Below are 55,631 nucleotides of genomic sequence, written 5' to 3'. Positions count from 1 at the left end.
AGAACGGGGCCAGGGTCGCCCTGCTCGAACGCTCGGTCGAAGCCGAGACCGGCGGCAACACCCGCTACACCGAGGCCTACCTGCGGATGAGGTCCCTCGACGAGGTGTCCGCCGGCCTCGCCGACACCCTCGTCGACGACTTCATGGGCCACCCCGACCCGGGCATCACGGCCGACTCCGGCCTGGACTGGGAGCGTCGCAACCCGCTGCTGCGGGCACATCAGGTCGTCGACCTCGACTACGTCGCCGCCTTCGAGGACAACGCCGGCCCCACCCTTCGCTGGCTCGAGGGCCACGGCATCTCCTTCGGCGAGCTACCGACGCTCTTCCTCACCGTGTCGACGACGCGGATGGCGCCCGTCGGCGGCGGCCTTGCGCTCGTGGAAACCCTTGGTGCCCGGGCACGCTCGCTCGGGGTGGACTTCCACTTCCGCACCACGGCACGGGCTCTCGTCGTGGACGACTCGGGGGCCGTGACCGGTGTCGAGGCGTCCGGCGCAGACGGCGGACGGCGGACCTTCACGGGCACCGTGGTGCTCGCGAGCGGCGGCTACCAGGGCAACGCCGAGCTGATGGCCCGCTACCACGGTCCGCTCGGGATGCTGTGCCGTCCCGTCGCACGAGGGGGCAACTACAACAAGGGCGAGGGCCTCGAGATGGCGATGGCCGTCGGTGCGGCGACGGCCGGCAACTTCTCGCTCTTCCACGCCGAGCCCGTCGACCCGAGGTCGGGGGACCCGGAGGCGGCGATCATGGCCTTCACCTACGGCATCCTCGTCAACGTCGAGGGGGAGCGCTTCGTCGACGAGGCGCGAGGCCCGGTCGACGCGTGGTACGAGCGCACGACTCGTGACATCCAGGCCCAGCCCCGCGGCGTCGCGTGGATGATCCTCGACGCTCAGGGACAGTCGATCCCGAACCTGCGCACGGCGATCCGCTCGGACGTGCCCCCGGTGAAGGCCGACTCGATCGCCGAGCTCGCGGCGAGGATCGACGTCGATCCCACCACGCTGGAGGCGACCGTTGCGGCCTACAACGACGGCTGCCCCGAGGGGGAGTGGGACCCGACCCGTCCCGACGGGCTGGCCACCGACGGTGTGACTCCGCCGAAGTCCAACTGGGCCAAGCCGATCGCGGCCGGACCGTTCATCGCCTACCCGGTGATGTGCGCCAACGTGTTCACCTTCGGCGGTCTCAAGGTCGACGCCGGCTCCCGCGTCATCGACCGCGACGGCCGTGCCATCCCGGGCCTCTACGCCGCCGGTGAGATGACGGGCCTCTACTACTCCAACTACACCGGCTCGACCTCGGTGCTGCGTGGAGCCACCTTCGGGCGCATCGCCGGGGCCGACGCCGCGGCGCTGGCCGCGAAGGAGCGGTCGTGAAGATCTGGCACCAGAGCTTCACGGTGCTCGACGACGTGCCGCACTACCGTGACGCGCTCCAGCGGCACCTGGCCAAGGTGGCCGATCCCGGCACCGAGGTGCACCTGCACGGCATGAAGCCGGGCACGTACCCGAGCGACTACCCGGGGACCCACATCGGCTACGCGTACCTCTCGGGCCTCCACAAGGAGCAGTTCGTGCACGCCGCTCTGCGGGCCCAGGACGAGGGCTACGACGCGTTCCTCATCGCGACGATCCCCGACACCGCGTACGAGGAGTGCCGGTCGGTCGTCGACATCCCGGTGCTCGCATTCGGGCAGACCTCGGTGCTCATGGCCTCGACCCTCGGAACCACGGTCGGCATCGTCAACTTCATCGGGGCCCTCGAGCCGCAGCTGCGCCGCAACCTGCGCACCTACGGGCTCGACTCCGTCGTGGGGCCGATCCGGCAGGTGGAGGCGGGGTTCACCGACGTCATGGGGGCGTACGCCGCTCCGGACGCCCTGCTCGGGGCGTTCCGCACCGCGGCCCGCGAGGCGATCGCGGCTGGCGCGGACGTCATCGTGCCGGGGGAGGGGCCGCTCAACGTCTTCCTCGCCGACCACGGCGTGAGCCGGGTCGACGAGGTGCCGGTCGTCGACTCGCTCGGCACCCTGCTGCAGGTCGCCGAGATGCGCGGTCGGCAGTACCGGGCAACCGGTCTGGTGCCGTCGCGTCGTGGCTTCCACCACGCGCAGCCGCCGCGCGAGCTCGTGGACCGGGCTCGTGCCTTCTACGGCGTCCCCGAGGCGCTGGACGCCTGAGCGCTCGAACCACACGACCCACCGACGCGAGGAGGCACGCCCATGCAGGAGAACATCGAGGTCGACGTCGTCGTCGCCGGCGCCGGCGCCTGCGGTGTCATGACCGCCCTTCGTGCCAGCGAGGACCCCGACGTCGTCGTCGCCGTGCTCGAGAAGAGCATGACCGAGGGCTGCAACGCCGAGGTCTCGAGCGGCAGCCTCGCCGCCGGCGGCACCCGCTTCCAAGGGGCAGCCGGCATCGACGACTCGCCGCGGCGCCATGCGGACGACATCCTGGCCGCGTCCGGCGACGAACGGCATCGAGAGCTCGTCGACGCCCTCTGTGGCGTCGCCGCCGACTACGTCCACTGGATCGCTGACGACCTCGGCTACCCGATGGACGTCGGCACCGACATGGCCCGCAAGGGCATGTCGGTGCCCCGGCTCCACGCCGACCCCGCCCGGGCCGGCGGCGGTCCGCTCGTCGGCCACCTGCGGCGGATCCTCGCCGACCGGCCCAACGTCGCGGTGCTCGACGAGGCCCCCGTGACGGGGCTGCGCGTCGAGGACGGCGCCGTCGTCGGGGTGTGCGGTCGGCAGGGCGGCAACGAGCTCGTCGTGTCGGCCGGGCTCACGGTGCTCGCGACCGACGGTTTCGCCGGCAACCGCGCCCTCATGCAGGAGTTCTGCGCCGAGCTCGGCGACCCGTTCCACGGCGGTGTCAGCACCGCGACCGGTGACGCCATCGGCTGGCTGCGGCCGCTGGGGGCCGAGCTGCGCAACATGGGGGCGTGCCTGCGCCACGGCCAGGTGACCCTGCACGGCACCCGGGTCAACCCGGCCCTGCCGTGGCTGGGCGCGGTGCTCGTCAACCGCGACGGCGTGCGCTTCGTCGACGAGCAGGCCCACGGCTACTCCGGGCTGGCCGGCGTCGTCCAGCACCAGCCCGGCGAGCGGGCCGTCATGATCTGGGACGACGAGGCCCAGCAGACCGCGCAGCACTCGGAGATGATGCGCGAGTCAGAGCGCGCCGGCGCGCTGCGCACGGCTCGCGACGTCGCCTCCCTGGCGGATGCGCTGCGGGTCGACGCGGCGGTGCTCGAGGGCTCGCTGCGGCCGCTTCCCGGTCGCCGGGCGCTCGCCGGGCCGTTCCACTTCGCCTGGCTGACCCATGGCGTCCTTACGACGCAGGGCGGTGCGGCCATCGACCCCCTCGGCCGCGTGCTGCGCGCTGACGGAACGTCGATCCCCGGCCTCCGCGCCGGCGGTGGAGCCGCCGTCGGTCTCGCCGGCCCGGACTCGGGGGGCTACAGCTCCGGCAACGGCCTGCTGTCGGCCTTCGGGATGGGATGGATCATCGGCAACGAGGTCAGCGCGCAGGGGTGAGCGCGGTCGGAGACGACGAGAGGGCGGACCCGGTCGGGTCCGCCCTCTCGGCGTGAGTGGCGCCGCGACCAGCGGTGCGCGGTTCCTTCATCAGTTCACGTTCCACCGCGCACTGCTGACGGAATGCTGCACCCCTGAGGGCGGCGCCCACCCGGGTGAGCCGGCCCGGTGGGCGTCGGCCGGCTCACATCATGAAGTCGCCGGGCGTGGCCGCGAGGAACGCCGCGAACGCGGCGCGGCGCGGCTCGCGCAGCTGCGCGCTGATCTCGGCGGCGGCGGACCGGAGCGTCGTGACCCACCCACGGACGGTGTCCGCGTCCACGCCGCTCGGAAGCTGGCTCGCCCTGAGGCACAGGGCTGCTCGTCCGTCGGGTCCCAGGACGGGCACGACCACCGCTCCCAGGTCGTACGTCTCGCCGTCCTGGATGTCGATGGTCTCGAAGAAGGGGGAGGACTGCGAGATGACCGACCGCACGGCACGTTCGCGGACCGGTGTGAGGTCGCCCGCCGCGTACTCACGCATCGCGTCGCGAAGGTCGGCGTAGCGGGGGTGGTCCTGCTCGCGCTGCCGCGACACGGCGTAGCCGCTCTCGCGCACCGCAGCCAGGCGACGGCGGTACTTGTCGAGGACCTCGGGCTCCTGGCTCGAGGCCCGCCGCAGCCACGCGTCGACGACGGCGTCGTCGGACCAGGCGACGTGGGCCTCACCGAGCGGAGGCATGAGCGGCACCCGGACGCCGAGCGGCTCGAGCGCCTGCACGTTCGGACCGTAGGCCGTCACCGCCACCGTGAGCTCGTGCTCGTTCGCGGCCACGAGCAGGGCCGTCTCGCAGCCCAGCGTGCGGGCCACCCGCTCGGCCTGGGTGCGCCCGACCTCGGCGAGGCGCAGCGACTCGATGAGCCCGGCGTCACCCTTCGCGCTCAGGCCGCGCGAGCTGAAGCCACCGTAACCGCCCTGGAAGAAGAGCAGCGGCGTCACCGGGCGGCTGACCTCCATCGCCTGCACCTCGCAGAGCACGATGAAGTGGTCGCCGGCGGTGACGACGTCGTGGGTGCGGCAGTGGATCCGGGCGACGGCGTCGTCGAGAGCGGGGGCCCCGAGGTCGGACAGCTGCCACGCCACGTCGTCGAACTTGCCCGGTCGCGGCACGGCCATGGTGCGGCAGAGGTCGAGCTGGTCGTGGGCGAGCACGTTGATGCAGTACGCCTCGGCGTCGCGCATCAGCGCGTACGTGCCCGACGTCGTGGTCGGCATGAAGGCCACGAGGGGCGGGTCGAGCGAGACGGCCGTGAAGGTACCCACGACCATGCCGAGAGGCTCGCCGTCGGGCGACGTGGCGGTCACGACGGCGACGCCGGTCGGGTAGTGCCCCATGACCTCGCGGTAGTGTGCGGGGTCCAGCGCCTGGGTCTGGACGGTCTGGACCGTCGATGCGCCGTCGGCCACGATGCCATCTCCTCTTCCTGCTACCACTCTGTAGCAATCACTACAGTGAAGGTAAGTGATGGAAGGGCGTGGGACAAGGCCCCTCATGCTCGAATAAGAAACTCCCGCGTCTAGGCTCCCCGGTGAGGGCGTCGATCCGTAGGATTGCGCTACAGGGAACCGGCTCTGCCCACAGCACTGCCGGACAGAGAGTGGAGCGGGAATGGCACGGAAGACCGAACGACGGCACAAGCAGGGTGACGAGTCCCGCCAGGCCATCCTCGAGGCGACGCTCTCGATCGCCGCCGAGCGCGGTTACGACGGCACGACCGTCGCGCTGGTGCAGGAAGCCACCGGCCTGCCCGCCAGCTCGATCTACTGGCACTTCGGCAGCAAGGACCAGCTCCTGGCCGCCACCCTCGAGCACTCCTACCGCACCTGGCGCGCGTCCGCCCCGACGTGGGTCGCGGGAGGCGAGCCGCAGGCGTTCGTCGACCGCATCGAGAAGCGGTTCGCCGCAGCAGCCCAGTCCCTGACCACGTCTCCCCAGTTCTGGGCGCTGGGCCTGCTGCTGACGCTGCAGCAGCGGGTCAAGGAGCCGGCGGCACGGCGGCTCTACGGCGAGGTGCGCCACGAGACCGAGGTCGCCATCCGCGACTGGTGGGCCACGGTGCTCGCCCCCGCAGCCCTCGAGGCGGACCCCGAGCTCACCACGCGCCTGGCGCGCTTCCACATGATGCTCATGGACGGCCTGTTCCTGCAGGCGCGCTCGGCGAACCCCAAGGACATCAAGCGCCTCGTCAGCCGCGTGGCCCAGGGCCTCGGTCGGCACCTCGAGGTCCTGGGGGTCGCAGCATGACTCCGAGAGCAGCCGGCCAGACCGCGCGCTCCGCGCCCGCTGCGGAGGCGAGCAAGGCGGCGCCCTCGGCGAGGTCTCGCGACCGCATCATGGACGCAGCCTCCGAGCTCGCCAAGGAGCGGGGAGTCAGTGGTGCCACCATCGCCCGCGTGTGCCAGCGCTCCGGCCTGCCGGTCAGCTCGGTGTACTGGTACTTCGAGGACAAGGACCACCTCTTCGCCGAGGTGATCCGCGCCAGCTACGCCAAATGGCTCGTCTCGGTGCCGCGGTGGGACGTGTCCACCGACACGACGATCGTCGAGGGGCTGCGGCGCGTGATGGGCCAGTCGACCCGGACCTTCGCCGAGATGCCGGCGTTCCTGCGCATCGGGATGCAGGTGCTGCTCGAGACCGGAGAGGTCAACGCGAAGTCGCGGGCGGCGTACATGGACGTGCGCGAGCAGGTGCGCCTCATGATCTCGGCGTGGATCACCCAGCTGCTCCCCGCCAACGTGGGTGCCGACCTCGCGGACGACCTCGCCAACCTCGTCATCGCGATCTCCGACGGGATCGTCGTCGGCTCCCAGGTCTACCCCGACTTCGATGCCGATGAGTACGTCGAGCTGATGGCCGGCACCATCGGCGCCATAGCTGCATCGGCCTGAGCTCCGGTCCGGCGAGTGGACGCTGCCCGTACGGGCCACGACATCTCGCGGTGTCACTGCCCGACGCGTCCGTGCCGTGGCAGGATCGCCGGGTGCTGCGACTCACCGACGTCATCATCGACTGCCCGGACACGATGGGGCTGGCGGCCTTCTACTCCGAGGTGACGGGTCGCCCGGTCAAGGAAGGCAGCACCGGCAGCTGGGCCGGCATCCAGTGTGGCGAGATCGAGCTGGCGTTCAGCCTGGTCGAGGACTACCGCGCCCCGCAGTGGCCCGACGGTGAGCACCCCAAGCAGTTCCACCTCGACTTCGAGGTCGACGACATCGAGGCCGAACAGGCACGCGTCCTGGCCCTCGGTGCGACCCTGCGGCAGGACTTCGTCGCCCCCGACGGCTACGGCTGGCGCGTCTACACCGATCCTGTCGGCCACCCGTTCTGCCTCTGCCGCAACCACGGTGTCACCTGGACCGACCAGGGCCCCGTGTGGCGCACGGGCACGTAGAGACCGCGAAGGGTGTTCGATTGCGAGGCCGGTTGGGTCGCCACGGGTTGCCGGTGCGCTCGAGACCGCCGCCGAGCAGCTCGAACATCGCCCCTTCCGGGCACCTCGAACATCGCGCCTTCCGGGCACCTCGACGGTCATCCCCGAGCGGACGCCGCCGACCGCGTCGCGGGCCAGCGAGCCCTACTCGCGGTCGTCGACCTTCCTGGTGCGCAGGTCGTCGACGACCAGCCAGGCGCAGAGGGCCAGGAACCCGATGAAGCCGGCGTTGGCGATCCAGCTCTTCCAGACCATCCCGACGACCCCGAGGCGGTGCCCTCACCGGTCCATGGGGTGCTCATCGGAGGATCATGTCAGGGCGCGGTGCGTCCGGCTCGACCGACGCAGACGGTTCACGGGAGCCGTGGTGCCGGTGGCTGCTGGCCCGCCAGCTCGAGGAGCCGATCACGCAGCCACCGGTGCCCGGCGTCCTGGTCGGTGCGAGAGGTCCAGGCCATGATCTCGGTGATCGGCTGCAGGCGGGGTATCGGTGGCTCCAGCAGACGGATGCCGGCCGCCTCGCCGATGTGCAGGGCCAGGCGCTCGTGGACCAGCGTGATGAGGCGGGTTCCCTTGAGGAGGAAAGGCGCCAGACCGAAGCCGGCCGTGATCTCGGTGTTGCGCGGGACGCCCAGGAAGTCGAGCTGCATCTCGGCGAGTGACCGGCGGTGACCCGAGGACGTCGCCAGGTAGGGCAGCGCGCCGAACTGCTCGAGGGTGATCTGCTCGCCGACCTCCGGGTGGTCCGCGTCGACGGCCACGACGTAGCGGTCGCGGAAGAGCATCCGGTGATGGAACTCCGCGTGCTCCTCGAAGGCCTCCTGGGGGATGACGAGCAGGTCGGCCCGGTGGCCGCGGAGCTGGTCGGCGAAGTCGTCGCCCGTCGGGAAGATCTTGAGCCGGATGCCGGGTGCCTCGGTCGAGAGCGTGGCGATCAACGGCTGCAGGAACGTCATGGTCAGGTAGTCGTTGGCGATGACGGAGAAGGTGCGTTCGGCGGTGGCTGGGTCGAAGCGATCCCGTTGTGACAGAACGCTTTCGATACCGGTGAGCAGCTCGCCGACCGACGCGGAGAGGGACTCGGCCAGGGGGGTGGCGACGAGCCCGCGGCCGTCCCTGATGAGGAGCGGGTCGTCGAAGAGCTTGCGGAGCCGGCCGAGCGTCGACGACATCGCGGACTGGCCCACCGAAAGGCGCTGGGCGGCGCGGGTGACGCTGCGCTCGGTCATGAGCATGTCGAACGCGACGAGGAGGTTGAGGTCCACACGGCGCAGGTCCATGGGCTCATGCTATCGATTCCATCAATGTCGGGCATCAACAATGATTGTTTGAACACGAGGCCATGAAGCGCCTAGCGTCCTTCCCGTGACCCGCACCGCCGCCGGCACCACGCGTCGGGCGGGTCCTTTCCCGGAAGGAGACCCCTGTGACGAAGCCCCTGATCACCCACCTGCGGCACGTGGCGATCGCGGCGCCCGACCTCGACCGACAGCTCGCGTTCTACCGCGACCTGTGGGGGCTCTCCCCAGCCGAGTCGGACAGCGGCGTGCACTTCCTCGCCGCCGAGGGCTCACCGGAGAACTACGTCCTGCGCCTGCGCAAGGCCGACGAGAAGCGGCTCGACCTCGTGGCGTTCGGTGCCGCATCGGCCGCCGACGTCGACACCCTCGCCGCCCGGCTCGCGCAGCAGGGCGTGCAGGTCGTCCATGAACCGCGGCTGCTCGACACCCCGGGCGGCGGCTACGGGTTCCGCTTCTTCGACGGGGACGGTCGGGTCGTCGAGGTGTCGAGCGACGTCGCCACGCGCGCCTTCCGGACCATCGAGGAGCGCGAGTCCGTCCCGGTGCGCCTCTCTCACGTCGTCGTCAACTCGGCCGACCCGGAGGCCACGGTCGCCTGGTACGTCGAGCACCTCGGCTTCAGGCTGTCCGACACGCTCTGCCTCGGCGCCCGCGGCGACTTCATGTGGTTCCTGCGGTGCAACGACTGGCACCACTCCTTCGCCGTCTCGCGGGCGCCGCACGTCGCTGTCAACCACATCTCGTTCGAGCTGCGCGGCGTCGAGGAGTACCTCCGCGGCACGGGCCGCCTGCTGCGGGAGGGCATCCAGAAGGTCTGGGGACCCGGGCGCCACCACGCGGGCGACAACACCTTCTCCTACTTCATGGACAAGGCCGGCAACACCGTCGAGTACACGACCGAGCTGCAGACCGTCGACTGGGACGAGCACCACCCGTCCGTCTACGACGTGACCAAGCCCGAGCTCATCGACCAGTGGGGCACCGCGAACCAGATGAACGAGTTCGTCGCCAAGCAGATGTTCAACGACCCCGACCGCGGCGTCCACGTCGCACCACCCCTCTGACCCGCCGTCTGACCGCCCCGCAGACCCCTCGAGAAGGACCACCGAGATGACCACTGGCGAGTACAAGTCCGAGGCGTTCGCCACGCCCGTCGACTCCCTCCTCGACCGCGTCGAGAAGAGCATGCAGAACGACCTCGTGCCGGCCGAGATCTTCAACAGCGAAGACGTCTTCCGCGCCGAGATGGAGCGCATCTTCACCCGGGTGTGGGTCTTCGTCGCCCACGAGTCCGAGATCCCGGACGCCGGCGACTTCGTGCAGCGACGCATCGGGATGGACCCCGTCATCGTCACCCGCAGCGGCGACGGCGCGGTCAACGTCCTGTCGAACTACTGCCGCCACCGCGGCTCGCAGGTGTGCCAGACGGACGCCGGCAACTCGCGGTTCTTCACCTGCCCGTACCACGGGTGGACCTACTCCAACGACGGCACGCTCGTCGGCACGCCGATGATGCACAAGGCGTACGGAGAGCCCCTCGACCCGAACCTCTGGAGCCTCAAGAAGGCGCCGAAGGTCCAGTCGCACAACGGTTTCGTCTTCGCATCCCTGTCCGAGGACGTTCCGCCGCTCGAGGAGTGGCTGGCGGGCGGCGCCGGCTGGATGCTCGACATCATCACGAAGCTCAGCCCGGCCGGCATGCGCGTCGCCGGCCCGCCGGAGCGCTACATCGTGCACGGCGACTGGAAGACCGCCGGTGAGAACTTCGCGGGCGACGTCTACCACCTGCCGACCCTGCACTTCTCGATCCAGGAGGTCGAGATGATCCAGGGCATCCAGGCCACCTGCGACATCTCCGCCACCTACGAGTTCGACAACGGCCACTCCTTCATCGGGCACAAGTGGACCGAGGTCATCGGCGACTTCTTCAGCTACTGGGGCTACGGAGCGGTACCCGGCTACGCCGAGCACTTCGACCTCAGCGAGTACGACGACACCGCCAAGTGGGTGGCCGAGCACTGCCCGCCCACCGTGGGCACGATCTTCCCGAACTTCTCCTTCATCCGGATCTTCTCGCCGCTGCCCGACGGGCCGCCCGGGGTGTTCACGAGCTTCCGCCAGTGGCAGCCCGTGGCCCCCGGCAAGATCGAGCTCTGGAACTGGCAGTTCGTCTGGAACTTCCAGGACGAGGAGTCCGCCCGGCGCGACTACGTCGGCGGGCAGTACTGCTTCGGCTCCGCCGGCCTCTTCGAGCAGGACGACACGGTCGCGTGGGAGGGCGTTCAGCGCGCCGCCGCCAGCCCGTGGATGCGCAAGGAGGGCCTGGAGTTCAACTACCAGCAGGGGCAGAAGTCCCCGATCGACCTGAGCCCCGACCCCGAGTGGAAGGGCCCCGGCATCCACCGCAACACCACGTACGGCGAGTACGTCCAGTTCAACTTCCTGCGCCAGTGGCTCAAGACCATGCGCGAGAACGCACCGAAGGGCATCGAGTCATGAGCACCCCCACGAGCATCGGCAGCAGCGCGGTGCACGCGACCGAGACCGGGCGCCCGGTGTCCCCGTCGACGTACGCGCTCGCCGCCCAGTTCCTCGCCCGCGAGGCGCGTCTGCTCGACGAGGGCCGCGACGACGAGTGGCTCGACCTGCTCGACGACGAGCTGCTCTACACGGTCCCGATCCGGCAGGCGATGCTGCCGCAGACCGACGAGGTCGACCGTGACGCGTGGCGCATCCGCGACACCAAGGCCCACGTCGTGACCCGCGTCCGCCGCGGCGACCAGGGCCACGCCTACTCCGAGGTGCCTCCCTCCCGCGCCCTCCGCGTGGTCGGCTCGGTCGAGGTCGCCCACACCGACGTCGACGACGTCATCGCCGTCCACTCGGCCCTGCTCGTCTACCGCCAGCGCGGCATCGACGTGCACTTCGACCTCATCCCGGCCCGCCGCCACGACCTCCTCCGGCTCCTGCCGGACGGTCCGCGCCTGCTGCGCCGCGAGGTCGTCCTCACCGAGACGACCCTCAAGACGCCGAACCTGGGGGTGTTCCTGTGAGCAAGGTGCTGCTCGACCAGGGCCTCTGCCGCGCCTACGGCCTCTGCGTCACCGTCCACCCCGAGGTGTTCGCGCTGCCGCCGGGGAGCCCCGTCGCCGTCGTCGTGCGCGACATCGTCGACGAGGCCGACCTCGACGACGTGCGCGAAGCCGTCCGGGCCTGCCCCGCGCAGGCGATCAGCCTCGTGGAGGAGTGATGGCACGCTTCGCGACCGGGGTCGTCATCGTCGGTGGCTCGGCCGCCGGTCTGTCCGCCGCCGACGGCCTGCGCGAGGGCGGCTACACCGGCTCGATCACCGTGCTCGACGAGAACCTCGAGCCCGGCTTCGACCGCCCGATGCTGTCCAAGGGCCTGCTCGCGTCGTCCGACGCCGCTCCCGCGCCGCTGCGCACGGCCCAGCGGCTCGAGGAGCAGGCGGTCACCGTGCTGCCCGGCCACCGGGCCATGGGCCTCGACATCGACCGGAGGCTCGTCGTGACGAGCTACGGCGAGGCCATTCCCTACGAGGAGGTCGTCATCGCCAGCGGCGTCGACGCCCGCCGGATGGCCACGACGTCGGGCGACCCGCTGCCGGCGCTGCGCACCCTCGCCGACCTCGATACCGTGCGCGCCATGGTCGCGGACGGCGGTCCGCTCACGGTCGTCGGCGGCGGCTACATCGGTCTCGAGGCCGCGACCGCGCTGCGACGGCGCGGCACCGAGGTCACGGTGCTGTGCCCCAACAACCTCCCGCTCGTGGGCGTGCTGGGTCCGCTGGTCGCCGGCTGGCTGCGGGACCGGCATCTCGAGGCAGGGGTCCGGCTCGAGCTCGCCGCGCGCGTCCGGGCGGTGGAGGACACACCCGACGGGTACCGCCTGGCCCTCGCCGACGGACGCGTCGCGACGGCGCACCACGTGCTCGCCGGTGTCGGCACGGAGCCGAACACCGAATGGCTGATCGGCTCGGGCGTCGCCCTCGACGACGGCGTCCTCACCGACGCGGCCGGGCGCACGAACGTCCCCGGGATCTGGGCCGCCGGCGACGTCGCCGCGACGCGCCACCCCCAAACCTCGGAGCACCGACGCGTCGAGCACTGGACTCGGGCCATCGAGCACGGCCGCCGCGTCGGGCTCAACATCGCCCGCGGCGAGGCCATGGCGCCGGACGCCGTGCCGTACGTCTGGACCGAACAGCCCGGCACGACGCTGCACCTCTTCGGTGAGCGCCACATGGACGACGAGGACCTCCTCGTCCGCGGCAGCCTCGCCTCCGGTGAGTTCGTCGTCCTGCACGGTCGCGCGGGCGAGCTGCACGCGGTGACGCTCAGTGGCGTCCCGACCGAGGCCCGGACCTACAAGCGGCTGCTCCGCACCCGCGCCACGCTCGCCGACGCCCTCGGCATCGCCCGCTCCTGACCGTCCCGACGCCTCCGACGCGCCCCGGTGACCCACCCCGACCCACGGAAAGTCCTCTCCCATGACGCTTCTCGACGACCACGTCGTACTCATCACCGGCGGCGGCTCGGGCCTCGGCCTCGGCATCGCCCGCCATTTCCGCGAGCAGGGCGCCCGGCTCGCGGTCCTCGAGATCTCCGAGGCCAAGCTCGTCGACCTCGAGGCCGAGTTCGGCGGCGACGTCCTCCTGCTGCAGGGTGACGTGACGCGGGTCGAGGACCTGCAGGCGGCCCGCGCCGCCGTGCTCGACCGCTTCGGCCGCGTCGACGCCCTCGTCGGCGCCCAGGGCATCTTCGACGGCAACATCCCGCTGCGCGACATCCCGCTCGAAAAGGTGCAGGGCACCTTCGACGAGGTGATGCACGTCGACGTCCTCGGCTACATCTACTCGGCCCGCGTCTTCCTCGAGGACCTCGAGAAGACCGGCGGCGCCATGGTCTTCACGTCCTCGACGGCCGCGTACGCCGCCGACGGGGGAGGGTTGTTCTACACCGCAGCCAAGGGCGCGGTCCGGTCGGTCATCAACCAGCTGGCCTTCGAGTTCGCCCCCAAGGTCCGGGTCAACGGCGTCGCCCCCTCGGGCATCGCGAACAGCCAGCTGCAGGGCCCGCGCGCCCTCGGGCTCGAGGGCCACAAGCAGTCCGACATCCCCGTCGAGGACTTCACCCGCCAGTTCCTCTCGCTGACGCTCATGCCCACCCTGCCGACGCCCGAGGAGTACGCGCCCCTCTACGCCTACCTCGCCTCCCACCACAACACGACGATGACCGGCCAGACGATCGTCGCCGACCAGGGCCTGTTCAACCGGGCCGTCATCAGCAACGGCCAGGCCGACCGGTTGGGGCAGTGACGATGTTCCGCTACTTCCCGACGAACTACGTGTGGAGCCTGTCGGTCAGCATCGCGATGAACTGCGGCGGCCAGATCGGCGAGATCGAGCAGATCTGCGCCCCGCTGCGCGACCTCGCCGACGAGGGCGACGACGCCGGCACCGAGAAGTTCTTCGAGTCCTGGTGCGACTTCGCCGACGGTCTCGTCGCGCAGGCCGAGCAGGACCTCGCCGACGGTCACCCGCTCTCCGCCGGGGCCCGCTACGCCCGGGCCTCGGTGTACTACCTCGTCGCCGAGCGGATGCAGAGCCGCCACTACGCGCCGCGGCAGGAGGCGTACCGCAAGTCCGTCGAGACCTTCGCCCTCGCGATCGAGCACAACCGGGAGCGCGCCGAGCTCGTCGAGATCCCCTATGAGGGAACGTCATACCCGGCGGTCCTCCGTCTGCCCGACGGCGAGCGGCCCGAGGGCGGCTGGCCGGTAGTGGTCTTCTGCAACGGCCTCGACTCGATGAAGGAGATGCTCTACCGCCTCGGCCTGCCCGCCGAGCTCGCCCGACGCGGCATCGCCACGCTCTGCGTCGACCAGCCCGGCACCGGCGCCTCGCTGCGCGAGCGGGGACTGCCCGCGATCCACGACAGTGAACGCTGGGCCGGCGCCGCGGTCGACCACCTCGAGTCGCGCCCCGACGTCGACCCGACCCGCATCGGCATGAGCGGCGTCTCCCTCGGCGGCTACTACGCTCCCCGGGCCGTCGCGTACGAGAAGAGGTTCTCCCTCTGCGCCACGTGGGGCGCGAACTACGACTGGGGCGCGCTGCAGCAGCGGCGTCTGCAGCGCGAGGGGGAGAACCCCGTGCCGCACTACTGGGACCACGTGCAGTGGGTCTTCGGCAAGGAGAGTCTCGAGGCGTTCATGGCGTTCGCGCCGCAGATGAGCCTCGAGGGGGTCGTCGAGCGGATCACCTTGCCGTTCCTCGTGACCCACGGCGAGGACGACCGGCAGATCCCGATGGAGCTCGCGCTCCCGGAGTACGAGAACGCCGTCAACAGCCCCGACCGGCAGCTCAAGGTGTTCACCCTCGCCGAGGGGGGCTCCTCGCACGCCGGCGCCGACAACGAGTCCGTGCCGGCCAACTACATCGCCGACTGGGTTGCCGACCGGCTCTAGCCGCCCGCCTGACACCCATCCACCCGCCCAGCCCTGAGGCCGCGAGCCCCAGGGTCGGCCCCGCCATGCGACCGAAAGACACGACATGACCACCACCGCACCGCCCGACAGCGGCTGGACGATCGGCACCGACGTCGGCGGCACCTTCACCGACCTGTGGCTTCGCTCGCCCGAGGGGGAGTCCTGGGTGTGCAAGTCGCCCACGACCTCCGACGTCGTCACCGGCGTCGTCCGGGCCGTCCACCTCGCCGCCGACACCGTGGGCGCCGACGTGCGCGAGCTGTGCTCGCAGGTCACGCGATTCGGCCACGGCACGACCGTCGGCCTCAACGCCCTCCTGACCGGACGCACCGCGCGCACCGGTCTCGTCACGACCTCCGGCTTCGGCGACGTCCTCGAGATCGGGCGCCTGCGCCGGGGTACCGCCGGGCTCAAGGGTCTCGAGCTCGGTGACTACCACCTGCGCGGCCGGGTGCCGCCGCTCGTTCCCCGCACGCACGTCGTCGAGGTGGGCGAGCGCGTCGACGCCGACGGCCTCGTGCGGACGCCGCTCGACGAGGAGTCTGTGCTGGCGGCGGCGGCACGACTGCGTGACCTCGGCGTCGAGGCCGTCGCCGTCTGCCTGCTGTGGTCGACCGAGAACCCGTCGCACGAACTCGCGGTCGGCGCCCTCCTCGCCGAGCAGCTGCCGGGCGCGTTCATCTCGCTGTCGCACGAGATCGCGCCGTCGGTCGGTGAGTACGCGCGGGCCTCCACCACCGTCGCCAACGCCGCCCTGGGCAGCACTGCCGGGCACTACCTGACCCGGCTCGAGGACGAGCTCGCGGCGCTCGGGATGTCGGCACCGATCATGATGACGACCAGCGCCGGCGGGGTCGTCCCGGCCCGCACCGTCACCGAGCGACCCGTGTCGAACCTGCTCTCGGGACCCGCGTCTTGCGTCGTCGCCGGGCAGAAGCTGGGCGCTGCGCTCGGAGTGACGCACGTGCTCACCACCGACGTCGGCGGCACGAGCTTCGACGTCGGCGTCGTCGTCGACGGCGTCCCGCTCATGACCGACGAGATCACCTTCGGCGGCGCCGACATGCGGGTGCCGAGCATCGACATCGCCTCCATCGGCGCCGGTGGCGGCTCGATCGCCTCGGTCGAGGGCGGCGTCCTGTCGGTCGGGCCGCGTAGCGCCGGAGCCGAGCCCGGACCGGTCTGCTACGGCAAGGGCGGCACCGAGCCCACGACCACCGACGCCGACCTCGTGCTCGGTGTGCTCGACCCCGAGCAGTTCGGCAGTGGCGGCATCGTGCTCGACCGCGACGCCGCGGCGGCGGCGATCGAGGAGAAGGTCGGCCGCCCGCTCGGGCTCAGTGCCGTCGAGGCGGCGCGGGCGATCCGCGTCGTCTTCGACAACGCCATGGCCGACCTGCTGCGCGCCGTCACCATCGAACGCGGCCACGACCCGAGGGAGTTCACGCTCGTCGCGGGCGGTGGCAGCGGGCCGTCGCACGCGTGGGCGCTGTGCCGCGAGACGGGCCTGGCCGGGTTCGTCGTGCCGCCCACGGCGACGGCCGCCTCAGCCTTCGGCGCCGGTACCTCCGACCTGCAGACCACGGCGTCGCGCACGGCGTACCGCAGGATCCTGCCGCACGTGGGCGTCACCGCCGACGACGCCCGCGCCGTCGCGGCGGCGGTCGCCGAGACGCGCGGACGAGCCCTCGCCACCCTTCCCGCCTCCGGTGGCGTCGTGACCCACACCGCGTCGATCCGCTACTTCGGCCAAGCGCACCACCTCGACGTCGGCCTCCCCGACGCGGTCGACCGGGACACGATCGTCGACCTGCTGCGTACCTTCGAGAAGGACTACGAGCAGCTCTGGGGCCAGGGTTCGGGGTTCAAGGAGGCCGGCTTCGAGATCCTTTCGGTCCGGTCCGTCGCCTCGATGGCCTCCACGCCCGTCACCGGCCACAGGACCGGTGACCTGTTCCGTCAGGTCGATACCAGGCCCGTGGTCTTCGACGATCCCGGCAGCCCCGACGCGACGGCCGTGCTCGAGGCGCGGTGGCCGGCGCCCCACCAGCACGTCAGCGGCCCGGCCCTCATCTGCCTCCCGGGGTGCGTCGTCGTCGTGCCTCCGGAAGCCACCGCGAGCACCGACGCCCTCGGCCTGATCCACGTGAAGGTGAGCTGATGACCACGACCACCGACGTCTCCCGGGTGTCCACCGAGGGAGCCAGCACCGACCCCGTCGTGCGGCAGGTGGTGCGCTCGCGCCTCGTCGCGATCACCGACCAGATGCGGCTGGCCCTCCAGTCCGTGAGCGGTAGTCCCACCGTGACCGAGGCGAGCGACTTCTTCACCGGCATCTACCTGCCCGACGGCGCGTTCGTCACCATGGGCCACCAGGTGACCTTCGAGGCGCCGCCCGTCGGTGCCCTCATCCGGCACCTGCTCGCCAAGGGCACGGCGCTGCGCGCGGGCGACCGGATCATCGGCAACGACCCCTTCGTCGGTGCCCTGCACCAGAACGACGTGCAGATGTGCGCCCCGATCGTCGTCGACGGCGAGCTGCTCGGCTGGGCCGGCGTCATGGCGCACGAGACCGACATCGGCGGCATGGACTTCGCCTCGTGGTCGCCGAAGGCCACCGAGGTGTGGCAGGAGGGGCTGCGCATCCCCGCGGTCAAGCTCGTCGACGCCGGCGAGCTCCGCGAGGACGTGCTCGAGATGATCCTCACCGCCTCCAGGCTGCCCGCCCAGGTGGGGCTCGACATCCGCGCCTTCATCGCGACCCTCAACGTCGCGGCCGAGCGGCTCACCGAGCTGTCGCACCGCTACGGCAGGGCGACCGTGCTGTCGGTCATGCACACGATGGTCGACGACGCGGAGCAGCTCGTCCGTGCTCGGCTGCGTGAGCTGCCCGACGGGATCGTGCACACCCGCGACTTCCTCGAGCACGACGGGCACGAGAACGTCCTGCACGTCATCGACTGCGTCCTCACCAAGCGCGGAGACTCGCTGTCGTTCGACTTCTCCGGCTCGTCACCGCAGGCGCACGGCTTCGTCAACTGCTCGCGCGCCGGGCTCGTCGGCGGCGTCGCAGGCGCTGTCATCCCGACGCTCGGTTTCGGGATCCCCTGGAACGAGGGGATGCTGAGGCCCGTGTCGATCACGGCACCGGACGGGTTGGTCTGCACCGCAGTGCCGCCCGCGCCCGTCGGCTCCGCCACCGTCGAGGCCGTCTGGACCGTCAGCAACGTCGTCTCCGCTGCCCTCAACCGGCTCCTGCTCGCTTCGCCCGCGTACGCCCACCGGGCCCAGGCGGTCAGCAGCGGCACGATGGCCACCTTCAACCTCTCGGGGCGCGACCGGCACGGGCAGGTCTTCGGGCTGCATCTCATGGACCCGCTCGCCGGCGGCTTCGGGGCCTTCGCCGACCACGACGGCCAGAACGCCGCCGGGCCGATCAACGCCCCGTGCCCGTCCATCGCCGATGTCGAGGTCAACGAGCAGAAGAACCCGCTCTTCTACTCCTACCGGCGGCTCGCGCCCGACACCGGCGGTGCCGGCCGACGCCGCGGCGGACTCGGCGCCGAGGTCGGGCTCACCGTGTCGGTGCCACTGGCCGAGGCGCTCGTCATGACGCACGGTGCGGAGGTGCCGAACTCGGCCGGCCTCGGCGGGGGCCTGCCCGGTGGCCTCATCCACCAGCGCTTCACGCCGGCGGGCGAGGCGGTCGCCGAGCTGGGGCCGAAGCCGGGCTCGTTCCCGATGACCCCGGCCGACCTCTTCGAGGTGACGTGGCAGGGCGGTGGCGGCCTCGGGGACCCGCTCGACCGCGACCCTGCCGACGTGCTCGCCGACGTCCGCTACGGCGTCGTCTCGGTCGAGACGGCCCGCGAGGCCTACGGTGTCGTGGTCGAGACGTCGGGGGAGGGATACGACGCCGAGGCCACGACCCGGGCGCGCCGCGCCATCCGCAGTACCAGGCTCGGCGTCGGCGTCGACGCAGTGCGTGACCCGACCCCGCTGCGAGATGACCTGGCAGCCGGGATGATCCGCCTCGCGGACCGCGTGGTCGCGAGGTACGACCGGACCCTCGGCTGGGAGGTGCGCACGCTCGACGGCGCCGTCCTGTCCACCGGGTCCACCCGCTGGCGCGAGGGAGCCCACCGTTTCGCGCTGACGCTACCGGCCGCGTCGGGACGATCGCTGCACGCGGACCTGACGGTCACCGGATGGGCCTGCCCGCTGACCGGCGCGCTGCTCGGCGTCGACGTCCACCAGCGGGGGCAGGAGCCGTTTCACGACATCCAGCTCGACCCGCTCGACCTACTTGACCCGCACGAGACACAGAAGGAAGGTGCCTGATGAGCCGCAGAGTGATCCTCACCGTCGCCCCGACCGGTGGCATGGCCACGAAGGCGCAGTCGCCGCACCTACCGGTCACCCCGCAGGAGATTGCCGACGACGTCGCCCGGTGCTGGGAGGCCGGCGCCAGCGTCGTCGCGGTGCACGCGCGTCGGGCCGACGGGCTCGCGACGTGCGACCCCGACGTCTACTCGCAGATCAATGGCTTGATCCGCGAGCGCACCGACATCGTCATCAACAACTCCACCGGGGGCGGCATCCACGGCGACCTGCCGATCCGTCTGAACGACGACCTGTGGGAGCTCGACTGGACCGAGCGGATCAAGGGCATCGAGGGGGTCGGCTGTGAGATGGCGACGCTCGACTCACACACCATCACGGCCACGTTCGAGGGGCGCGAGCACCTCGTGACCACGACGCCCGCACGGTCGCGGTGGCTCGCTGAGCAGATGGCGCAGCGCGGCATCAAACCGGAGTGGGAGGTCTTCGACCTGGGCCACATCCTCTCCGACTTCACGACGCTGACCGCGGAGGGGCTCGACACCGCTCCCTACTACTGCAACATCGTGCTGGGCGGGCAGCGCGCGTTCCAGGGCGGCCTGCCCTACACCCCGAAGATCCTCCAGCTGCTCGTCGAGCACCTGCCCGAGGGGACGGTGTGGGGGGTCTCCGGCATCGGGCCCACCCAGCTGCCGGCGACCACGCACGGGCTGCTGCTCGGCGGGCACGTGCGCGTCGGTTTGGAGGACAACCTCTACTACTCGAAGGGCCGGCTCGCGACCAACCTCGAGCTGGTCGAGCGGGCGGTCCGGATCATCACCGAGCTCGGGTACGAGCTGGCGACGCCGAGCGAGGCGCGCGACATGCTGGGGCTGAAGCAGCTCGAGCCGGTGACCGCGTGAGCGCGCACCGGGCCCGTGGCGTCGTCCGCTTCTCGGAGACCGACGCGTCGGGCCGGTTCCACTGCACCGCCGCCCTGACGTGGGCCGAGAACGCCGAGCACCAGCTGTACCGAGCCGCAGGTCTCGCCGTCGAGTCGTTCCCGCGCCGTTCGGTCAGTGCGACGTTCGAGCGGCCTCTCGAGCACGGTGACGCCTACGTGGTGGAGCTCACCGTGGCGAAGGTGGGCACGTCGTCGATCACGTGGACCTGGCGTGTGCTGCACGAGGCGTCGGTGGCTGTGACCGGCACGCACACGGTCGTGCACGTCGACTCGACGGGACGACCCACGCCCGTGCCGGTGCCGCTGCGGAGCGTGCTCGCTGACCACCGCGCGCCGGCGACCGCCGACGGCTCCTGACGCGCTGCGTCCCACGACGTCGACCCCGTCAGGCGGGGCCGACGGTGCGGAAGCCGATGTTGCCGGCCGAGGAGTCGGGCGTGTTCGAGGTGCGGGCCGCGTTGCGGTAGCGGTTGCAGTACGAGTCGTGGCACAGGTACGAGCCGCCGCGCATGACGCGGCCCACCCCGAAGGCCGGACCAACCGGGTCCTCCTGCTCGCCGCGGCGCAGGGCCAGCTCGTACGTGCGCGGGTTGAACCAGTCCGCGCACCACTCCCAGACGTTGCCGACGGTCTGCCAGAGGCCGAAACCGTTGGGCCGGAAGGACTCCACCGGGGCGGTGGTGAGGAAGCCGTCGCGCAGGGTGTTCGTCATCGGGAACGGGCCCTGCCAGATGTTGCACGGCCAGCCGTCCGAGTCCTCTGCCGGGACGTCGTCGCCCCAGGGGTATCGGGCGCCTTCCAGTCCGCCCCTGGAGGCGTACTCCCACTGTGCCTCCGTCGGCAGCTGCCGGCCGGCCCAGCGGGCGTACGCGTCGGCGTCGTTCCAGCTGACGTGGACCACGGGGTGGTCGGCGAGCCCGTCGAGGTCCGAGAGTGCCCCACCCGGGTGACGCCAGTCGGCGCCGCGGACGCCGAGCCACCAGGGCGTTCCCGCCGCGGGTCCGGTCACGTCCTCGGGGCGCGCCCGCACCGCGAGGTGGAAGACGGCGGAGACGCCGAAGGTCTCGGCCTCGGTGCGGTGACCGGTGGCCTCGACGAAGCGGGCGTAGTCGGCGTTGGTGACGCTGGTGGCGTCGATCTCGAAGGGGGACAGGTGGACCGGATGGACCGGGGTCTCGCCGTCGCCGGACTTCCCGTCGCCGTGGGCGTCGCCCATGAGGTACCGCCCGCCCGCGACCTGCACCTGCCGGACCCGGTGGTCACCGGCCCCCGGTCGGGCGCCGAGCCGTACCGGTGTCGGCCCTCCGGGACGGTGCGTACCGGCCGCACCGGGGACTCCGGACGGCGCGCAGCACGCGTGCCCTTCGCTCACGTCCGCTCCGTCGCGTCCTCGGCGATCAGGGCAGGGACCGGCTGGCTCGGGTGCGGCTCATCGCCGACGGCCTTCTGCGCCAGCCACATCCGCGCCTCCAGGTCGCGACGGACGTCGTGGTATCCCGGGTCGTCAGCGACGTTGTTCAGCTCCTCGGGGTCGGCCAGCAGGTCGTAGAGCTCCCACTCCGGGGGGTAGGTCCGGTCGGAGCTGCCCGGGATGCCGAGACCGTCGTTGTAGAAGTAGATGAGCTTGTGGTGGTCCGTGCGGAAGCCGTAGTGCGCCGGCGCGTGGTGGCTCACGTCGTCGTGCTCCCAGTACCGGTAGTACAGGCCGTCGGCAGGGGGACTGGGCTCGTTCCCGGTGAGGTCACCCCAGAAGCTGCGCCCCTGCATCCGCTCGTGCACCGGCACGCCGGCCGCCTCGAGGAGTGTCCGGGCGAAGTCGACGTTGGTCACGAGTCCATCGTGCACCTGCCCCGGTGGGACGAGGCGGGGGTAGCTGACGAGCAGCGGCATGCGGAGGGACTCCTCGTACATGAACCGCTTGTCGAACCAGCCGTGGTCGCCGAGGAAGAACCCCTGGTCCGAGCTGTAGACGAAGAGGGTGTCCTCGAACTCGCCCCGCTCGTCCAGCCAGTCGACGACGCGTCCGACGTTGTCGTCCACCGAGGCCACGCAGGCGAGGTAGTCCTCCATGTAGCGCTGGTACTTCCACAGCGCCTCCGCCTCCGCGCCGAGGCCTTCCGGTACCGGCTGCTTGAGGTCCTCCGCGGTGAGGTGCTCGGCCACCCGCATGGCCGCCCGACGCGCCGAGTCGGACCGGGTCGACAGGTCGTCGGTGAACGTGGCCGGCACCGGGATCGGGTCGCTGTACATGCCCCGGTGTCGCTCGTCGGGCTCCCACGAGCGGTGGGGAGCCTTGTGCCAGATGAGGACGCACCAGGGATCGTCGCCCTCGAGCGACTCCAGCCACTCGAGGGCGAGGTCGGTGATGCGGTCGGTGGCGTAGCCCTGCTCGGTGCGCAGCCCCTCCGCCGACAGCAGTCGCGGGTCGAAGTACTCGCCCTGGTCGATGAGCACCTCCCAGTGGTCGAACCCCTGGGGGTCGTGCCCGTCACCGTCGCCCATGTGCCACTTGCCGACGATGGCGGTGCGGTACCCGGCGCCGCGCAGCAGGCTGACGAACGTCGGCTGCGACGCGTCGATCGGGGTGAGGAGCGTCCGCACGCCGTTGACGTGGCTGTAGGTGCCGGTGAGGATCGAGGCCCGGCTCGGGGCGCACAGCGAGTTGGTGACGAAACAGCTGTCGAAACGCACACCCCGCGCACCGATCTCGTCGATGCGCGGGGTCTGGTTGATGACCGAGCCGTAGGCGCCGATGGCGTGCGCGGCGTGGTCGTCGGTGAGGACGAAGACGATGTTCGGCCGCCGTGCCGCTCGGTCGAGGGACGTCACGAGGTGGCCTCCTGCTCCTGGTACGTCGCCTCGTCGAGGCCGCTCAGGGTCGGGTCGTGCGCGATGTCGCCGACGTCGTACATCGACGTCATCCAGTGGATGAACCTGTCGCCCCGCTCGGGCAGCACGGTATACAGACGGCGCATCATCCTCGAGCGTACCTGCGCCATCTGCGGGTGACCGTAGACGCTGAGCAGCTCGTCGCGTCCCCGGTCCGTACGCCACCGCCCCCAGGGTGCGGCGTCTCGGAGCACGGGGCCAGCACGGTCGACGCCTTTCACCGCGCGTCGGTGGACCTCGCCTTCGCGGAGCGGTTCAACGCCCCCGTGATCCGATCGCCCCGTGGTCGAGCAGGTTGGTCGTGATCTCCGAGAGGGTCGTCCGGGACGGGCCGACGGCGCGTCCGATCTGCGTCCGGCTGAGGGCACCAGGGGCGCGCTCCTGGCGTTCGGACATCCGCGCGGTGATCGCTTGCCTCCAGCCGCCGTTGCTGCCTTGTGCACGGCGCATCGCGGATCGTGACGGTGAACTTCCGTCTCCCTGTCACCCGGGGGCTTGACAGGTCTGCACTGAAGACGTTTACAGTAGCGATGCTGTAAACGATTACAGCCTGAGATCTGGAGGCGATGATGCTTCGACGGGCCACCGTGACCGAGGTCGCGCAGCGGGCAGGCGTCTCGGTCGCGTCCGTGTCGCGAGTGCTCAACGGCATCCCGGCGCGCCCCGAGACGGAGGAGCGCGTTCGCCGCGCCGCCGAGGAGCTCGGCTACATCCCGGACGCAGCCGCCAAGGCGCTCAAGCTCGGGCGGTCACTCCAGATCGCGTTCGCCGTCGACGACATCGCCAACCCCGTATACGCGTTGATGATGCACGGCGTCGAGTCGGGACTCGTCGGCTCCGGGTCCCGACTGCTCGTCGCGTCGACCGGTCGTCACCCCGAGGACCTCGTGGAGCTCGTCCAAGGCTTGTCGCGGGGCATCGCCGACGGCCTGATCATCAGCCCCCTGCGTTCGACCCCGGAGCTCACCGAGGCTCTTGCCTCGGCGCCGGTGCCGGTCGTCGTCATCGGTGACGTCGGCGACGACGTCCGGCTGGACCGTGTGCGCACCGACTCGGCCCTCGGCGTCGCCCTGGCGTTCGACCACCTGGTGCAGAGCGGCCGACGGCGGATCCTCTTCGTCAACGGCCCTCGCGACACGACGCCCGGGCGCTCGCGTCTCTCCGGCTTCGAAGCCGCCGCGACCGCTCACGCCCGAGATGCACTGCTCGCCGAGGCCGACGACTTCACTGTCGAGGCGGGTGAGAGCGCCTGGAGAGCGATCGCCTCCGACGTTCGGCTCCGCACGGTGGACGCGATCATCGCGGCCAACGACCTCATCGCGCTCGGAGTCGCGCGCGCCGCGCTCGACGACGGTCGCTCCATCCCGGAGTCGCTCGGCATCGTCGGCGTCGACGACATCGGGATGGCGTCGATCTTCCGGCCGGCCCTCACGAGCGTCTCGCTCGGCGCGCACCAGCGTGGCCAGCTCGCGGCCGAGCTGCTGATGCGGCGTCTCGAGTCGCCCAACGCCCCGGCCGAGACGCGGTCCGTCGCCCCACAGCTGGTGGTTCGCCAGTCGACGCTGCCGCACACCACGAAAGGTCGCGCATGACCATCACCTCAACCGTGGGCACGACGCCCGCGAACCCGTTGGGCGCGCCGCCCCGGCGGCCGCAGGACCGCACCAGCCAACAGCGACGAGAGGCGATCGCACTCGTCGTGCCCTCGCTCATCCCGATCGTCATCTTCAGCGTCCTGCCCCTGTTGCAGGGAGTCTGGTACGCCTTCACCGATGCGACCCTGCGCCGCAACGACACCGCCGACTTCATCGGGTTGGAGAACTTCGGCCGGCTGGCGGGGGACTCGTTCTTCTGGTCCTCGTTCCGCATCGGCATGATCTGGGCGGTCTCCGTGACCGTGATCCAGCTCGTGGCCTCGCTCGGCCTCGCGCTCCTCCTCAACTCGAACCTGCGGTTCCGTTCTCTGACAAGGCTGCTGGCCCTCATCCCGTGGGCAATGCCACCTGTGGTCGTAGCCATCATGTGGACGATGCTCTACGCGCCGAATGGCCCGATCAACTCGGTCCTGGGCACGTTCGGCCTGCCCGACGACACGAACTGGCTGGGCAACTTCGACACCGCCCTTCCGGCCGTCATCGTCGTCGGCGTGTGGGTCGGGATGCCCCAGACCACGGTGACGCTGCTCGCCGGCCTTCAGCAGATCCCCATCGAGCTGGTCGAGGCGGCTGCCGTCGACGGCGCCTCGGCGTGGCAGCGCTTCCGCAACGTCGTGCTGCCGAGCCTGCGCCCGATCATCCTGTCCATCACCTGCCTCAACTTCATCTGGAACTTCAACTCGTTCGGCCTCGTGTACGTCATGACCGAAGGCGGTCCGGGTGGCCAGACGATGCTGCCGATGCTCTTCACGTATCTCGAGGCCTTCAAGAACCGCAACCTCGGGTACGCCGCGGCGATGGGCGTCGTCCTCGTCGTCGTCGTGATCCTGATCCTCGCCGGGCTCCTGCGGTCGCAGTTCAGGAAGGAGCGGTCATGAACCGCACGTCCAGGACCGTCCGCGCGCTCCAGTACGCGGGTCTCGCCTGCTTCATCCTGTTCCTCGGCTTCCCGCTGCTCTGGCTCCTGTCGGCCTCGGTCAAGTCGTCCCAGGAGCTGGCCGCGCTCGACATGAGCCTGATCCCGAAGCAGTTCCACTGGGACAACTTCGCCGTGGCCCTGCAGAAGCAGGGGATCCTGCGCTCGGCGCTCAACAGCCTCGTCGTGGCCCTGCTGTCGATGGTCCTCGTCGTCGTGCTGTCGCTGCCGGCGTCCTACGCACTGGCCCGCTTCAGGGGCAGGCTGCGTGCCGCCGGCGTCGGGTGGATCCTGGTCAGCCAGGTCTTCCCGGTGATCCTCATCATCATCCCGTTGTTCGTCATCCTGCGGAACGTCCACCTCGTCGACACACTGGTCGGACTCGTCTTCGTCTACACGACGTTCACCATGCCGTTCGCGCTCTGGATGCTCCAGGGCTTCGTGGCCGCGGTGCCCGCCGAGCTCGAGGAGGCAGCCGCCATCGACGGCGCCTCACGGTTCCAGACGTTGCGTCGGATCGTGTTCCCGCTGCTCATGCCCGGCATCGTCGCCACCGCGATGTTCGCGTTCGTCGCGGCCTGGAACGAGTTCTTCTTCGCCCTGGTGCTGATCCAGTCGCCGGAGAACTACACCCTCCCCGTGGCTCTCAAGATGTTCGTCGGCGGCGAGGGGAAGGTGGCCCTGGGGCCGCTGGCCGCCGGCGCCGTCCTCGCGACGATCCCCAGCCTGATCGTCTTCTCGATCCTCCAACGCCGCCTGACCGGGGGCCTGCTCGCGGGCTCGGTCAAGGGCTGAGGCCACCCGCCACCCACGCACCACCATCCACCACTCGAAACACCCGGACACCCGGAAACCTCCGGCACCACTCCCATTTCGCAAAGGAGCAACCATGGGAACCCGACGTCTGGCCTTCGCCGGCATCGCGATCGCCACCGCCACCGCCCTCCTCACCGCCTGCTCGCAGGGATCGGCCACCAACACGAACGCCGACTCCGGCAGCACCGGAGCCGGGGGGTCGGTCACCCTCAAGTTCCAGTCGCTCCAGGACCAGCCGCAGGCGGTCGAGGCCGTCAAGGGCATCGTCGACTCCTGGAACACGAAGCACCCCGAGGCCAAGGTCGAGATCATCCAGGCCGGCTGGGACGGCGTCTACGACAAGCTCGTGACCCAGTTCAACGGCAACGCCGCGCCCGACATCATCCACTACGAGGCCGCGAGCATCGTCCCCTTCGCCCGTGACGGCTACCTCGCCGACCTCACCTCCAAGGTGCCGGCCGACCTCAAGAGCGACGTGTCCGACGGCGTGTGGAAGTCGGTCACCGTCGACAACAAGATCGTCGGCATGCCCACCGAGCTGCAGACCTACGTCGTGTTCGCCAACAAGAAGCTGCTCGACGCCGCCGGCGTGGCCGTCCCCACGGGTGACTCGATGACGCTCGACCAGTTCCGCCAGATCGCCAAGGCCACGACGAAGGGTGGCAGCTTCGGCGTCGCGTGGGGCCTGAAGAGCCCGACGGCCACGTTCATGAGCCTCGGGCTCGGCTCGAACGGCACGTACTTCACCGGCACCGGCAAGGGGGCCAAGATCAACGTTGCGGCCGGTGAGATGGCCGTCCCGAAGCTCGTCAAGGACATGGCCTACACCGACAAGAGCATCGACCCGGTCTCGCTGACCCAGTCCGGTTCGCAGGCGCTCTCGTCGTTCTACGCGGGCAAGGCCGCGATGACGGTGCAGGGTTCGTTCCAGGCCGCCAACATCAAGAAGGACGCCCCGGCCGGGTTCGACTGGGTCGAGCTGCCGCCGCTCGCCGGCGCGGCGGGCACGGCCCAGGCGGCCAACCCGCAGACCCTCTCGGTCAACGCCGACTCGCCGAACGCCGACAAGGCGGCCGAGTTCGTCGCCTACTTCGCCGACGCCGAGAACATGGCCAAGCTGAACCAGGCCGACGCGCTGATCCCGGCGTCGAAGAAGGCCCAGGACCTGATCCTGCAGCAGACCGGTGGCAAGGACGGCTGGGACATGACGATGAAGTCGGCGCAGGGCCTCACGGGCGCGCCGTTCCTCACCGTCGACGCCTACACGCAGTGGAAGGACACCGTCGCGACGCCGAACTACCAGAAGTACCTCGCGAACCAGCTCGACGACGCCGGCCTCCAGAAGGCCCTGTCCGACGGCTTCGCCCAGGTCAACCGCTGACCCGCGACGGGTGGGGCTGTGCTGCAGCAGCAGGCTGCCCCACCCGTCCTGGTCCGTACGACACCGCGATTCGGACGAAACGACATGAAGGACCTGACGTGAACAACTTGAGGCGGCGCATCCAGGGCGTCATCACCGGCGCGGCTGTCGGGGACGCCCTCGGCGGCGCGACGGAGGGCTACACGCCCGAGCAGATCCAGGCGAGGCACGGAGGATGGGTCAGCGGCATCGTGCCACCGTGGGCTGCCGACGAGTGGGCCACTGCGCGGCCGATCGCCCCGTACCACAAGGGTGACGGCCACATCACCGACGACACCCTCATGACCCGGGCGCTGATCGAGACCTACGCGGCACGCCCCACGCACCTCGATGCGTACGCGATCGCGGAGGAGTTCGTGCCTCGCCTCATGGGCTCTCCCACCTGGATCCCGGAGCTCGAGCGTGAGGCGATCCTGCTGCAGCGGATCTTCCTTGCGGAGAAGTGGCTCGTGGCGCGGCTGCACTACGGGCACGTGGACCCGCGCGAAGCAGGCGCCGGCAACATCGTCAACTGCGGTGCGGCCATGTACATGGCTCCCGTCGGCGTCGTCAACGCGGCCGACCCGGCGGCGGCGTACGCCGAGGCCATCGACCTCGCCGCACCGCACCAGTCGAGCTACGGCCGTGAGGCGGCCGGCGTCTTCGCCGCCGCGGTGGCCGCCTCCCTCGCGCCGGGAGCCGACGTGACCAGCGTCGTGGACGCCTGCCTCGAGGTCGCGCACGACGGCACCCGCGCCGCGATCGAGGCGGTCGTCAAGGCGGCCACCTCGGCGAGCGGAGCGCCCCGGGCCGAGCTCGGAGCGGCCCTGCGTGCCGCTGTCGAGCCCTACGACACGGTCGGGCCGGACTACCGCCAGCCCGCGCTCGACGCCCGACGCCCCTCGCGCACCAAGTCGATCGAGGAGCTCCCGGTCGCGCTCGGCTTCGTCGTGGCGCACGACGGCGCCTTCCCCGACGCCGTGCTCGGTGCCGTGAACTACGGCCGCGACTCCGACTCCATCGCCACGATGGCCGGCGCCGTCTGCGGCGGCCTGGGCGGCGCAGACGTCGTGCCGTCCGACTGGCTCACGACGATCGAGACCAACAGCAGGATGGACGTCACCGCCTCGGCGGACCAGCTCGCCGGCATCGCGCAGCGCGTCCTGGAGGGAGACCGGGCCCGCCACCTCGCGCGCGCGGCGCAGATCGACACGCTGCTGGGCACGGCATGAGGCTCACCTGGGTCCAGCCCGAGGACCTGCTGCTCCACGCGTTCGTCCAGGCCCGTGCGGAAGGGGCCGACCCGTCGGCGCTCGAGCACGAGTGGGTCCGCGCCGGGGGCGCGCTCGACGTGCCCGTGAGCGGGGCCGCCGAGATGCCGGCCACGCCCGAGCAGCGGACGGTCGCGTCTCGGCTGCTCGACGCCGTCGACGTGCTGGCGCCGGCGCGACCCGCCGAGCTGCGGCCGGTTCTCGAACGGCTGGTGCGCGTCCCGTCGCCTGGAGCGCCTGCCCTCGACGAGTTGAGCAGGCGCGTCCACGGGGCATGGCTCGGCCGCTGCGCCGGGTGTCTGTTGGGCAAGCCGGTCGAGAAGATTCCCCGGGCCGGCATCGAGGAGATCCTGCGCGGCACCGGGCGCTGGCCACTCGACGACTGGTTCACCGCCTCCGGCCTGCCGGCCGAGGTCGCGGCCCGCTGGCCGTGGAACCGGCGCAGCGCCCCCACCAGCCTCGCCGAGAACATCGACGGCATGCCCGAGGACGACGACCTCAACTTCGCGGTGCTCGCCCTGAGGATGCTGCGCCAGCACGCGGGCGGCCTGTGCACCGACGACGTCGCCCAGGCGTGGCTCGACAACCTCCCGGGCGGGCGGGTCTTCACGGCCGAGCGAGTCGCCTACCGCAACCTGCTGGAGGGTGTAGAGCCCGAACGGGCAGCCTTGGTGCGCAACCCGTTCCGCGAGTGGATCGGAGCCCTCATCCGCGCCGACGTCCACGGGTGGGCACACCCCGGCGACCTGCCCGCAGCAGTTGCGTCGGCGTTCGTGGACGCGCGGCTCAGCCACACCGGGGCCGGGGTCGAGGGCGCCCTGTGGGCTGCCTCGCTCGCCTCCGCAGCGGTCGTCGTCGACGACGTGGACGACGTGCTCGCCCGTGCCGCACAGGTGCTCGAGCCTGGAGGGAGCCTCGAGCATGCGGTGCTCCGCGGCCTGGAGCTGGGCCGTGGGTCGCTCTCCGACGGCGAGGCGCTCGACGCCCTGCACGCCGACTTCGGGTCGCTGCACTGGGTCCACGTGCTCAACAACGCCGCGACGATCGCGTTCGCGCTCGCCCGCGGACGGGGCGACTTCGGGCGGAGCATCGGGCTCGCCGTGACCGCCGGCTGGGACACCGACTCGGTCGGTGCCACCGTCGGGGGAGTCGTGGGAGCACTTCTCGGTGCGGACGGGATCCCGTCTCGCTGGACCCTCCCCCTCGACAACAGCCTTGCGACCAGCCTGCCCGGGCCTGCGGAGCTGTCCATCGACGAGCTCGCCCGGGACACCGTCGCGCTCGCCGGGGTCCTGCGATGAGCGGCCGGGTCGTCGTGGTCGGCAGCGTGAACCTCGACGTGTCCGTACGCGTCGGCAGGCTGCCCGGGCCCGGGGAGACGCTGCTGGCTCGCTCCCTCCGGCGCGGTGGTGGTGGCAAGGGGGCCAACCAGGCGGTCGCCGCCGCTCGCGCAGGCGGTGTGCAGACCGCCCTGGTCGGGTGCGTCGGTGCCGACGCCGACGGTGCTGCCCTGCGTGCGGCCCTCGAGGCCGACGGCATCGACTGCTCGGGGCTGGACGTGAGCGACATCGAGCCGACCGGCACCGCGCTCATCACGGTCGACGGGTCCGGGGAGAACACCATCGTCGTGGCGGCGGGTGCCAACGGCGCAATCACCCTCGGGGAGAGTGCCATGCGGGTGGTCCGCGAGGCGGACGTGGTCCTGGCACAGCTCGAGATCCCACAACGCGTGGTGGCGCAGGCAGCGAGAGAGCGGCGCGCGGGCGCTCTGCTGGTCCTCAATGCGGCCCCGGCGGCCGCTCTCGACCCGGAGCTGCTCGACGAGGTCGACCTGCTCGTCGTCAACGAGCACGAGGCGCGCGACCTCAGCGGTGCACCGACCGTCGACGAGGCGGTCGTGACGCTTCTCGACCGCGTCCCCGCGGTGCTCGTGACGCTCGGCGCGGCCGGCGCCCGACTCGCACGGCGGGGCCGCGCGCCCGTGTCCGTGCCCGCCGTGGCCGTCCAGGCAGCGGACACCACGGGCGCCGGCGACACTTTCTGCGGCGGCCTTGGAGCTGCGTTCGCACGCGGCCTCGACGACCTTGCCGCGCTGCAGTTCGCCTCCGCCGCAGCGTCCTTGGCCGTGGAGAGACCCGGCGCGCAGGATGCCGTGCCGACCCGGCAGGAGGCCGTCGAACGGGCGGAGTCGGCGTACCGCCGCGACGCGCTCGTTCCCGCTCCGGAAGGAGTGAACGCTCGTGGATGACGCCCTCGACCCGCTCGTGCCCCGCCCGCTCGACCGCCCGCGGGCCGTCCCGCTGGACGAGGACGGCGACCTCACCTCGCTCGACACCGGCAAGATCCTCGCGGCCCCGGACGACCCCGCCGACTGGCCGCGCTGGCGCGAGCAGCTCGTCCGTTGGCGCGAGGAGGCACGCGAACGACAGGCCTACGACGGCTCGATCTACGAGCGTGACGACCTGCGTTGGGCGAGAGACTGTTTCGTCGTCTCCCAGGTCTGGATCTGGGACGAGCTGCTCTATGACTTCGAGAGTCACACCTTCACCCCGGAGCGGCTCCTGGCCGACGCGCGGGAACGGTTCGGTGGTTTCGACGGGATCGTGCTGTGGCACGCCTACCCCGTCATCGGCATCGACGACCGCAACCAGTGGAACTACTACCGTTCCGTGCCCGGGCTGGGCCGGCTCGTCGACGACCTGCACGCCGCCGGCGTACGGGTCTTCGTCGACTACAACCCCTGGGACGTCGGCACTCGGCGTTCGGGCCCCGACGCGGAGGAGCTCGCCGCGCTCGTGGCGGACCTCGACATCGACGGGGTGTTCCTCGACACGCTCAAGCAGGGCGGCGGCGAGCTCCTCGCACGGCTCGACGCCGCGCGCCCGGGCGTCGCGGTGGAGGGCGAGTCGACGCTCGCGCTGGAGCGGCTCGTCGACCACCCGCTCTCCTGGGCGCAGTGGTTCGCCGACTCCCGTGTGCCGGGCGTCGTGCGGTCGCGGTGGTTCGAGCAGCGCCACCAGATGCACCACGTCCGCCGCTGGAACCGCGACCACAGCGACGAGCTGCAGTCGGCATGGCTCAACGGGATCGGCGTCATGGTGTGGGAGGTCGTCTTCGGGGTGTGGGTCGGCTGGAGTGAGCGCGACGCCGCGACCCTGCGCCGGATGGCCACCGCACAGCGGGCCCTCGTGGACGTCCTCACCGACGGGGAGTGGACCCCACTGCCCGATCTCGGCGAGGAGGCCGCTGCAGCAGGGGTCTACGGCGCTCGCTACGAGCACGCGACAGGCGTCTTCACGCCGCTGGTCAACCGCACCGGCACCGACGCGAAGGTGGTCGTCTCCGGACGCGACGGCCTCGCCACCCACGACCTCTGGTCGGGCCGGGGACTCGGTCGGGGCGACGTCGAGGTCATGGTCCCGGCTCACGGCATCGGCGGCGTCTGGCAGACCGCGCCGGAGGCCGATGTGAGCTGGCTCGTCGCGGGTTCGCCCTCCGTTCCCTCCGCGCGCTTCGAGCACCGCCGGTCGCGGCTCGTCGCCCCGATGGGCTCCTTGGACGGCACTCGCTCCGGCCATGGACGCGCCAGGCCCGCCACGGCGTCCGTCCGCGTTCCTACCGGCGAGCACGTCGTCACCGTCCGCTACCGATGCCGCGAGACCGGCCTCTACGACGACGCGCCGTTCGTCGACGAGTGGAAGCCCTTGCACCCGAGGCTGCACGACCAGCGCACCCTCGACAGGGTCGTCAGCCTGCATGATGACGTCGGCGTGGCGACCACCGAGGTGTCCGAGCGTGACTTCGCCGTCTTCGTGTCGGAGACCGGCCATGAGCCGGTCGTCATGGCCGGGGATGCCCCGGCCTGGGTCGGCCGCTCGGCGGCCGAGAGCGACGATGACCGGCCGGTGACCGAGGTCGACCTCGGTGACGCGCGCACGTACGCCGCCTGGGCCGGCGGACGGCTGCCGACCGAGGACGAGTGGCAGCTCGCGGGGGAGGCAGGGGGCCTGAGCCGCCTCCAGCCCGAGGTGTGGAACCTGACGGAGAGCGAGCGCACCGACGGCCGCACCCGGTACGTGATCCTCAAGGGAGGCTCGCGGCACCGTTCCGAGGGATCAGACTGGTACTTCGACGGGGGTGTGCGCGGGCCGGAGTTCTCGGCGAAGTACCTCGTGCCCGGGCTCGGCCTGGGACGCTCGACGAACATCGGCTTCCGGGTCGCGTGGGATCTGGCAGAGGAGACGCCATGACCTTGGACGACACCACCCGGGCCCCACAGGGCTCGCTCTCGGATCTGCGGGTGGTCGACGCATCGACGCTCTTTGCGGGCCCGATGACCGCCATGCACCTCGGCGACCTCGGCGCACAGGTCGTCAAGGTCGAACATCCCAGGCGTCCCGACCCGGCGCGCGGCCACGGGCCGGAACGCGACGGGCACAACCTGTGGTTCAAGACGCTCGGCCGCAACAAGCAGATGGTCCAGCTGGATCTCGGCTCCGAGGCTGGGGCCGAGGCGTTCCGACGCCTCGCCGCGACGTCGGACGTCATCATCGAGAACTTCCGTCCGGACACCCTGGAACGCTGGGGACTGGGCTACGACGTGCTCTCTGCCGACAACCCAGGGCTCGTCCTCGCCCGGGTCACCGGGTTCGGGCAGATCGGTCCGTACCGTCGTCGCCCGGGCTTCGGCACCCTGGCCGAGGCGATGAGCGGCTTCGCGGCGTCCAGCGGTGAGCCCGACGGTCCGCCGCTCCTCCCGCCATTCGGGCTTGCCGATGGGATTGCCTCGCTGGCAACGGCATTCGCGATCATGAGCGCCTTGCACCAGCGTGAGACGACGGGCCGCGGGCAGGTGGTCGACGTCGCCATCGTCGAGCCCATCATGGCCATGCTCGGGCCGCAGATCTCGCGATGGGACCAGCTCGGCACCGTGCAGCCCCGACAAGGCAACCGGTCGAGCAACAACGCACCTCGGAACCTCTACCGCACGGTCGACGGTCACTGGGTCGCGGTCTCCACCAGCTCCCAGAACATCGCCGAGCGGGTGGTGCGACTCGTCGGCCGCCCGGACCTCGTCGACGAACCCTGGTTCGCCACCGGTCGTGCCCGTGCGGAGCACGCCGACGAGCTCGACGACGCGGTCGGCGGGTGGATCGGTCTTCACACCCGCGACGACGTGCTGGCCGAGTTCGAGCAGGCCGAGGCTGCGGTCGCACCGATCTACACCGCCGAGGACATCACGAAGGACCCGCACCTCCAGGCGCTCGGCACGATCCGGCGCGTGCCTGACCCGGACCTCGGGGAGGTTGCGATGCAGGGGCCGCTCTTCCGGATGTCGGAGGGTGACGCCTCGACGAGGTGGACCGGCCGGGCGCCCGGCGTGGACACCGTGGCGGTGCTGGGCGACCTCGGTTACACCGCCGCCGAGATCGAAACGCTCGTCGCGATGGGCGCTGCCGCCGCTCCGGGCTTCGTAAACGGCGGCCGCGGCGGGACCCCGACATGACGGCGCCTCTTACGTGGCTCTACGTGCCGGGCGATCGCCAGGACCGGATCGCCAAGGCGTTCGTCGCGGGCGCGGACGTCGTCATCGTCGACCTCGAGGATGCCGTCACGGCTGGCCGAAAGGCACTGTCCCGTCAGGGCGCCGAGCGTGCCCTCCGATCCTGGTCATCGTCCGGAGGCGGAACGCCGGGCTGCCAGGTGCGGGTCAACGCGGTTGGTACGCCATGGGTCGACGACGACCTGGAGATGGTGAGACGGCTGCCACCGCACGTCGGGCTCCGAATGCCCAAGTGCGAGAACCCGCGAGAGGTCGAGCGGATCGCCGAGGCCGTCGGAGACCGGGCCCTGCACCTGCTCATCGAGTCGGCCCGCGGGGTGGAGTCGGCGTACGCGCTGGCATCGGCCCACCCCAGCGTCGCATCGATCGGCCTCGGCGAAGCGGACCTGCGTGCTGACCTGGGCGTCACGGACGACGCAGGCCTGCTCTGGGCTCGGTCGCGTGTCGTCGTCGCCGCGGCAGCCGCCGGACTCGCGGCGCCCGCGATGTCGGTCCACACCAACGTGCGCGACGTCGACGGTCTGCGCGAGTCGAGCCTACTCGGCAAGGCACTGGGGTTCGTCGGTCGGACAGCGATCCACCCGGCGCAGCTGTCGGCCATCAGAGAGGTGTTCAGCCCATCTGAGGAGGAGTTGCTCCTCGCGCGTGAGCTCGTGTCGGCGGCGGAGGCCGGGGCGGCCGCGGGGCAGGGCGCGATCGCGCTCGCGGACGGCACGTTCGTCGACGAGGCCGTCGTGCGCCAGGCCCGACGGGTGATCGCGCGTGGCGGGGCCGAGTCGGAGGCCTAGCTCGCGGCCCACCCACCGCCGCGTCGACAGCAGCCTCCACTCGGAAGAACGACCCCGTCGGGCGTCGAGCTCGCCTGTCCGATCTGGTCCAGGAGCTGGCGAGCCGGTGCATGAACGTCGAGGAGCCGTGGGACGCCGGTGGTGAGTCCACGGGCTTCACCGGGTTCCTGCGTCCGCGGACGGCCGACGGTGCCTGGGTCGGTTCGTCGGACCCGACGACGAGCAACGCCTTCCACGAGGGCACCGCCTGGCAGTACCAGTGGCTGGCCCAGCAGGACCCCGACGCCCTCTTCCGGCTCATGGCGGCCGGGACAAGGCCGAGCAGCGCCTCGACACGTTCTTGTGCATGCCGGAGGTCCTGAGCAGCCCCGGGACGGTCGCCCGTGACTCGTGGGTCGTCGGCGCCTACGACTACCACAACAACTTCGCGTTCAACCCGAACAACGAGCCCGACCTGCATGTTCCGTGGATGTACGCGTGGACGGGGTCGCCGGGAAGACCTCCGCGATCACCCGCGCCGCCCGGCCGCTCTTCACCGACACCGCCTACGGCATGCCCCAACGACGACCTCGGCGCGATCTCGTCGTGGGAGGTGTTCTCGATGGTCGGCGTCTTCGAGGCGCAGCCCGGCAGCGGGAACTTCGTCCTCAGCGCACCCATGTTCGAGCGCACCGAGATCATGCCAGAGGGCGGCGAGCGCATCAGGATCAACGCCCCGGGCGCCAGCGCCGACCGGCTCCAGTGCGTCGCAGCGGTGTAGAAGGGCAACCCGGCCCGGCCCATCGAGTGCCGTGGACGAAGAGCTGGATGAGCAACGGCGACCTGCTCTCCGCGCACACGATCGACATGACCCTGACCGAGCACCCGGAGCACCACGTGGGGCACGCGAACGCAGGACCGCCCGCCGACGTTCGGCCCCGGCCTGAGCAAGACGCTGTTCGTCAGCGCGTCGCCGAGCGAGGGCATCGCCACCGTCTCCGACCCCGCCACCGTGACCGCCACGAGCCTCGAGGACTCTCCGGCACCTGGGCGTACTCCGCGGCGCAGGAGAACTCCATGACCGCGAGCCTCACCCGCGACGTCGACCCGAGCGCCACCAGCGGCCCCGTCACGTGGTCCACCTGGCTCGACTACGACACCGAGCCGGGCTACGACTACGTCTACCTCCAGGAGTCGACCGACGGCGGCACGACGTGGACCACGCTGGGCGACCGGCTGGGCGGCAGCAGCGGTGGGTGGACCGAGGTGAGGCGCGACCTGTCCGCGTACGCGGGGGCGCGGGTGAAGATCCGGGTCGCCCACGTCACGGACGGCGGAGTTCTCGGCGCCGGAGTCGTCGTCGACGACGTCTCGGTGACCGCGGGTGGCACCGGCATCGTCCTGGACGACGTCGATACACGTGACCCGGCATGGACGGCGACGAAGTTCGTTCGCACGCAGGACATCCCGCTCGCCTGACCTCGATGGTGGGTCCCTCGTGCCGAACCTGACCAGCATCGGCGCGAGGGACAGCCGGGGCCCGTTCATCGGTCGGCGGGGCCCGACCTGTCTACGCGGAGCCTCGCGGGGGAATGTTCATGGCATGGATGACGAGGTGCTGCTCTGCGAGTGGCAGGCCGCCCGCGAGGCCTACGACGAGCTGCTCCAGAAGCTCTTCACCCCGGTGGGCCGCGAGCGCGGCCAGCGTCCCGACGCGCGGCTGCTCCGTGAGGCGACGCGCCGGCGCGAGCTCGAGGAGGCGACCCGGCGTCGCTACTACGCCAGCCGCGGCCTCGACGGCATCTGAACCGTCAGCCGGGCACCTTCTCGAAGAGCTCGGCGCCGATGGCTGCCGGTCAGGTGACGAGGTCGAGGCGGTGGTCCTCGCCGCGGAACGTGAAGGTGTCGCCCATGTGCTTGCCCGCGATGGCTGCGTAGACAGGCGAGTCGGCGCCGATGCCCTCGTAGCTCACTCCGTCGCAGTCGAACCCGTCGCTGCTGACCCCCACGACGTAGTGGTCACCGCCGAAGGCGACGACGGCGCCCGGGCGCACCTCAGTCGTCGGAGCGAAGTCGAGCGAGCGGATGGCGTCCAGGGACTCGCGGGAGTGCGCCGCGGACCGCGCGAAGAGGCCCTCGAGGTCGCCCGCCTCGCTCGACTGGGACGCGTCGCCGGACTCCGGCACTGCGTCGGGGTCCTGGCGGGCAGCGTCACGCTCCGCGGTGCTCTGGCTCGTCAGGGCCGCGAGGGCCGACTCGGCGTGCGCGATGAGCGCGTCGCGCACCCGCAGCTTGCCGTCGGCGTCGAGGCTCGTGGGCTGCGTCATGGATCTCTCCCGCCTTGTGTCAGGGAACTCTGGAGCAACGTCCCAAGGTAGATCCAGGGCGCGGTCGGGGTCGAGCGTTGCCGTCACCTGACGGTTGCCTGCGAACGGCCGCGTTCGCCTGGTGGCGGTACCGGGCGCGCGGAAGAATCGCGGTGCACCGACCACCGCCGGAGGGACGCGACATGCCAGCAGCGCGACGGACCATCGTCATCGACCGGCCCATCGAGGCCGTCTTCGCGTTCTTCACGACGCCGGCCAACGACCTCCGCTGGCGCCGGCACGTCAGGGAGATCGAGGCCCCGGGCGAGATGGCGCCGGGCGCCCGGATCCACCAGGTTGTCGCCGGTCCGGCCGGCCGCGGCATCCCGGCCGACATCGAGGTGACCGACTACTCCCCGTCGACCGCCTACGCGTTCAAGGTCGTCGCCGGGCCCGCGCGCCCCCGGGGTGCGTACGCGTTCACGAGCGCCGGTCCGGGTTCGACGGAAGTCACCTTCACGCTCTCGGCGGAGATCGGTGGCCTGAAGAAGCTCGTCATGGGCGGCCCGGTGCAGAGGTCGATGGACAGCGAGATGGCCTCGCTCGACACCGCGAAGAAGCTCCTCGAGTCCGAGTAGGAGCGCGGCTACTCGTTGACGAGGACCGTGACGCCCACGGCGGCCGACACCGCGGTTCCGCGCGCCGCCGGAGGGACCGGGATGCTGAAGGCCTTGACCTCGTGCGGGGTGCCGTCGGCGCCGTGGGCGTGCGCGTCGGGGTGGTCCTCGTCCAAGTGGTGGGTGTACGTTGCCGTGGCGATGAGCCGACCGGATGCGTCGTAGAAGCCTGCGCGAGAGGCGAACTCGAGCACGTCGCTCACGTCGGACGTGACACGGGCCGACGCGTGCACGGCCCTCCCGTCGAAGCGCAGACCGGTGAGCGCGAGCCGGTCGTCGAAGGGGCCCGCCGCCTGCACCGCGGACCCCCGACGCGGGTGGAGGTCGGCGAGCGACGGCAGCTCGGGGTCACCCGTCGGCGCGACCAGGCCGCGCAGGGAGGTGACGGGTGTCGCGGCGACCCGGGGGAGCGGCGTCGCACCCCCGCCCGCCACCGGTGACGCGACGTCGCCCGGTGCGTGGTGGGTGAGGCGCGCGGCCGCCAGCGAGATGCCGAACACGACAGCGAGGGCGCCGAGGGCGGCCAGCGCCCTGAGAGCACGACGCGAGACAGGTCCCGTCTCCGCGATGCCCTCGGGCGCCGTCGGGTCGGCGTCGACGGAGGTCGGGTCGGCGGAGTCCGGGCGTGAGGTGCCGGTCGTGGTCATGGCAGTCCTGTCGCGAGTGTCGTGGGGCCCGCGCCCGAGGCGGATGGTGATCGCCTCGGGCGCGAGCGGGGTTGGGGCGTCGGTCAGCCCAGCCGCAGGGCCGACCCGACGATGTCGAACAGGTCGGTGTTGTCGATCGTGCCGGCGAGCTTCTGCGAGCCGGGTCCGTAGCCGTAGACCGGCACGTCGGCGCCGGTGTGGTTGCCGGACAGGTAGGTCAGCCAGAGGCTGGCGTCGCTGGAGCCGTCCTGCACGGCGGCCGGGTCGTCGGCGGTGCGGAAGGTCGCCGGGGCGAAGTTCTTGACGTTGCCGGCACCGGAGCCGTTGATCGGACCGGTGGAACGGACCGCGTCCTTGGTGTTGCCCGACGCGCGGACGGTCGCCGAGTTGTTGGCGGTGTTGCCGCTGTCGACGTTGGTGGGGGGAGCCGCCGCCTCGGCGTTGGTGAACGAGCCCTTCTCGATGATGTTGAAACCGGCGCACTCGTGGTCGGCCGTGACGACGACGAGGGTGTGGCCGTCACGCTTGGCGAAGTCGAGGGCGACCTTGACGGCGTCGTCGAACACCTTGGTCTCCTCGAGCGTCTGGGCGGCGTCGTTGGCGTGGGAGCGCTTGTCGATGAGCGCACCCTCGACCTGGAGGTAGAAGCCGTTGCCGGCGTTCTTGCGCCCGTCGAGCAGCGAGATGGCCTTCGAGGTCATCTCCGGCAGCGACGGCTCGGCGGCCTGCGGCGCGCTCGGGTTCTCGCGCTTGAACTTCTCGATGGTGAGGTTGCCACGGTTGAAGAGGCCGAATACCTTTGCGCCCGAGGCCTTCTCGAGGTCAGTGCGCGTCGCGACGGTCTGTGACGCGGCGGAGCCGAGCACCTGGTAGCCCTGTGCGCCCAGCGCCTGTTCGTCCGCGGCGTCGAAGCGGGAGAGGCCACCGCCGAGGATGACGTCGGCGGTGCCGTTGCGGGCGATCTGCTTGGCGATCGGGGTGACGCGCACGTCGCTCGACGGCAGGGGCTGGCCGGTGATCGCCGTGTCCTGGCACGACGCGGCGCTGTAGCTCGGGCCCTGGCAGCCGCGCGCCAGCGCGTGGCTCATCTGGCCGGCCGGGGTGGCGTCGGTGATCTCGGCCGTGGACACGTTGCCCGTCGCGTAGCCGGCCTGCTTGGCCATCTCCATGACGGTCGGGACCGACGTGCCCTTGGCGTCGACCCCGAGGGCCGCGTTGTACGTCTTGACGCCGGAGGCCCAGGCCGTGGCGGCCGAGGCGGAGTCGGTGACGAAGTTCGGCTTGAAGTCGGCCTCGCCGGGCTGTCCGGAGTTCTTCTCGACGGAGTACGTCTGGTTCTGCCCGACGACCGGCATCTGCTCCATGTTCAGCTTGCCGGCGGCGCCGTGGTAACGCAGTCGCGCGGCGTCGACGTGGGTCCGGCCCATGCCGTCGCCGAGCAGGTAGATGACGTTCTTGACGCGTCCGTCGTTGCCGGCGACGCCGGCAACCGCGGCGGGCGCGGAGGGGCCGGCCGTGGCCGGGAGGGCGGTGGCGGTGGCGACGGCCGCCGTCGCGGCGAGGGCCGCGAACGCGGCCGCGGCCGCAGTGGTGCGCTTGCGCATGTGAGACCTCACTGTGCAGTTCGGTTGCGCCCGCTCCGGGCGCACCGAGCACGATAGGAGCGCCGGGGGTTCCCCGGGCCAGCACTCGATGGCCGCTGGGTGAACGTTCGACTTCTCCCACGCGTCACCGACATCGGACCTGGACCACCCGCGCGATCGCGTCGCGCCCGCGTCCCATCGCGTCGCAGCCGCGGCGCGGTGGACCTACTGCCCCTCCACCACGGAGACGCTCGAGCCCCGGCCCGTCGCGATCTGCGCGATCGCACGCACCGAGTCGGTACCCGCGGCCAGGTAGCCGTTGTGCCCGTGCGCCCCGGCGACCGGGAGCGGCCGGGCCCCGAACGACGGGGACGTCGGGTCGGCGGCATGGCCGAAGCCCTCGACCCGGGTGTGCGGGACGAGCCCGATCGGGTCGTCGGCGGCGACGCCGGCCCACACGGTCGCCCGGGTGTGCAGGGCCGAGCGCGTCCACACGTCCATCCCCGGCGAGCCGACGACGACGAGGTTGGCGATCCGCAGGTGGGGCGCCGCGTAGGCGCAGACCACCGAGCCGTAGCTGTGGCACACGAGGCTGACGGTGGCCGATCGCGAGAGGTGGCCGACGAAGGAGACGAGCCGGGGAGCACCGTCGACGGCCCGGTCGGAGCGGGCGGCGTCGGCGTCGATCCCCGACGGCGGGTCGTAGCCGAGCCAGACCACCACGGCCGCGGGCGTGCCGGGGTCCGACCGCTCCATCTCGGCGAGGAGGGTGCGGGCCTGCACGGCGGGGTGCCGGCGTCCGGCGTCCCGTTCGTCGCGCAGGAGCGGGCCCGTCCAACCGACGCCGGGGACGATGACGGCAATGTGGCGCGCCCGGCGCACGTCGCCGAACGCCTCGACGAGCCGGCCGTGAGCTGCGTCGGCGCTGAGCACCGTTGCTGCCGGACCGGTGACCGCGACCGGTGCCCCGTCGCTGATCGACTGGCCCACCGCGGGTGCCGCCCCGACGAGCAGGGTCGCGAGGGTCACGCCGGCCAGCGCGAGCCGGTCGCGCAGCGACCACCGGGAGGGTCGGGTCGAGGAGGCGTGCCGTCGGTGACGGCGGGGTCGTCGATCCACTCAGGTTCCTTGTCGTCGGTCAGGCGGCAAGGTCATGAGTCTGACGCAGGAGCCTGTGAGGGCCTCACAGGCGGGTGAACGAGGCCGCACAAGGCGGAACGGGGCGGACATCCCGGACACCGGCTGGGGTGGGCAGGGGCGCCCAACTCTGGGAACCTCGAGGGAGCCGGGTCCGACCCGAGGCTCGACAGCGACCAGACCTCAGTCCTGCACCTGGAGGCCCCATGCCCACCTACGACGTCGGCTACTTCGTCGGCAGCCTGTCCTCGACCTCGGTCAACCGGATCCTGAGCCGCGCGCTGATCCGGCTCGCGCCCAAGGACCTGACCTTCACCGAGATCCCCATCGGCAACCTCCCGCTCTACAGTCCGGACTTCGACAGCGACTACCCCGCGGAGCCCCGGGCGCTCAAGGACGCGATCGCCCGCTCGCAGGCCGTGCTCTTCGTGACGCCGGAGTACAACCGGTCGATCCCCGGGGCCCTCAAGAACGCCATCGACTGGGCCTCGCGCCCGTGGGGCCAGAACTCCTTCGACCACATCCCCGCGGCGGTGATCGGGGCCTCGCCCGGCCAGATCGGCACGGCGCTCGCCCAGCAGAGCCTGCGCGGCGTGCTCAGCTTCTGCAATGCGCGCCAGATGACGGCGCCCGAGGCGTACGTCACCTTCCGCCCGGGCCTGTTCACCGACGACGGCGAGGTGACCGGCGAGTCCACGGCGGACTTCCTGTCGGGGTTCATGCAGGAGTTCCGCGACCACATCGAGCGGGTCCTCACCGTCCTCCCACGGCCCTGACGCCGTCCCCACCTCGCACCGACCCGGCCGGAGGGCCCGCCGTGACGACCGAACGACTCGACGTCGACCTGCTCGTCGTCGGCTGGGGCAAGGCCGGCAAGACGCTGGCCCGGCGGTACGCGTCCACCGGGCGGTCGGTCGTGCTCGTCGAGAGGGACCCGGCGATGTACGGCGGCACGTGCATCAACGTCGCCTGCGTGCCGACCAAGGACCTCGTCGTGTCGGCGGAGGGCCGTCGTCCGAGCGACGACCCGCAGGCCTGGTTCACCCGGTCCGTCGCCGACCGGGACGCCCTCGTCGCGACGCTCAACGCGGCCAACCACGCCATGCTCGACGGGGTGGCCACGCTGCTCGACGGCACCGCACGCTTCACCGGGCCGAAGCAGGTCGCGGTCGGCACGGCAGAGGGCGACGTCCTCGTCACGGCGGAGCACGTCGTCATCGGCACCGGCACGGTGCCCGCACGCCCGGACATCCCGGGGGCCGACCTGCCCCGGGTGTACGACTCGACGACGATCCAGCACGCCGACCCGTTCCCCGGACGGCTCGCGGTCGTCGGCGCCGGCTTCGTCGGGCTCGAGCTCGCGAGCATGTTCCGGCTCTTCGGCTCCGACGTCACGCTGCTGAACGCCGGACCGGCCCTCCTGCCTGACACCGAGCCCGTCGTCGCGCACGCCGTGGCCGACGTCCTCGCGCGGCGTGGGGTCCGGGTGCGTCACGGCGCCCGCGCCCGGGCGATCAAGCAGGCGGGGGAAAGCCTGCGGGTCGTGCTGGCCGACGGCCGCGTCGAGGCCGACGCGGTCCTGCTCGCCACCGGGCGCACCCCGGTGACCGATGGGCTTGGCCTCGACGTGGCCGGGATCGCCACGGACGACAGGGGATTCATCATCGTCGACGAGCACCTGCGAACCTCGGTCGACGGCGTGTTCGCCGTGGGCGACGTCAACGGCGGGCCCCAGTTCACCTACATCTCGCTCGACGACAACCGCATCGTCTGGGACCAGCTGGCCGGCTCCGGCGGGCGGTCCACGACCGATCGGGTCGCGGTGCCGCGCACCACCTTCATCACGCCGCCGCTGTCGCAGGTCGGGCTGACGCCGGCGCAGGCCCGCGCGGCCGGGCACGAGGTCCTGCATGCCGCCAAGGAGGTCGCGCGGATCGCGACGATGCCACGGCCGAAGATCGTCGGTGACGCCGAGGGCGTCATCACCGTCACCGTCGACGCCGCGGACCGCACCGTGCTCGGGGCGACGCTGTTCTGCATCGACTCGCAGGAGCTGGTCAACCTCGTGGCTCTCGCCATCCGCACGGGCGCGACGGCCGACGAGCTGCTGGACGGCATCTGGACCCACCCATCGAGCACGGAGGCCCTCAACGAGGTGCTCGCCGAGCTCGCGCCGTACGAGGCCTGAACACCGGCAGGGTCGCGGACCCGGAGGGCGCGCGTTCACTGCCAGGGGGCACCGGCCTGGGAGGCGAGCCGGACCGGGGTGTTGGCGGCTCCGAACCCCTCGGAGCCGCCACGGCGCTCGAGGAGCTCGACGTAGAAGTGACCGGCCACGAGACAGCGGGTTCGCTTCGAGCTCGACTTCGGGCAGTCCAACCACGAGGGCGTCCTTCCGGGGGCACTCGTACCTCTCCGACGTGGCCGACGGTGTCATCGTCGGCTGCGGCACCCGGGGCTACCTGCCCGCCATCGCCCGGATCGCGCAGCTCGCCGCGACGACCGCCGCGACGACCGCCGCGACGACCGCCGGGGCGCCGGTCAGCGACTGACGCGGGGCGCGCCCCAGCGCTGCGGCTCGTCGGCCATCTCCGGGCGGGCCAGCCGCAGGTCGTCGCCGATCGCCCGCGCCGTCGCGACCAGGCGCGAGGCGAGCTCCGCGTCGGCGAACCGCCCCGAGGAGGCGGAGGTCGTCGACACGTTGATGGCCGCGATGGCCTCGCCGCGGGGGTTGAAGACGGGTGCCGCCAGCGAGCGCAGGCCCACCTCGAGCTCCTGGTCCACGAGCGCCCAGCCGCGGTCCCGGACGCGGCCGAGCTCCTCGCGCAGGGCGGACGCGTCGGCGACGGTGTGTGGCGTCAGCGGCTCGAGGACGACCCGGTCGAGGTAGGCCTCGAGGGCATCCTCGGGCGCGAAGGCGAGCATGACGCGACCCATCGACGTGGCGTAGGCCGGGAACCGGGTGCCGACCCTGATCTCGACGGCCATGATCCGGCGGGCGTGCACCCGGGCGACATAGACGATGTCGTCGCCGTCGAAGACGGACGCCGACGTCGACTCGCCCACCTCGGCGGTGAGCGCCTTGAGGTGCGGCTCGGCAACGTCGGGCAGGCGCAGCGACGACAGGAACGCGTGGCCGAGCGAGAGCACCCGAGGGGTGAGCGAGAAGAGCTGCCCCTCGCTGCGCACGAAGCCGAGCGCCTCGAGCGAGAGCAGGAAGCGCCGGGCGCTGGCCCTGGTCTGCCCGGTGCGCCGTGCGACGTCGCTGAGCGTCAGGTCACGGTGCTCGGCGTCGAACGCGCGGATGACGTCGAGCGTCTTCGCGACGGACCGGACGATCTCTCCACCGCCCGGTGCCTCACCCATGGTCTGCCTCGTAGCGCGTGAGCTCCTGCTCGGCGATCGCGAAGGCGTGGTTGGCGGAAGGCACACCGAGGTAGATCGCCACCTGCAGCAGCACCTCCTGGATCTCCGCGGCGGTCAAACCGTTGCGCCGGGCGGCCCGCACGTGCATGGCGAACTCGTCCCAGTGGTCGCGGGCGATGAGGGCCGTGAGGGTGATGGCGCTGCGGGTGCCGCGGTCGAGCCCCGGGCGAGTCCAGATCTCACCCCAGGCGTATCGGGTGATGAGGTCCTGGAACGGCTCGGTGAAGGCGGTGGTGCGCTCCTGCGCGCGGTCGACGTGGGCGTCGGACAGGACCTCGCGGCGCACGACCATGCCGTCGGCGTACGCCTCCGCGGCGGTGCGCGAGTGGCTGTCGTCGGTCATGGGATCCTCCGTTCGGCGACGCGTCCGCCGAGGAAGGCGGTGAGCTCGCGGGCGGTCGTGGCGGGTTGTTCGGCGGGTGGCAGGTGGGCCGCGCCGGCGACGAGCCGGAACGTGCCGCCGGACCCCGCCGCGACGAGCTCGGACAGCTCGGGCGGCGCGGCCTGGTCGTGCTCGCCCGCGAGGGCGAGGACGGGGACGCGCACCCGACCGAGGTCGGCCCGCACGTCGAACTCGGCGAGGGCCTCGCAGCACCGCGCGTAGCTGGCCGCATCGGCGTGCTGCAAAGAGTCGAGCAGGGCCGCGGCGCTCGCGGGGTCGCGCTCGACCGAGCCCGGTGCGAACCACCGCTTGGCCGACCCCTCGACCATGACCGGCGTGCCAGCGCGGCGGACGAGGTCGGCCCGGTCGTACCAGCCGGCAGCCTCGCCGATCTTCGCGCCCGACGCGATGCTGGCGACGCCGTCGAAGGCGTCGGGGTGGTCGATCGCGAGCGCCAGGGCGACGGCCCCGCCGAGGGAGACACCGGCGTACACGACGGGACGGTGGGCCTCGGCGCGGAGGTCGTCCGTCGCGGCGACGACCGCTCGGGCGAGGTCCTGGACGGTGAACGGGTGGTCGTAGGGCGCGCCGGCCCCGTGGCCCGGCAGGTCCCAGCCCACGACCGCGAGGTCGGGCAGCAGGGCGGCGCAGGCCGACCAGAGCGGTGTCACCGCGGTGCCCAGCGAGGGCCCGACGACGAGCAGGCCGGCCGGCCGCTCGGGCGCTGTCAACCGCGTCAGGGTGATCGGGATCGTCATGCGGGGCTCCCCGGTGCGGTGGCTCGGTGGCGGGCGACGGCGCGGTCGACGAGCTCGCCGGCGGCGCCGAGGTAGTGGGCCGGCTCGAGCAGGTCGGCGATGGCGTCGTCGGGCAGGACGTCCTCGGGCAGGTAGGCGCGCAGGACCGGCGTGAGGTGCCGGGCCCGCGCGCCGCCGACGAGGGCCGGGCGCAGGGCGCTGACGGCCGACGCCCCGCCGGGCAGCCGGGCCACCTCGCGGAGCAGGCGCTCGGCCACGAGCGCCGGACCCACGGCGTCGACATTGCGTCGCATCGCCGTGGCGTCGACGACGAGGCCGTCGAGGACCTCCCGGGTCTGGGCGGCCGCGACGACGACGCGGCGGAGCAGGCGCAGCAGGGCACCCCACTCGGCGTGCCAGGAACCGTCGGGGCGTTCGTCGACAGCCAGGCCGGCGGCGCTGTGGAGCGTCGCCCCGAGGTGGGGCGCCTCGATCGCCACCGCGCGCACGAGGACGGACAGGACCGGGTTGCGCTTCTGGGGCAGGGTCGAGGAGCCGCCCCGCCCGTCCCCGGACGGCTCGCGCACCTCGGCGATCTCGGCGCGGGACAGCGTGACCACGTCGGTGGCCACCTTGCCCATCGCGTCGGCCGCACGCACGAGGCAGTCGCCGACGCGCGTCATCGGGCCGCGGTCGGTGTGCCAGGGTCGCCCCTGGTCGGCGAGACCGAGCTCCTCGGCCAGCATCGCCGCAGCGTCCGAGGAGTGACCGGGCGCGAGCGCCTCGACGGCGGCGAGCGTGCCTGCCGCGCCGCCGCACTGGACCGGCAGGCCGCGGCGAACCACGGAGAGCTCGTCGGTCGCGTCGTCGAGCGCGCCGAGCCAGCCGGCTGCCTTGAGCCCGAAGGTCGTCGGCAGTGCGGGTTGCGCGAGGGTGCGGGCGACCTGCACGGTGTCGCGGTGCTCGACGGCCAGGCGAGCCGCTGCGTCGGCGGCGCCGCGCAGGTGCTGCTCCAGCGCCTCGCCCGCCCGGGCGACGAGGAGCATGACGGCGGTGTCGACGACGTCCTGGCTCGTCAGGCCGCGATGGATCGCGGCTGCGCCATCGGTCGCGGCCGCGTCGGTTGCGGCGACGACGGCGTCGGCGTGGTCGTGCGGCGCGCCGGAGAGGCCTCGCACGCGCTCGCGCAGCGAGGCGAGCATCGGGATGACGGGGTTGCCACCGCCCTCGGCCTCCGCGCCGATCTGCGCGGCATCGAGGTCGTCGGCGACGCAGGCCTGGTCGACGGCAGCCACGACCTCGTCGGTGACGAGCCCGAGGCGCCGCTGCACGCGGATCCAGGCCGCCTCGACGTCGAGCATCGCCTGGAGCACGGCCCGGTCGTCGGTGAGGCCGACAGCGCGTTGGGCGCCGGGCTCGAGGAGGCCGCTCACACCTCGTGCCTCGGGAACCGCAGGAAGACGGTCTCGCCGTCACCCTGGAGACGCACGTCGAAGCGCAGGGACCCATCGGCCTGGCGGGAGGCCACCAGCGTGGCCCGCTCGGCCGGGTCGAGCGAGGAGAGCAGGGGGTCGGACCCGAGCGCCGACGTCGGCTCTGGCAGGTAGACGCGGGTGAAGAGGCGGTTGAGCAGTCCGCGCGCGAAGACCGTCATCGCGATGAAGGGCGCTGCCCCCGCGGACGTGGCACCGGGCTCCACGGTGGTGAACGAGTAGCCGCCGTCACGCCAGGTCTGGGTGCGGCCGAAGCCCGTGAAGACCCCGGGGTCGCGGCGCAGCGAGCCGGCCGCGCGCGCAATGCGCCCGTCGGCGTCCGGCTGCCAGATCTCGAGGAGCGCGTCGGGCACGGGGTTGCCGGTGCCGTCGGTGACGGTGCCGTGGAGCCTCACCGAGCCGGGCGTGCCAGCAGGAACGAGGTGCTCGCCGTCCTCGAAGGGCAGGGCGTAGTGGTAGAAGGGGCCGACCGTCTGGCCGGGCGTCGGCGCGAGGACGGACGCGGCACTGCGCGGCGGGTTCACTGGTGCCTCAGGCATGCTCGCCCTCCTCCATCGGGGTTGCGTGGGTGCCGGTGAGCACGATGTCCCACCGGTAGCCGAGCAGCCACTCGTGCTCGGAGGTGTCGTGGTCGTAGACCGCGACGAGCCGGTCGCGGGCCGACTGGTTCGTGATCGCCTGGTAGATGGGGTCGAGCGCGAAGAGCGGGTCGCCCGGGAAGTACATCTGCGTGACGAGGCGCTGGGTGAACTCGGTGCCGAAGAGCGAGAAGTGGACGTGGGCCGGCCGCCACGCGTTGCGGTGGTTGCGCCAGGGGTAGGGGCCGGGCTTGATCGTCACGAAGGAGTACGAGCCGTCGTCGCCGGTGATGGTGCGGCCCACCCCGGTGAAGTTCGGGTCGACGGGCGCCGGGTGCTGGTCGCGCTTGTGGATGTAGCGTCCGGCCGCGTTGGCCTGCCAGACCTCGACGAGCTGGCCCCGGACCGGGCGGCCGTCGCCGTCGAGCACCCGGCCGGCGATGCGGATCCGCTCGCCGATCGGCTCGCCACCCTGCTGGATGGTCAGGTCGGACTCGAGCGGGTCGACGTCGCGCTGGCCGAAGACCGGCGCGACGAGCTCGATGCCCTCGGGGTCGGCGTGCCGCAGGTCCTTGGTCGGGTGCCGCAGCTCGGCGCTGCGGTAGGCCGGGAAGTCGAGGCGCGGCTGCAGGCGCACGATGCCCTGCGCCTCGTCGTCCGCGTGTGCCGCCGCGATCTCGGCGCTGACTGCCGCCTGGCTGTCGCGGTCGGGCGCCTCGGGCCTCTCCGACCGCTCGGTGAGCATCTCGCTCATGGTGACCTCCTCGTCTCCGTACCCGAACCGTAGCAACGTGTTCGCATAATGCACAACAGTTCGCTATGCGAACACACGAGCCACCCGACCGCCGGGGCGCCCGCTCATCCGGGGGGCCCGCTCCGGGGTGCCGGGGCGTTGAGGTCGTAGCGGATGCCGACGACCCGGATGCCGAAGCACAGCCCCGCGGCGACGAGAGCCGCCACGAGCCCCTGGGCGCCCAGCTCGTGCGCGGTGACCGTGGCGGTCGCGCCGACGAGGGCCGGGATCGCGTAGAGGCCGCTGCTCAGCACCGTCGGGACGTGCCCGATGAGGACGTCGCGCAGGGTTCCGCCGCCGACGCCGGTGATCGCCCCCAGCAGGACCGCCGGCAGCGGAGCCATCCCCGAGTCGAGCGCCTTGAGCGAACCCGTGACAGCGAACAGGCTCAGGCCCATCGCGTCGAAGATGTTGATGGACAAGGCGATCCGGTCGAATCGTGGGCCCAGGAAGAAGGCGAGGAGGGCGCCCACGGCGGCGACGACGAGGTAGCGCCAGTCGCTGAAGGTGGCCGGGGGCAACGACCCGATGAGCACATCGCGGATGATGCCCCCGCCCATCGCGGTGAACATTCCGAGCGCCACGACGCCGACGATGTCCAGGCGGGCCGCCCGGATGGCGGTGAGGGCTCCGTTGAGCGCGAACACGAAGGTGCCGGCGAGGTCGAGCACGAGCAGCAGGACGCTCGACGTGCTCATCGACGCGGTCGCCGAGCCGCTCATCGACGCGCTCAGCGTCCGAGCCAGGCCAGCGCGGCGACGACGAGGGCCGAGGTGCCGGTGTCGAGCGTCGGTTGCACGACGGGCGCGAAGAACGGGGAGTGGTTGACGGGGACGTCCTTGGCCACGGTGCCGGCCGCCGCGGCTGTGCGGTACGCGTCGGGGTCGGTGCCCCCGATGCCCCAGTAGGTGTACGGGACGCCGAGGGCGGAGGGCAGGTCGCTGAAGTCCTCGCTCGCGCTCTGCAGGGGCAGCTCGGTCGCGAGGTCGCCGAAGTGCTCGAGGAAGGCGGCTCGGACCCGCTGGGTCGTCGCGTCGTCGTTGACCGTGGGCGGGAACCGGTCGAAGAGCTCGAACTCCGGCTCGGCCGGCGAGTCGGAGGCCTGGCACTCGGCCACGACGATGCGGCGGACGGCCTCGAGGACGGAGGCGCGGGTCTGCTCGTCGTACGTGCGCACGTTGAGCTCGAGGACGGCGTGGTCGCCGATGACGTTGCTCTTCGTGCCCGACCGGATGCTGCCCACGGTGAGGACGGCCGGCGTCGTCGGCGCGACCTCGCGGGAGACGACCGTCTGCAGCCTGATGACGATCATCGCCGCCAGCACGACGGGGTCGACCGCAGCCTGCGGCATCGAGCCGTGCGCACCACGGCCGTGGACGGTGACGCGCATGCTGTCGGCCGCGGACAGCACCGCCCCCGCCCGGGTGCCGACCGTGCCGGCGACCCCCGGCAGGACGTGCTGCGCCAGCGCGACGTCCACAGACCCCACGAGCCCGGCGAGGCCGTCGTCGACCATCCGGCGTGCGCCGTCGCCGAGCTCCTCGGCCGGCTGGAACAGCGCGACGACGGTGCCGCTCCAGGCCTCGCGGTGCCGGGCGAGCAGGTCGGCCGCGCCGAGGAGGCAGGTGACGTGGACGTCGTGCCCGCACGCGTGCATCACCGGGACCGGCTCGGCGGCGTCGGTGGCCGACGCCGTGACCGTGCTCGAGTACGGCAGCCCGGTCGCCTCCTTCACCGGGAGCGCGTCCATGTCGGCGCGCAGCAGCACCGAGGGGCCGCCGCCGTTGCGCAGCAGGCCCACCACGCCCGTGCCACCGACGCCCTCGGTCACCTCGTAGCCGCTGCCGCGCAGCCGATCGGCGACGGTGGCCGCGGTCTGCCGCTCCTGGTGGGACAGCTCCGGGTGCTGGTGCAGGTGACGGTAGAAGTCCTCCTGCCAGGGCCGGCAGGTCTCGAGGTCGGACAGCACCGCTGCAACGGCGGACTCGGACATCGTCTTCCTCTCCTGCTGCTCCTGCGACGACTCCGTCCACCGTAGGCCTTCGGTCTGGGCGTCGGCCGGGTGAGGCAGCCGGCCGAACGACAGTGCTAGACCGAGCCCAGGGGACGGGGTGCGGTGGGCCAGCCGGTGTACGCCTCGGCGAGGTAGCGGGATCCGGCCTCCGACCCGGTCACCATGGACAGCTCGCCGAGCTGGCGGCGTCGGTCGAAGTCGCTGGCCCCCGGGACGGTGTGCAGCATGCTCGTCATCCAGTAGGAGAAGTGCTGGGCCTTCCAGACCCTCGACTGGGCCCGCGGGCTGTAGGTGTCGAGCACGTCCTTGTCGCCGGTCGTCACCGCCTGCTCGAGCACCTCGGCGAGCACCGCGACGTCGGCCAGGGCGAGGTTGAGGCCTTTCGCGCCGGTGGGCGGGACGGTGTGCGCCGCGTCGCCGGCGAGCAGCATGTTGCCGTGGCGCATCGGCTCGCAGACGAAGCTGCGGAAGCGCAGCACGGTCCGGTCGGTGATCGGGCCCTCCTTGAGGGTGAAGCCGTCGGGTCCGCTGACCCGGGCCTGCAGCTCCTCCCAGATGCGGTCGTCGCTCCAGGCGTCGACGTCCTCGTCGGGGTCGCACTGGAAGTACATGCGCTGCAGGGTCTCCGAGCGCTGGCTGATGAGGGCGAAGCCGCGGTCGGAGTGGGCGTAGACGAGCTCGGGTGCGCTGTGCGGGGCCTCGCAGAGGATGCCGAACCAGGCGAAGGGATACTCCTTCGAGAACTGCCGGCGCTGGGCCTCCGGGATCTCGTGGCGGCACATGCTGCGTGACCCGTCGGCCCCGACGAGGTAGTCGCACTCGACGACCTGCTCCACGCCGGAGGAGTCGGTGAAGTGGATCCGTGGCCGGTCGCCGAGCACGTCCTCGACGCGGGTGTCGGTGACGCCGAACCGGACGTCCGCGCCGTCGCGCTCCCGGGACGTCGCGAGGTCGATGAACACGTCGGTCTGGGGGTAGAGCCAGGCGGACTCGCCGACGAGGCCCTTGAAGTCGATGCGGTGGCCGACGCCGCCGAAGCGCAGCTCGATGCCGTCGTGCGCGTGGCCCTCTCGCAGCACACGGTCCGAGACGCCGGTGTCGACGAGCAGCCGCACGCTGTCGGCTTCGAGGATGCCGGCGCGCACCGTCTGCTCGATCTCCTGCCTGGAGCGGTTGTCGACGGCGACCGACTCGATGCCGGCCCGGTGCAGCAGGTGCGAGAGCATGAGCCCCGCCGGGCCGGCTCCCACGATGCCGACGGTGGTCCTCGTCGTGCCGGTCGTCGACGCGCTCATCGGTTCTCCTCGCTGGCTGTGCGGCGGTGGATCGACTTGTAGGTGACGTAGGCGGCGAGCCCTTCGAGGCCGTACTCGACGCCGAGCCCGGAGTCGTGGCGGCCGCCGAACGGTGCGCTGTGGTTCGAGGCGAAGAAGTTGATGCCGACCGAGCCGGTGTCCATCATCTCCGCCACCGCCTGGGCAGCAACCGGGTCGCTGGAGAAGACGAGCCCGCCGAGCCCGAAGCCGGTGTCGTTGGCGAGGGCCACTGCCTCCTCGACCGTCTCGTAGCGCAGCACCGTGATGACCGGGCCGAAGATCTCCTCGCGGGCGACCCGCATGTCAGGGGTGACGTCGGCGAGGACCGTCGGCTCGACGAAGTAGCCGTGCCCGTCGCGGGCTCGTCCCCCTGTGGTGACGCGCGCGCCCTCCTGGCGGGCCGACTCGAGGTGGCCGAGCACGCTGTCGTACTGGGCCTTGGTCGCGACCGGGCCGAAGACCGTCTCCTCGTCGAGGGGGTCGCCCTGGCGCCCCGCGCTGATCGTTCTCGTGACCATGTCGACGACCTCGTCGTAGCGCTCGCTCGGGGCGAGGATGCGGGTGCTGATGTAGCAGGTCTGGCCGGTGTTGCGCATGCACGACCGGATGAGGACCGCTGCCATGGCGTCGAGGTCGGCGTCCGGCAGGACCACCGCCGACGACTTGCCGCCGAGCTCGAGCGTGACCGGCCGGAGCAGCTCGCCGCAGGCGGCCGCGATCTTCCGGCCGACGGGCGTCGATCCGGTGAAGGCGACCTTGGCCGTCAGGGGGTGGCGGACCAGGGCGTCGCCGACCGCTCCCGACCCGGTGAGGAGGTTGACCACCCCCGCCGGCACCCCGGCCGCCTCGACGGCCTCGACGACGAAGCGGATCGACAGCGGCGTGGGCGAGGCCGGCTTGACGACGACGGTGCAGCCCGCCAGCAACGCGGGCGCGAGCTTGATCGCGACGAGGTTGATCGGGAAGTTCCACGGGGCGATGAGCACGCACACCCCGACGGGGTCGCGGCGTACGACCGACTCGGACCCCGCGAGGGCCGGGAACGGTCGGACGTCCTCGGCGTCGAGGTGGTCGGCGATACCGGCGAACCAGCGGAAGATGCCGGCGGCGTCGCCCGCCGCGCCACGGCTCTCGGACAGCGGCGTCCCGTTCTCCCGTGAGATCGTCAGCGCGAGGGGCTCGGCGCGCTTGTCGATCTCGTCGGCGATGCGCCGCAGGTGCTCGGCGCGTTCCGTGGCGGTGAGCCTCGGCCACGGGCCGCTGTGGAAGGCGCGGTCGGCGGCCGTCATCGCCGCCTCGACGTCCTCCGGCGTCGCGTCGGGGACCGAGCCCCAGACCTCCTCGGTGGCCGGGTCGACGACCTGGGTGCGGGCGTCACCGGTCGACGGCGTCCACCGACCGTCGATGTAGTGGTCGTCGACGTGGGTCCAGGGCAGGTCGAGGTCGGCTCGACGCAGGGTCATCGCAGCACGTCCGTCTTGAGCAGGGCGGTCGCCCGGTCGAGGGCTGCCGTCGCCATGGCGATGCCCGCCTCGGTGAGCAGCTCGGGGATGATCTCGGCGCGCAGCCGGTCGGTGTACGTCGCCGGGTCCATGCCGAACCAGCCCGAGGCGAGCGCGATGCCGGCCGGGTCGAAGCGCCACAGCCGGTCGGCGTCGCGCATCATGGCGTCCTCCAGGCTGTACGCCTCGTGCCGGGTGTCGTGGCCGTCGATGATGGCGCAGACGTCGTCGACGAACTGCTCGTCGTAGCCCAGCGGCGGCAGCACCTCGCGGGCGATGACGCAGCCCTGCTTCTCGTGCTCGAAGCGGATCGCGGCCTTGCGCCAGTCGCCGCCGAAGCCCTCGGAGATGATGCGGGTCTCGTCGACGCGGCCCCAGCCGGTGTCGTGGAGCAGGATCGCGACGCGCACGAGGCGCGCGTCCGCCTGGGGGTAGGCGCGGCAGAGCCGCTCGGCGTACGCGAGCGAGATCGGCAGGTGGATGTCGTTGCCGCGGGTGCGGGTCTCGGGGACGACGCTCCTCCACACGGGGTCGAGGTCGGCCCCGCCGGCGGGCGTCAGCGTGATCGGTGAGGTGTCCACGGGGCCGGCGGCAGCCACGGGTGTCTGGGGCAGGGGGTGAGTCATCGCGGGTCGTTCCTCGTGATCGACTTGAGCGGGGTGTCAGGGTCGGCAGCCTCATCCGGTGGGATCGAGGCGCCTTGTGCGAGAGCGGATTTCACCGCCATGAAGTCCAGTGGGGTGTTGACGCAGTCGGCGGCGATGATGCGCCCGCCGCGGTAGTAGAGGACGGAGAACTTCCCCCGGGCGTCGTCGCGGCGCACGATGGTGCGGTCGTGCCCGGAGCTGAGACCGGCGATCTGCAGCTTGAGGTCGCCCTGGTTGGACCAGAACCACGGGATGCCGGCGTACTCCTCCTGGCGTCCGGTGATCGAGTACGCGGCGACCTTGGCCTGCTCGACGGCGTTGTTGACGCTCTCGAACCGCACCCGGTCGCCCTCAGGCGCTCCCGGGACGGGGTTCGGCTGGTTGGCGACGTCGCCGAGCGCGAGGGTCACGCCGTCGGACGCGACGGCGTACCGGTCGACGACGATGCCGTTGTCGCACCTCAGGCCGATGCTCTCGGCGAGCTCGGTGTTCGGCACGACCCCGACGCCGACGAGCACGAGGTCGGCAGGAATGCTCCGGCCGTCGACCTCCACGCCGCCGACGCGGTCGCCTCGCTCGGCCCGCGGCGTGATGCGGTCCACCGTCGCGTCGAGGATGACGCCGATGCCGGCCGCCGCATGGTGGGCCCGGAGGAACTCCGCCGTCTCGTCGCCGACGGCGCGGCCGACGAGGCGGGGCCCGGCCTCGACGAGCGTGACGGTCTTGCCGAGCTTGCGCAGGCTCGCGGCGGCCTCGATGCCGATGAAGCCGCCGCCGATGACGACGACGTCCTGGACCGCCGGGACGCGAGCCTTCAGCTCGAGGGCGTCGTCGGCGTTGCGGAGGTAGAGCACCCCCGGCAGGTCCGCCCCGGGGAGCGAGAGGCGTCGGGCGCGGGCGCCGACGGTGAGCGCGAGCCGGTCGAACGGGAACTGCGCCCCGGAGATCGCGTGCGCCACCCCGGAGCCGTCGGCCGCCTTGTCGATGCGCACGACCCG

At 71.8% G+C, this 55,631-nt stretch carries 53 protein-coding genes and 2 pseudogenes (2 of these 55 running past the window's edge); 34 read left to right on the top strand and 21 right to left on the bottom strand.

The window, feature by feature from the left end:
• The 3 genes in view from AC3A5R_RS05460 to AC3A5R_RS05450 are tightly spaced (at most 42 nt apart) and all read left to right on the top strand, a layout consistent with a single transcriptional unit that may run on beyond the window.
• Positions 1 to 1,385: the 3' portion of an FAD-dependent oxidoreductase gene (locus AC3A5R_RS05460; protein WP_487619713.1), read on the top strand. 118 nt of this gene lie to the left of the window's left edge; 1,385 of the gene's 1,503 nt are visible here — the last part of the coding sequence; its start codon lies beyond the left edge, outside the window; the stop codon is at positions 1,383 to 1,385.
• A complete protein-coding gene (locus tag AC3A5R_RS05455) occupies positions 1,382 to 2,188 on the top strand; it encodes an aspartate/glutamate racemase family protein (protein ID WP_487619712.1) in 807 nt (268 codons plus the stop codon). Before AC3A5R_RS05460 ends, AC3A5R_RS05455 begins: the two co-directional genes overlap by 4 nt.
• A gap of 42 nt (positions 2,189 to 2,230) precedes the next feature.
• Positions 2,231 to 3,553 (top strand): FAD-binding protein, encoded by a 1,323-nt coding sequence (locus AC3A5R_RS05450; RefSeq protein ID WP_487619711.1) that lies wholly within the window; start codon positions 2,231 to 2,233, stop codon positions 3,551 to 3,553.
• 184 nt (positions 3,554 to 3,737) lie between these two features.
• On the opposite strand, the gene AC3A5R_RS05445 is transcribed toward AC3A5R_RS05450, so the two are convergent.
• On the bottom strand, positions 3,738 to 5,000 hold the full coding sequence (locus AC3A5R_RS05445; RefSeq protein WP_487619710.1) for a flavin reductase: 1,263 nt from the start codon (positions 4,998 to 5,000) through the stop codon (positions 3,738 to 3,740).
• Positions 5,001 to 5,202: 202 nt separating this feature from the next.
• Here AC3A5R_RS05445 and AC3A5R_RS05440 point away from each other — a divergent pair, with 202 nt between their 5' ends.
• From AC3A5R_RS05440 to AC3A5R_RS05430, 3 genes are all read left to right on the top strand, one after another.
• The gene (locus AC3A5R_RS05440; protein WP_487619709.1) at positions 5,203 to 5,838 is read left to right on the top strand and encodes a TetR/AcrR family transcriptional regulator; all 636 of its coding nucleotides are present in this window, start codon (positions 5,203 to 5,205) and stop codon (positions 5,836 to 5,838) included.
• Complete coding sequence (locus AC3A5R_RS05435) at positions 5,835 to 6,482, top strand: TetR/AcrR family transcriptional regulator (RefSeq protein ID WP_487619708.1); 648 nt, start codon at positions 5,835 to 5,837, stop codon at positions 6,480 to 6,482. The genes AC3A5R_RS05440 and AC3A5R_RS05435 overlap by 4 nt, the downstream gene beginning before the upstream one ends.
• A 92-nt stretch (positions 6,483 to 6,574) precedes the next feature.
• Positions 6,575 to 6,985, top strand: a complete 411-nt coding sequence (locus tag AC3A5R_RS05430) for a VOC family protein (protein ID WP_487619707.1) — start codon at positions 6,575 to 6,577, stop codon at positions 6,983 to 6,985.
• A gap of 392 nt (positions 6,986 to 7,377) precedes the next feature.
• On the opposite strand, the gene AC3A5R_RS05425 is transcribed toward AC3A5R_RS05430, so the two are convergent.
• Positions 7,378 to 8,304: a LysR family transcriptional regulator gene (locus AC3A5R_RS05425; RefSeq protein WP_487619706.1), complete on the bottom strand. Its 927-nt coding sequence runs from the start codon at positions 8,302 to 8,304 to the stop codon at positions 7,378 to 7,380.
• 146 nt (positions 8,305 to 8,450) lie between these two features.
• Here AC3A5R_RS05425 and AC3A5R_RS05420 point away from each other — a divergent pair, with 146 nt between their 5' ends.
• The 11 genes from AC3A5R_RS05420 (at position 8,451) to AC3A5R_RS05370 (ending at position 20,476) form a co-directional block, all read left to right on the top strand.
• Positions 8,451 to 9,389 (top strand): VOC family protein, encoded by a 939-nt coding sequence (locus AC3A5R_RS05420; RefSeq protein ID WP_487619705.1) that lies wholly within the window; start codon positions 8,451 to 8,453, stop codon positions 9,387 to 9,389.
• Between the two features lie 46 nt (positions 9,390 to 9,435).
• On the top strand, positions 9,436 to 10,824 hold the full coding sequence (locus AC3A5R_RS05415) for an aromatic ring-hydroxylating oxygenase subunit alpha (RefSeq protein WP_487619704.1): 1,389 nt from the start codon (positions 9,436 to 9,438) through the stop codon (positions 10,822 to 10,824).
• A complete protein-coding gene (locus tag AC3A5R_RS05410) occupies positions 10,821 to 11,378 on the top strand; it encodes an aromatic-ring-hydroxylating dioxygenase subunit beta (protein ID WP_487619703.1) in 558 nt (185 codons plus the stop codon). The genes AC3A5R_RS05415 and AC3A5R_RS05410 overlap by 4 nt, the downstream gene beginning before the upstream one ends.
• Positions 11,375 to 11,575, top strand: a complete 201-nt coding sequence (locus AC3A5R_RS05405; protein ID WP_487619702.1) for a ferredoxin — start codon at positions 11,375 to 11,377, stop codon at positions 11,573 to 11,575. The genes AC3A5R_RS05410 and AC3A5R_RS05405 overlap by 4 nt, the downstream gene beginning before the upstream one ends.
• Positions 11,575 to 12,774, top strand: coding sequence for an NAD(P)/FAD-dependent oxidoreductase (locus AC3A5R_RS05400; protein ID WP_487619701.1), 1,200 nt, complete (start codon positions 11,575 to 11,577; stop codon positions 12,772 to 12,774). Before AC3A5R_RS05405 ends, AC3A5R_RS05400 begins: the two co-directional genes overlap by 1 nt.
• A gap of 61 nt (positions 12,775 to 12,835) precedes the next feature.
• Entirely contained in the window at positions 12,836 to 13,663 is an 828-nt protein-coding gene (locus AC3A5R_RS05395) for an SDR family oxidoreductase (RefSeq protein ID WP_487619700.1), read from the top strand.
• Between the two features lie 2 nt (positions 13,664 to 13,665).
• Positions 13,666 to 14,814, top strand: a complete 1,149-nt coding sequence (locus AC3A5R_RS05390; RefSeq protein ID WP_487620124.1) for an alpha/beta hydrolase family protein — start codon at positions 13,666 to 13,668, stop codon at positions 14,812 to 14,814.
• 85 nt (positions 14,815 to 14,899) lie between these two features.
• Positions 14,900 to 16,996, top strand: a complete 2,097-nt coding sequence (locus AC3A5R_RS05385; RefSeq protein ID WP_487619699.1) for a hydantoinase/oxoprolinase family protein — start codon at positions 14,900 to 14,902, stop codon at positions 16,994 to 16,996.
• Complete coding sequence (locus tag AC3A5R_RS05380; protein WP_487619698.1) at positions 16,996 to 19,176, top strand: hydantoinase B/oxoprolinase family protein; 2,181 nt, start codon at positions 16,996 to 16,998, stop codon at positions 19,174 to 19,176. The genes AC3A5R_RS05385 and AC3A5R_RS05380 overlap by 1 nt, the downstream gene beginning before the upstream one ends.
• Positions 19,176 to 20,078: a beta-keto acid cleavage family enzyme gene (locus AC3A5R_RS05375; protein ID WP_487619697.1), complete on the top strand. Its 903-nt coding sequence runs from the start codon at positions 19,176 to 19,178 to the stop codon at positions 20,076 to 20,078. Before AC3A5R_RS05380 ends, AC3A5R_RS05375 begins: the two co-directional genes overlap by 1 nt.
• A complete protein-coding gene (locus tag AC3A5R_RS05370; protein ID WP_487619696.1) occupies positions 20,075 to 20,476 on the top strand; it encodes an acyl-CoA thioesterase in 402 nt (133 codons plus the stop codon). The genes AC3A5R_RS05375 and AC3A5R_RS05370 overlap by 4 nt, the downstream gene beginning before the upstream one ends.
• 28 nt (positions 20,477 to 20,504) lie before the next feature.
• Here the strand turns inward: AC3A5R_RS05370 and AC3A5R_RS05365 are convergent, their stop codons facing one another.
• From AC3A5R_RS05365 to AC3A5R_RS05355, 3 genes are read right to left on the bottom strand one after another with little or no spacing between them, the layout of a single operon-like run.
• Positions 20,505 to 21,491, bottom strand: coding sequence for a formylglycine-generating enzyme family protein (locus AC3A5R_RS05365; RefSeq protein WP_487619695.1), 987 nt, complete (start codon positions 21,489 to 21,491; stop codon positions 20,505 to 20,507).
• On the bottom strand, positions 21,488 to 22,948 hold the full coding sequence (locus tag AC3A5R_RS05360) for a sulfatase family protein (RefSeq protein WP_487619694.1): 1,461 nt from the start codon (positions 22,946 to 22,948) through the stop codon (positions 21,488 to 21,490). Before AC3A5R_RS05360 ends, AC3A5R_RS05365 begins: the two co-directional genes overlap by 4 nt.
• The gene (locus AC3A5R_RS05355) at positions 22,945 to 23,094 is read right to left on the bottom strand and encodes a hypothetical protein (protein WP_487619693.1); all 150 of its coding nucleotides are present in this window, start codon (positions 23,092 to 23,094) and stop codon (positions 22,945 to 22,947) included. Before AC3A5R_RS05355 ends, AC3A5R_RS05360 begins: the two co-directional genes overlap by 4 nt.
• 501 nt (positions 23,095 to 23,595) lie before the next feature.
• On the opposite strand from AC3A5R_RS05355, the gene AC3A5R_RS05350 reads away from it, so the two are divergent.
• From AC3A5R_RS05350 to AC3A5R_RS05290, 13 genes and pseudogenes are all read left to right on the top strand, one after another.
• Positions 23,596 to 24,600, top strand: a complete 1,005-nt coding sequence (locus AC3A5R_RS05350) for a LacI family DNA-binding transcriptional regulator (protein WP_487619692.1) — start codon at positions 23,596 to 23,598, stop codon at positions 24,598 to 24,600.
• Positions 24,597 to 25,541, top strand: coding sequence for a carbohydrate ABC transporter permease (locus AC3A5R_RS05345; RefSeq protein WP_487619691.1), 945 nt, complete (start codon positions 24,597 to 24,599; stop codon positions 25,539 to 25,541). The genes AC3A5R_RS05350 and AC3A5R_RS05345 overlap by 4 nt, the downstream gene beginning before the upstream one ends.
• A complete protein-coding gene (locus tag AC3A5R_RS05340) occupies positions 25,538 to 26,374 on the top strand; it encodes a carbohydrate ABC transporter permease (RefSeq protein ID WP_487619690.1) in 837 nt (278 codons plus the stop codon). Before AC3A5R_RS05345 ends, AC3A5R_RS05340 begins: the two co-directional genes overlap by 4 nt.
• Positions 26,375 to 26,468: 94 nt before the next feature.
• A complete protein-coding gene (locus AC3A5R_RS05335; RefSeq protein ID WP_487619689.1) occupies positions 26,469 to 27,776 on the top strand; it encodes an ABC transporter substrate-binding protein in 1,308 nt (435 codons plus the stop codon).
• A 98-nt stretch (positions 27,777 to 27,874) separates the two neighbouring features.
• Positions 27,875 to 29,026, top strand: coding sequence for an ADP-ribosylglycohydrolase family protein (locus AC3A5R_RS05330; protein ID WP_487619688.1), 1,152 nt, complete (start codon positions 27,875 to 27,877; stop codon positions 29,024 to 29,026).
• Entirely contained in the window at positions 29,023 to 30,366 is a 1,344-nt protein-coding gene (locus AC3A5R_RS05325) for an ADP-ribosylglycohydrolase family protein (RefSeq protein ID WP_487619687.1), read from the top strand. The genes AC3A5R_RS05330 and AC3A5R_RS05325 overlap by 4 nt, the downstream gene beginning before the upstream one ends.
• Positions 30,363 to 31,313, top strand: a complete 951-nt coding sequence (locus AC3A5R_RS05320; protein ID WP_487619686.1) for a ribokinase — start codon at positions 30,363 to 30,365, stop codon at positions 31,311 to 31,313. The genes AC3A5R_RS05325 and AC3A5R_RS05320 overlap by 4 nt, the downstream gene beginning before the upstream one ends.
• A complete protein-coding gene (locus AC3A5R_RS05315) occupies positions 31,306 to 33,315 on the top strand; it encodes an SUMF1/EgtB/PvdO family nonheme iron enzyme (protein WP_487619685.1) in 2,010 nt (669 codons plus the stop codon). Before AC3A5R_RS05320 ends, AC3A5R_RS05315 begins: the two co-directional genes overlap by 8 nt.
• Complete coding sequence (locus AC3A5R_RS05310; RefSeq protein WP_487619684.1) at positions 33,312 to 34,571, top strand: CaiB/BaiF CoA transferase family protein; 1,260 nt, start codon at positions 33,312 to 33,314, stop codon at positions 34,569 to 34,571. Before AC3A5R_RS05315 ends, AC3A5R_RS05310 begins: the two co-directional genes overlap by 4 nt.
• A complete protein-coding gene (locus AC3A5R_RS05305) occupies positions 34,568 to 35,416 on the top strand; it encodes an HpcH/HpaI aldolase/citrate lyase family protein (RefSeq protein ID WP_487619683.1) in 849 nt (282 codons plus the stop codon). Before AC3A5R_RS05310 ends, AC3A5R_RS05305 begins: the two co-directional genes overlap by 4 nt.
• A 110-nt stretch (positions 35,417 to 35,526) precedes the next feature.
• Positions 35,527 to 36,176: pseudogene (locus AC3A5R_RS05300) on the top strand (glycoside hydrolase domain-containing protein).
• Positions 36,177 to 36,223: 47 nt separating this feature from the next.
• On the top strand, positions 36,224 to 36,874 hold the full coding sequence (locus AC3A5R_RS05295; RefSeq protein ID WP_487619682.1) for a hypothetical protein: 651 nt from the start codon (positions 36,224 to 36,226) through the stop codon (positions 36,872 to 36,874).
• 124 nt (positions 36,875 to 36,998) lie between these two features.
• A complete protein-coding gene (locus AC3A5R_RS05290) occupies positions 36,999 to 37,202 on the top strand; it encodes a hypothetical protein (protein WP_487619681.1) in 204 nt (67 codons plus the stop codon).
• A gap of 49 nt (positions 37,203 to 37,251) precedes the next feature.
• Here the strand turns inward: AC3A5R_RS05290 and AC3A5R_RS05285 are convergent, their stop codons facing one another.
• On the bottom strand, positions 37,252 to 37,722 hold the full coding sequence (locus AC3A5R_RS05285) for a hypothetical protein (RefSeq protein ID WP_487619680.1): 471 nt from the start codon (positions 37,720 to 37,722) through the stop codon (positions 37,252 to 37,254).
• Positions 37,723 to 37,904: 182 nt separating this feature from the next.
• Between AC3A5R_RS05285 and AC3A5R_RS05280 the strand changes: the two genes are divergently transcribed.
• Positions 37,905 to 38,339 (top strand): SRPBCC family protein, encoded by a 435-nt coding sequence (locus AC3A5R_RS05280; protein ID WP_487619679.1) that lies wholly within the window; start codon positions 37,905 to 37,907, stop codon positions 38,337 to 38,339.
• 8 nt (positions 38,340 to 38,347) lie between these two features.
• Here AC3A5R_RS05280 and AC3A5R_RS05275 read toward each other — a convergent pair whose 3' ends face one another.
• The 3 genes from AC3A5R_RS05275 to AC3A5R_RS05265 all read right to left on the bottom strand — a co-directional run bounded on the left by AC3A5R_RS05275 (position 38,348) and on the right by AC3A5R_RS05265 (position 41,727).
• Positions 38,348 to 39,025 (bottom strand): hypothetical protein, encoded by a 678-nt coding sequence (locus tag AC3A5R_RS05275; RefSeq protein WP_487619678.1) that lies wholly within the window; start codon positions 39,023 to 39,025, stop codon positions 38,348 to 38,350.
• An 83-nt stretch (positions 39,026 to 39,108) separates the two neighbouring features.
• Positions 39,109 to 40,629: an alkaline phosphatase gene (locus AC3A5R_RS05270; protein ID WP_487619677.1), complete on the bottom strand. Its 1,521-nt coding sequence runs from the start codon at positions 40,627 to 40,629 to the stop codon at positions 39,109 to 39,111.
• A gap of 204 nt (positions 40,630 to 40,833) precedes the next feature.
• Positions 40,834 to 41,727 carry an alpha/beta hydrolase gene (locus AC3A5R_RS05265; protein WP_487619676.1) on the bottom strand — a complete coding sequence of 298 codons (894 nt, stop codon included), beginning with the start codon at positions 41,725 to 41,727 and terminating at the stop codon, positions 40,834 to 40,836.
• A 224-nt stretch (positions 41,728 to 41,951) separates the two neighbouring features.
• Here AC3A5R_RS05265 and AC3A5R_RS05260 point away from each other — a divergent pair, with 224 nt between their 5' ends.
• The 3 genes and pseudogenes from AC3A5R_RS05260 to AC3A5R_RS05250 form a co-directional block, all read left to right on the top strand.
• The gene (locus tag AC3A5R_RS05260; protein ID WP_487619675.1) at positions 41,952 to 42,521 is read left to right on the top strand and encodes an NADPH-dependent FMN reductase; all 570 of its coding nucleotides are present in this window, start codon (positions 41,952 to 41,954) and stop codon (positions 42,519 to 42,521) included.
• A gap of 41 nt (positions 42,522 to 42,562) precedes the next feature.
• Complete coding sequence (locus tag AC3A5R_RS05255) at positions 42,563 to 43,933, top strand: FAD-dependent oxidoreductase (RefSeq protein WP_487619674.1); 1,371 nt, start codon at positions 42,563 to 42,565, stop codon at positions 43,931 to 43,933.
• Positions 43,934 to 44,135: 202 nt separating this feature from the next.
• Positions 44,136 to 44,297, top strand: a pseudogene (locus tag AC3A5R_RS05250) (type II 3-dehydroquinate dehydratase); the annotation flags it as partial.
• Here the strand turns inward: AC3A5R_RS05250 and AC3A5R_RS05245 are convergent.
• The 12 genes from AC3A5R_RS05245 to AC3A5R_RS05190 all read right to left on the bottom strand — a co-directional run.
• Positions 44,287 to 45,111, bottom strand: coding sequence for an IclR family transcriptional regulator domain-containing protein (locus AC3A5R_RS05245; RefSeq protein ID WP_487619673.1), 825 nt, complete (start codon positions 45,109 to 45,111; stop codon positions 44,287 to 44,289). The pseudogene AC3A5R_RS05250 and the gene AC3A5R_RS05245 sit on opposite strands and share 11 nt — an antisense overlap.
• A complete protein-coding gene (gene pcaC, locus AC3A5R_RS05240) occupies positions 45,104 to 45,514 on the bottom strand; it encodes a 4-carboxymuconolactone decarboxylase (RefSeq protein WP_487619672.1) in 411 nt (136 codons plus the stop codon). The genes AC3A5R_RS05245 and pcaC overlap by 8 nt, the downstream gene beginning before the upstream one ends.
• The gene (locus tag AC3A5R_RS05235; RefSeq protein WP_487619671.1) at positions 45,511 to 46,311 is read right to left on the bottom strand and encodes an alpha/beta fold hydrolase; all 801 of its coding nucleotides are present in this window, start codon (positions 46,309 to 46,311) and stop codon (positions 45,511 to 45,513) included. Before AC3A5R_RS05235 ends, pcaC begins: the two co-directional genes overlap by 4 nt.
• Positions 46,308 to 47,723, bottom strand: a complete 1,416-nt coding sequence (locus AC3A5R_RS05230; protein WP_487619670.1) for a lyase family protein — start codon at positions 47,721 to 47,723, stop codon at positions 46,308 to 46,310. The genes AC3A5R_RS05235 and AC3A5R_RS05230 overlap by 4 nt, the downstream gene beginning before the upstream one ends.
• Positions 47,720 to 48,322: a protocatechuate 3,4-dioxygenase subunit alpha gene (gene pcaG / locus AC3A5R_RS05225; RefSeq protein WP_487619669.1), complete on the bottom strand. Its 603-nt coding sequence runs from the start codon at positions 48,320 to 48,322 to the stop codon at positions 47,720 to 47,722. Before pcaG ends, AC3A5R_RS05230 begins: the two co-directional genes overlap by 4 nt.
• Positions 48,315 to 49,106, bottom strand: a complete 792-nt coding sequence (pcaH, locus tag AC3A5R_RS05220; protein ID WP_487620123.1) for a protocatechuate 3,4-dioxygenase subunit beta — start codon at positions 49,104 to 49,106, stop codon at positions 48,315 to 48,317. The genes pcaG and pcaH overlap by 8 nt, the downstream gene beginning before the upstream one ends.
• Before the next feature lie 113 nt (positions 49,107 to 49,219).
• Positions 49,220 to 49,876 (bottom strand): trimeric intracellular cation channel family protein, encoded by a 657-nt coding sequence (locus AC3A5R_RS05215; protein ID WP_487619668.1) that lies wholly within the window; start codon positions 49,874 to 49,876, stop codon positions 49,220 to 49,222.
• An 8-nt stretch (positions 49,877 to 49,884) separates the two neighbouring features.
• Positions 49,885 to 51,147 (bottom strand): amidohydrolase, encoded by a 1,263-nt coding sequence (locus tag AC3A5R_RS05210; RefSeq protein ID WP_487619667.1) that lies wholly within the window; start codon positions 51,145 to 51,147, stop codon positions 49,885 to 49,887.
• A gap of 95 nt (positions 51,148 to 51,242) precedes the next feature.
• A complete protein-coding gene (locus tag AC3A5R_RS05205; RefSeq protein WP_487619666.1) occupies positions 51,243 to 52,463 on the bottom strand; it encodes a 4-hydroxybenzoate 3-monooxygenase in 1,221 nt (406 codons plus the stop codon).
• Complete coding sequence (locus tag AC3A5R_RS05200) at positions 52,460 to 53,947, bottom strand: aldehyde dehydrogenase family protein (RefSeq protein WP_487619665.1); 1,488 nt, start codon at positions 53,945 to 53,947, stop codon at positions 52,460 to 52,462. The genes AC3A5R_RS05205 and AC3A5R_RS05200 overlap by 4 nt, the downstream gene beginning before the upstream one ends.
• Positions 53,944 to 54,612 (bottom strand): HD domain-containing protein, encoded by a 669-nt coding sequence (locus AC3A5R_RS05195; protein ID WP_487619664.1) that lies wholly within the window; start codon positions 54,610 to 54,612, stop codon positions 53,944 to 53,946. Before AC3A5R_RS05195 ends, AC3A5R_RS05200 begins: the two co-directional genes overlap by 4 nt.
• Positions 54,609 to 55,631, bottom strand: the 3' portion of a protein-coding gene (locus tag AC3A5R_RS05190) for an NAD(P)/FAD-dependent oxidoreductase (protein ID WP_487619663.1). 234 nt of this gene lie beyond the right edge of the window; only the last 1,023 of its 1,257 coding nucleotides appear in the window; its start codon lies off the right edge, out of view; it ends in the stop codon at positions 54,609 to 54,611. The genes AC3A5R_RS05195 and AC3A5R_RS05190 overlap by 4 nt, the downstream gene beginning before the upstream one ends.

The sequence above is a fragment of the Intrasporangium sp. Soil_C_50 genome, from assembly GCF_057656595.1.
The sequence above is the reverse complement of the archived record's forward strand: the minus strand, read 5'-3'. Positions and strand labels throughout refer to the sequence as shown.

What these genes read in the sequence shown, in the direction of transcription:
- AC3A5R_RS05450 (WP_487619711.1), top strand. Translation starts at nt 2,231, where the DNA reads ATGCAGGAGAACATCGAGGTCGACGTCGTCGTCGCCGGCGCCGGCGCC.
- AC3A5R_RS05440 (WP_487619709.1), top strand. Translation starts at nt 5,203, where the DNA reads ATGGCACGGAAGACCGAACGACGGCACAAGCAGGGTGACGAGTCCCGC.
- AC3A5R_RS05435 (WP_487619708.1), top strand. Translation starts at nt 5,835, where the DNA reads ATGACTCCGAGAGCAGCCGGCCAGACCGCGCGCTCCGCGCCCGCTGCG.
- AC3A5R_RS05425 (WP_487619706.1), bottom strand. Translation starts at nt 8,304, where the DNA reads ATGGACCTGCGCCGTGTGGACCTCAACCTCCTCGTCGCGTTCGACATG.
- AC3A5R_RS05415 (WP_487619704.1), top strand. Translation starts at nt 9,436, where the DNA reads ATGACCACTGGCGAGTACAAGTCCGAGGCGTTCGCCACGCCCGTCGAC.
- AC3A5R_RS05410 (WP_487619703.1), top strand. Translation starts at nt 10,821, where the DNA reads ATGAGCACCCCCACGAGCATCGGCAGCAGCGCGGTGCACGCGACCGAG.
- AC3A5R_RS05400 (WP_487619701.1), top strand. Translation starts at nt 11,575, where the DNA reads ATGGCACGCTTCGCGACCGGGGTCGTCATCGTCGGTGGCTCGGCCGCC.
- AC3A5R_RS05395 (WP_487619700.1), top strand. Translation starts at nt 12,836, where the DNA reads ATGACGCTTCTCGACGACCACGTCGTACTCATCACCGGCGGCGGCTCG.
- AC3A5R_RS05390 (WP_487620124.1), top strand. Translation starts at nt 13,666, where the DNA reads ATGTTCCGCTACTTCCCGACGAACTACGTGTGGAGCCTGTCGGTCAGC.
- AC3A5R_RS05385 (WP_487619699.1), top strand. Translation starts at nt 14,900, where the DNA reads ATGACCACCACCGCACCGCCCGACAGCGGCTGGACGATCGGCACCGAC.
- AC3A5R_RS05380 (WP_487619698.1), top strand. Translation starts at nt 16,996, where the DNA reads ATGACCACGACCACCGACGTCTCCCGGGTGTCCACCGAGGGAGCCAGC.
- AC3A5R_RS05375 (WP_487619697.1), top strand. Translation starts at nt 19,176, where the DNA reads ATGAGCCGCAGAGTGATCCTCACCGTCGCCCCGACCGGTGGCATGGCC.
- AC3A5R_RS05355 (WP_487619693.1), bottom strand. Translation starts at nt 23,094, where the DNA reads ATGCGCCGTCTGTATACCGTGCTGCCCGAGCGGGGCGACAGGTTCATC.
- AC3A5R_RS05345 (WP_487619691.1), top strand. Translation starts at nt 24,597, where the DNA reads ATGACCATCACCTCAACCGTGGGCACGACGCCCGCGAACCCGTTGGGC.
- AC3A5R_RS05340 (WP_487619690.1), top strand. Translation starts at nt 25,538, where the DNA reads ATGAACCGCACGTCCAGGACCGTCCGCGCGCTCCAGTACGCGGGTCTC.
- AC3A5R_RS05335 (WP_487619689.1), top strand. Translation starts at nt 26,469, where the DNA reads ATGGGAACCCGACGTCTGGCCTTCGCCGGCATCGCGATCGCCACCGCC.
- AC3A5R_RS05325 (WP_487619687.1), top strand. Translation starts at nt 29,023, where the DNA reads ATGAGGCTCACCTGGGTCCAGCCCGAGGACCTGCTGCTCCACGCGTTC.
- AC3A5R_RS05320 (WP_487619686.1), top strand. Translation starts at nt 30,363, where the DNA reads ATGAGCGGCCGGGTCGTCGTGGTCGGCAGCGTGAACCTCGACGTGTCC.
- AC3A5R_RS05310 (WP_487619684.1), top strand. Translation starts at nt 33,312, where the DNA reads ATGACCTTGGACGACACCACCCGGGCCCCACAGGGCTCGCTCTCGGAT.
- AC3A5R_RS05305 (WP_487619683.1), top strand. Translation starts at nt 34,568, where the DNA reads ATGACGGCGCCTCTTACGTGGCTCTACGTGCCGGGCGATCGCCAGGAC.
- AC3A5R_RS05295 (WP_487619682.1), top strand. Translation starts at nt 36,224, where the DNA reads ATGAGCAACGGCGACCTGCTCTCCGCGCACACGATCGACATGACCCTG.
- AC3A5R_RS05290 (WP_487619681.1), top strand. Translation starts at nt 36,999, where the DNA reads ATGGATGACGAGGTGCTGCTCTGCGAGTGGCAGGCCGCCCGCGAGGCC.
- AC3A5R_RS05285 (WP_487619680.1), bottom strand. Translation starts at nt 37,722, where the DNA reads ATGACGCAGCCCACGAGCCTCGACGCCGACGGCAAGCTGCGGGTGCGC.
- AC3A5R_RS05280 (WP_487619679.1), top strand. Translation starts at nt 37,905, where the DNA reads ATGCCAGCAGCGCGACGGACCATCGTCATCGACCGGCCCATCGAGGCC.
- AC3A5R_RS05275 (WP_487619678.1), bottom strand. Translation starts at nt 39,025, where the DNA reads ATGACCACGACCGGCACCTCACGCCCGGACTCCGCCGACCCGACCTCC.
- AC3A5R_RS05270 (WP_487619677.1), bottom strand. Translation starts at nt 40,629, where the DNA reads ATGCGCAAGCGCACCACTGCGGCCGCGGCCGCGTTCGCGGCCCTCGCC.
- AC3A5R_RS05260 (WP_487619675.1), top strand. Translation starts at nt 41,952, where the DNA reads ATGCCCACCTACGACGTCGGCTACTTCGTCGGCAGCCTGTCCTCGACC.
- AC3A5R_RS05245 (WP_487619673.1), bottom strand. Translation starts at nt 45,111, where the DNA reads ATGGGTGAGGCACCGGGCGGTGGAGAGATCGTCCGGTCCGTCGCGAAG.
- pcaC (WP_487619672.1), bottom strand. Translation starts at nt 45,514, where the DNA reads ATGACCGACGACAGCCACTCGCGCACCGCCGCGGAGGCGTACGCCGAC.
- AC3A5R_RS05235 (WP_487619671.1), bottom strand. Translation starts at nt 46,311, where the DNA reads ATGACGATCCCGATCACCCTGACGCGGTTGACAGCGCCCGAGCGGCCG.
- pcaG (WP_487619669.1), bottom strand. Translation starts at nt 48,322, where the DNA reads ATGCCTGAGGCACCAGTGAACCCGCCGCGCAGTGCCGCGTCCGTCCTC.
- pcaH (WP_487620123.1), bottom strand. Translation starts at nt 49,106, where the DNA reads ATGCTCACCGAGCGGTCGGAGAGGCCCGAGGCGCCCGACCGCGACAGC.
- AC3A5R_RS05215 (WP_487619668.1), bottom strand. Translation starts at nt 49,876, where the DNA reads ATGAGCGGCTCGGCGACCGCGTCGATGAGCACGTCGAGCGTCCTGCTG.
- AC3A5R_RS05210 (WP_487619667.1), bottom strand. Translation starts at nt 51,147, where the DNA reads ATGTCCGAGTCCGCCGTTGCAGCGGTGCTGTCCGACCTCGAGACCTGC.
- AC3A5R_RS05205 (WP_487619666.1), bottom strand. Translation starts at nt 52,463, where the DNA reads ATGAGCGCGTCGACGACCGGCACGACGAGGACCACCGTCGGCATCGTG.
- AC3A5R_RS05200 (WP_487619665.1), bottom strand. Translation starts at nt 53,947, where the DNA reads ATGACCCTGCGTCGAGCCGACCTCGACCTGCCCTGGACCCACGTCGAC.
- AC3A5R_RS05195 (WP_487619664.1), bottom strand. Translation starts at nt 54,612, where the DNA reads ATGACTCACCCCCTGCCCCAGACACCCGTGGCTGCCGCCGGCCCCGTG.